This is a genomic window from Spiroplasma endosymbiont of Cantharis lateralis (assembly GCF_964030855.1).
Taxonomy (GTDB): Bacteria; Bacillota_I; Bacilli_A; order Mycoplasmatales; family Mycoplasmataceae; genus Spiroplasma_A.
Genome location: NZ_CAXIQF010000004.1, coordinates 1 through 43,399, shown reverse-complemented (window position 1 = coordinate 43,399; position 43,399 = coordinate 1). Strand labels below are relative to the sequence as shown.

Below are 43,399 nucleotides of genomic sequence, written 5' to 3'. Positions count from 1 at the left end.
TATTAAAAGCAAAATGAAAATTGACTACTTTGTTAGAGGTTATTTAGGATGTGATTACAATGAAAGTATTTGTGGAAAAAATAAAATTCTAAAGCAATATAAAAGAAATATCAGACCTGGACAAATATTAGTTTGTCATACAAGAGATTATGCAAAAGAATGGCTGCCAGATTTATTATTATATTTAGCTGAAAATAATTATGGAACAGCTAATTTTAGTAGTGGGGAACATTACTATAAGAATTATGGAGGTTTAATTTTCTAATGTGATCAACTTTTGAAATTATTCAATTTATTACTTTAAACTTTATTTCCATTTTTTTCATATATTTTTCAGTTGTAAATTACTTTAAAAAAGATACAAAAAAAATATTTAAAATTATATATATTAATATGACGTTATTAAATGTTATATGAATTATTGTTCTATATGTTTTAACTTTTTTAATATGAACTTCTTCGTGAGGAGTTAATATTGGAGTTAATTTTGGTTTTATAATTGCAGATATAATTTATTTTTTAGTATGAATTGGTTTTCATTTTAAAAAAATAAATAATCTAAATATTTAAATTACTCTAAAAAATTCTATTAACTATATTATTATCCAATTAATAAAATTAAAGTACTTTAACTTTATTAAAGTACTTTAATTTTTATAAATAATATAATATAAATAGAAAAATTTAGAGGTATAATATGGGAAAAATCTTTAAACCATTAGTAATTATTTTACTAATCATTGGGCTTATTTTATTAATTATTATGTATACAATGCCAACTACAAAAGAAAAAAAAGTACAAGAGCAGAATTTTATTATGAATCATGGTAACAAGGATTGACATTGAATTCAAGATTGAGAAGAATACAATAAGGATCATAAAAATTTTGAAATGTATTCAAGTAACATGGAAATTGCACATGTAACTGAAAAAGTTATTCATGATGATGGTAAATTTGAATTAAATGCAAATAGCATTGGTGAAACTTTTTTAACTTTAGTTGGGTCAACTAAAAATTCAAACTTAGAGAAAAAATGAACTTTTAAAGCAATAGTTAATCAATCAGAAGAACCAGAAAAAACTAATATTGAATTATCAGATAGTAAAACAGTTGTTGAAGTAGGGCAAACTAATTCCTCATTAAAAATTGAAAACTACTTAGCATTAAATAATGTTTATGTAGAATCAACAGATAAAAATATTGCAACAGTGTTTAATGATAATGAAACAATTCATATAACTGCTATTGAAGAGGGCGAAACAAAAATAATTGTTAATGCTGACAATGTAGTTAGTCCAATGGAGATAAGCGTAACTGTTAATAAACAATTATTTGATATTGATCTATCAGATAATAAAGTTAGTGTTGAAGCAGAAGAAACAAATTCTTCAATCAAAATAAAAAATTATCAAAGTTTAAATAATGTAAACGTTCAATCTAAAAATATAAGTGTAGCTAAAGTAGTAAATGAAAATGAAACTATTAAAATAACAGGTGTTAGTGAAGGTGAAACAAAAATAATTGTTGATGCTGACAATTCAAATCAAGCAATGGAAGTTGATGTAACTGTTAATAAACAATTATCAGATATTGATTTATCAAATAATAAAGTTAGTCTTGAAGCAGAAGATATAAACTCTTCAATAAAAATAAAAAATTATCAAAGCTTAAATAATGTTAACATTCAATCTAAAAATATAAGTGTTGCTGAAGTAGTAAATGAAAATGAAACTATTAAAATAACAGGTGTTAGTGAAGGTGAAACAAAAATAATTGTTGATGCTGACAATGCAAAAAGTGCAGTTGAAATAAACGTAACTGTTAATAAACAATTATTGGATATTAATTTATCAGATAATAAAGTTAGTCTTGAAGCAGAAGAAACAAACTCTTCAATAAAAATAAAAAATTATCAAAACTTAAATAATGTAAATGTTCTATCTAAAAATATAAGTGTTGCTGAAGTAGTAAATGAAAATGAAACTATTAAAATAACAGGTGTTAGTGAAGGTGAAACAAAAATAATTATTGATGCTGACAATGCAAAAAGTGTAGTTGAAATAAATGTAATAGTAAATAAAAAATTATTTGATATTGATTTATCAGATAATAAAGTTAGTGTTGAAGCTCAACAAACAGATTCAAGTATAATAATAAAAAATTATCAAAGTTTAAATAACATTTCTCTTAAAGCAAATAATGAGAAAATTATTAATGCAATAATTGAAAATGAAATTACTAAGATAACAGGACTTACAGAAGGTGAAACAAAAATAATTGTTAATGCTGACAATGCAAAAAATGCAGTTGAGATAAATGTAAGTGTTACAAAAAGATTATTTAACATTGAGTTATCAAATAATACTTCTAGCATAGAAGTTGATAACAGTGATTTAATAACAATAAAAAATTATAGCGATTTACAAAATGTTAAAGCTGAAGTAAAAAATTCAAATATTGCATTGTTAATCATGGAGAAAAATATTATTAAAATAACAGGTGTTAGTGAAGGTGAAACAAAAATAATTGTTAATGCTGACAATGCAATAATGCCAATTGAAATAAATGTTGTAGTTACAAAAAAATTATTTAATATTGAGTTATCAAATAATAATACTACTTTAGAATCAGGAGAAACAAATTCTTCAATCAAAATAAAAAATTTTGAAAGTCTAAACGATGTAACTGTTCAGTCTAAAGATTTAAAAACTGCTGAAGTAGTAATTGAAAATGAAACTATTAAAGTAACAGGTGTTAGTGAAGGTGAAACAAAAATAATTGTTAATGCTGATAATGCAAAAAATGCACTTGAAATAAATGTTACAGTTACAAAAAAATTAATAAATATTGAATTAGATAATACAAATATTAGTATTGAAGCAGAGAATGAAGTTCTAATAAAAATAGAAAATTTTGAAAGTTTAATTAATGTTACAGTTACAAGTAATAACCCAAATATAATTGGAGTAACTCATGAAAATAGTAATATTGTAATTGAAGGTCTTGCAGAAGGTGAAACAAAAATAATTGTTAATGCTGATAATGCAAGAAATCCAATAGAAGTTAATATTAAAATTACAAAAAAATTAATAGATATTAAAGTAAATAAAACAAAAGTAAAAATTAGAGTAGGTAGTGCTCTAACAAAAATTAAAATTTTAAATTATGATGATTTAGAAAATCCCACAGTTGAAAATAGTTCTTCAGGTTTAATAACAGTTACTGTTAAAGGAGATACTATTTCAATTAAAGCTCTACTAATAGGAGATGCAATTATTAAAGTTAATGCTGACAATGCAAGAGAAGTTGTTAAAATTGAAGTTAAAGCAAGATTAATTTAATAAAATATTAATCAACTTTATAATCAATTAAAGTAGAAAAATATTTAAAGAAGTTAATAAGAAAAAAATTTAATCCTGTAATATTTGATTCATAATATTTTTGATCCAAAAATAATTTGTTATCAATAAGTTCAAAGTTTTTTTCTCACAAATATGTATATAAGATAAAAATATTATTTTTATCTATTTTATTTTTTAAGAACTCATAGGCATTATAAAGACCTTGGGCTTCATCACCAGTAAAAATAAAAATATAAGAGTATTCAAAATAATGTGATTGATTTAAATTATTTACACTTTTTGATAAATCAAAAATAGTTGTTTTATAATTTTTTTGATTTAATAAATCAGATAAAAATATTGATGAGAAAAATGTTTCATAAGAAGACATTATAATAATTTCTTTATTATTTTGAAAAATAATTTTCTTAAATAAATTTATTTTAAAATCAGTATCTTTTGTAAAGTTTGTAAAATTAACAAATAATTCTGAAATCTTATTTTCTTTATTAGTTTTAATATCAATAAAATTATTTTTATATTCCATCTTTAAAATTATAATTAACTCACGATAGCCAGAAAGTGAAATAGCTTTTGAAAAATTTGTAATTGTAGCTTCACTTACATTACAAATTTTTGCTAATTGTTTTTGTTTTCTAAAATTATTATTTCAGAAATCTTTTAATATTTGTTGACTAACAATTTTAAAAGTATCATTAATATAATTTTTACTTATTTTTTCAATTTTTTTATATAATAGCTCATTCATTTTATCTTTGTTCTTATTTCTCTTTACTCAAAAGTATTATATATCTTATTTTTTTATTCATTATTTTAAAAGCAATTGTAAAATAATTTTTAATATTTTGGATAAATTTAAAAATTATTTATTATATAAAGTAAATTAAAAGTTTATTTTGTACAATAAATTAAGCAAAAGTAATTTTAAAATAAATACATATATGTTAAAATAGATTATGGTGATAACTTATGAATAAAAAAATATTTGACTTAAATGAGGAATTAGAATTTGATCTTGATTACGTATATTTTAATCAAGGAATAAGTGATTGTCTTCATGATAATATTGCTGAAGACAAGAGAGATAGTTATTTTAAATGCACAAAATGCTTTACTATTTTTACATTTACAAGTATGAAACAAGCATTTAAGTTTAAGAAAAGAATTTTAACAAATTTTGATTTTGAACAAGCAGAAAGTAACTATAAATTATTAAGAAATGGTGATAAAAATGAAGTCTAATACTATTACATTTTTTTATAATAATATGACAATGATTATGTTACACCTTGATAAATCAGTTGGATTATTAGCAGACTTTGAAAATTGAAGTAAAAAAGAAGATGATCAAATAGATTTATTAAAAAAAATAGCTTTAAAAGAAAAATTAAAGACAACTCTTTTTGTTTTAAGCAGTAGAGAAATGAATTATGGTCTTTGAAATTCTAAAAATATAATTAAAAAGGCTGAAGCAAATAAAATTGATTATGTAGTTTTTTATCAATTAAATCCAATGATTAACTCTATGAATGATGTTGATCTTTATAATAATATTAGTGGATTTTTAAATATAAATAAAATGATAGTGGCTAAAAACTTTAATTTACCAGAAGCAAATAAATTTTCTACAAATTTTATTGAAAAATGTTGAGAAAAAGATGCAATAATAATTGATTCTAAAGAAACAAAAGACCTTGAAAGTAATTTAAAATTATTAAAAGAAAGTAAGTTTAAAGAATTTGAAAAAATAAATAATTTAAATTATCAATTTACTGGAAGGGTAAGTGAAGGTAAAAAGAGGGGAAGAACAATTGGTTTTCCTACAATAAATTTAATAACAGAAGAATTTATAACTTTAAGTTATGGAGTTTATGCTTGTGATGTTTACGTTGAAAGCTTGGAAAAACACTTTTTAGGATCTGGATGTTATTGAAAAAATGAAATGAATCAAGATGTTTTTGAAGTATTTTTAATAGATTTTGACAAAGAAATTTATGGTTGAAAAGTTGAAGTTACTTTGCTTGAAAAATTAAGAGAAAATATTAAAGTAAATTGTTTTGAGGAATTGAAAGATTTACTAAAAAAAGATGTTGAAAATACGCTTAAATTTAAGAAATATATAAAATAGTATTAAAAATATCAGCTTTTAAAAGTTTAAAAGCTGATATTTTTTTAAAGTAATAAAAGATTAAACTATTATGTGAGATATTCACTTTAATTGAATTATGTTAAAATAATTATGAAAGAAACGAGCAATATAAACTATGGAAAAAGAAAAATTTTATTTAGGAAGTCATGTTGGAATGAATGCAGCCAATAACTATTTGATTGGTAGTGCAAAAGAATCAATTGAAAATGGAGCAAATACTTTAATGTTTTTTACAGGAGCTCCACAAAATACTAGAAGAACTGAAACAAGTAAACTTAATATTGTTGAATTTAAAAAAATGCTAATTGATAATAACATTGATATCAACAAAGTTATTTGTCATGGACCATATACAATAAATTTAGCAAATACAGTAAAACCTGAAACTTTTGAATTGGGAGTTAGATTGTTAAAAGAAGAATTAATGAGATTGGAAGAAATTGGTGTACATACTGTTGTATTGCATCCAGGTGCAGCTGTTGGAGCTCCAAGAGAACTTGCATTAGCTAATGTTGCCAAAGGGTTAAATATGGTATATAAAGCTCTACCAAACACTCCAGTAAAAGTGGCTTTAGAAACTATGTCAGGAAAAGGAACAGAAGTTTGTATTACATTTGAAGAAATTAAAACAGTACTTGATTTAGTCGAACAAAAGGATAAAGTTGGTGTATGTTTTGATACATGTCATATGCATGATGCAGGTTATGACGTTAAAAATAACTTTGATGGAGTTGTTAAAGAATTTGATGAAAAAGTTGGTTTAGATAAGTTAATGGCTATTCACTTAAATGATAGTAAAAATCCTATTTCAAATCATAAAGATCGTCATGAAAATATTGGATATGGTTATATTGGCTTTGATTCACTTGCAAATATTGTTCATAATCCATTATTTAAAGAAATACCGATTGTTTTAGAGACACCTTGAATTGATGGAAAAATAAGTCCATACAAGGTTGAAATTGAAATGATTAAAAATAATAAATTTACAAATCCTTTTAAAGATAAGGAAATTAAGTAAAAAACTGCTTTAAAAGCAGTTTTTTTATTATTTATGAAATAAATTTAATCTTAGTCTTAAGGCTTTATCTAGAACTACAATATTTTCATTAATTTCATTAATTTCATTAGAAAAATTTGCTTGAAAATAATCATTTTCTAGTGTCATCAACATTGAAACTAGTGTTAAAAATTCGACTCAAATATATTTATTTTCACTATATTGTTGCATTTCATCTAGATCAATTTGGCAATCATTAAATAATCTATTAAGGTTAAACTTATATCTTTTTAAGCATTCTTTATCAAATAAGCTAACTATCTTTAAATCTGCATAAATTTCTTTAAAATTTGTTAATACTTTTATACATAATTCATTAATTTGTCTATTTTTTAATTCTGGTTGTTGATTATTGCCTAATAAATGAAATAAAGTATTCATTTTGACATTATCATCTAAAAAATCATCACTCATCACTAAATTTCTCCTTTATTTAATAATATATTAATGTAAAATAATAGTGAATTAAGGTGAAAAAAATGAAAAAATTACTTACAATTTTAACTGGCTTATCAATAATTGTTACTCCAGCAACTCAAATAGTTAGTTGTAAAATAACAAGTGATAATACTTTTAAAAGCTTCAAAGATATTGAAAAATTTTGAGGAACAAAAACTCATAATACAATTGTTTTTAATAAAGATACTATTGAAGCAGATATTAATACTGAAATAAAACAAATAATTGCAAATAACTTTATTAATCAAGAATATGTAAATAAAATATTTGGTATTGGTGATGATAAAAATGATAAAACTAATATTGAATTTCAGTTTTATAAAACTAATACGGGATTTCCAATTGGTAAAGATAATGAATCAGAAAAAATTCAATTAGCTAATGAAGAAGAAATTACTGATCCAGAACCTATTATTGATTATTTGAATAAGTCTTTTAATGAGAGTAAACATAAGACAATTCCTGTTTATTTTAAATATAAGGAAATAAAGGAAGATGGAACTGAAACAGAATTTAATAAAAAATACTTAGAATTAAAATTTACAAATATCCCTGAAATGACTGATGGAGTTTATAAAGATGAGGGTGAAAATGGTATTTTTGGAAATATTGAAAATACAATTAAAATTGAAAAATACTTTTTTAATGATTTATCAAATCTAATTGATAAAACTCAATCAAAAGAAGTAAATTTAGATTTTTTAGAAAAAAATAAGACAGCTACAATAAAATTTATAAAAGGTATCTTAAAAGCAATTAAAGAAGCTTCTGAAAATCAATTTGATTTATCAAATAGTTTAGAATGAATTGATGTAAAGAATCCTCATAATGAAGAAAAAAACTATGAATGAAAAGTTCTATCACCTGAAGCAAAATTATATAAGGATTTAATAACGCCAAAAGAAGAAGCGATAAATCCTAATTTTAATGGCTTTATAGAACTTATAAATAAATTTAAATCTAGTACAGAATGAAAAACTACAAATAAAGATTATAATTGATTAGGACTAGAAGATAAAACTTTTGTTTTAACAGAATAAAAAAGAAAGATAAAAAAAGAAAATGGAAAAAACAATTACCATATTAAAAAAAAGAAGAAAAAATACAATTCAAATTTTATATAGACTTTTTTTATTAGAAGAAGATATAAATAAAATAAAACAAGAAGTTTTAGACGGTTTTCAATTAGATAGTTTGGATGAAGAATTAAATAATTATATCTTTGATATATTAGAAAACACACTTGAATACAAAAAAATAATTTCATCATTATTGCCTGAATTATGAAATTGAACTAGATTGCCTAAAATTATTCAAGCAATTTTAGTTAATGCAGTTTATGAAATAAAAAAAGAAATAACTCCAAAGGCAATAATAATAAATGAAAGTATAGAATTAACAAGACAATATTTACCAAGCTTTGAAACAGCATTTGTAAATGGTCTTTTAGATAATATAAAATAAGAGGGTAAAAATATGAGTATTACAAATTTCACAAATTTTAAAAACGATTTAAATGATCATTTAATTTTGATGGCAAAAGAAATTAAACTTTTAATTTATAAGGAGTTTAAAAATTATATTTTTAAACAAAAAATAAGTTCTTACGATGAAGTTAAAGAAAATTTTTTAACAAAAGCTTTTTGTGAACTTTCAACTTATTGTTATTTACAAAGTTTTGAATCTAAAATTTTTAATTCAAAAAATTATTTATTAATAAAAGATTATTTAAAAAAATCAAAGAGAAAATTTTCAAAACAACATTTTGAAAATGTTGTTTTCATAACTGCATCTAAAGTATCAAAAAAAGATTTAGAAATTCAAAATTTAATTCATAAACTTACAGATGATTTAAATGTAAATGTAACAATTAGAAATTTAGATTGATATAACAATCAACACTTCTTAAAGTATGCAAAGTTAGATAGAAAAATTTCTCATTATCAAGATCAATTAATAAAATTACTAAAAGTTTATGACAAAGAATTATTTAATATTGTTTCTAATAATATTTTTAGTGGAACTAAAATAAGTTATAAAAATGAGTGAAATCAATTTTTAGCAAAAAATATTGTAAATAGTTTAGATAAATTTCTTTATACACCGTTTAATTACGATGAATTAAGATATGAAAATAAAATGGAAAAGTTATCTGAAGTAATAGCAGAAGATACAATTTATGTTTTTTTCAATAATGTTGAAGTAAAAGAAGATTATAAAACTACTTTAGTAAATGATTTAAAGTTTTTTGCAAACTTTATTAAAGATGATGGACCTATTTTTACAGTGGATAAAAATAATTTCTTTAGTTTATTAAAACCATTATCTTTAAGAAACTTTAAAAATTTTAATGAGCTTATAAAATATTTATCTAAAAATCAAAAAAGAAAACCAGAAATAGAATTAACAACAGATAATTCTAAAACTTCAGATACTTTAAATTGATATTGAAATAAAATTTTAGAAAATAATGATAAAAAAGAAGAAAAGGTTGAATTAGACAAAGTAAATACTTCTTTAGAACCAGAAGAAGAACAAGACTTAGAAAAAACAGTTACTTTTAATGATCATGAAAATTTAGCGGATTTATCAAACGATAATATTTTTGAACCACAAGATGATATCTTAACTCAATTAGAAAACAAAGAAGAAATTAATAATGAAGTCGAGCAAACTATTTCAAATGAAAAAATACTTAGATTTAAAAACTTTATAAAATTATATGAAGAAAGTAAAGATGAAATAGAATTATTAACTGATAATTATGATCAAGATAAATATCTAAGTTTTAAAGAATCAGTTAATAAAAAAAATATATGAGATTTATCAAATTTTATTGATAATAAATATGATGATTTAGTTTTTTATTTAAAAAATAAAAAAATATTAAAACAAGATTTAGTAAATTATGAAATTTTATATTTAAAAACAAAAAAATGTCTTGAAGAAATGAATTAAAAAAATAAAAAAGCAGATAATATTTAAGAGGTGCTAAAATGACAGAAATGATCTTTAAAATTACTGACTTCACAGATATGTTAAAAGAATATCTTGAAGATTCAAATACTTTTAAAAATGTAAATGTAAAAGGTGAAGTTGCTAATTTAACTCTTAATAAGACTGGGCATATTTATTTTTCGCTTAAAGATAGTCAAGCAAAAATTGATTGTGCAATTTGAAAGACTAATGCAAGTATCTTTACAAATTTAAATATTAGAGAGGGAACCGAAATTATTGCAAGAGGTTCTTTATCATACTATAAACCAACAGGAAAAATAACTTTTGTTGTTTATGATGTTCGAGTAGATGGAGTTGGAGAACTTGCTCTTCTATATGATAAAAGATATAAAGAATTAAAAGAGCAAGGTTGATTTCTTGATGAATTTAAAAAACCAATTACTAAATTTCCAAAGAACATTGGTATTGTAACTGCGGCAACAGGTGATGCAGTTAAAGATTTAATTACTACTATTAAAAGAAGGTATCCACCAGTAAATATATTTTTATTTCCATCTTTAGTTCAAGGTGATGGAGCAGCAAAAGATATTGCTAAAAAAATAAGACAAGCAAATAAGTTTGAAATAAAAATTGATACTTTAATAGCTGGAAGAGGTGGAGGAAGTTATGAAGACCTTTGATCTTTTAATGAAATGGAAGTTCTTGAAGCAATTAGAGAAAGTCAAATACCAATAATTAGTGGTGTTGGACATGAACCTGATATAACGTTAACAGATTATGTTTCTGATTTTAGAGCTTCAACTCCAACTGCAGCTGGAGAAAAAGCAACTCCTGATAAAGATAGTGTATTACAAGCTTTATCTACAAAAACAAATGAATTTGGTAAAGTTTTAAAAACTAAAATTGAAAAAATAATTATGGAGGTTGATAATTTATCTTCAAAATTAAATTTAAGTATTAAAAATAAATTTAATCAAATGATTAATAATTTTAAAAATACTTCTATAAATTTTAATTCAATTATTATTAACAAATTAAAATTTATAAACACGACTTTTGAAAATAATATCTCAACTTGAAAAAGAAGTTTAATTAATAAATTAGAAAAAAATATTGTAGAACTAAAAACTTATGAGGAAAAAATAGAATTACAAAGTCCATACTTACCTTTATCAAAGGGTTATTCAATTTTAAAACAAGATAATAAAGTTATTAGATCAATTAAGGAAGTATCAAAAAATAAAATTATAAATGCAGTTTTAAAAGATGGTATTGTTAAGTTTAAATTAGAAGAAGGAAGTGAATAATATGAATAAAAAAAATTTTAATGAGTTATTAGATGAAATAAAAAATATATCAGATAAATTAAATGATTCAAATACTTCAATGGAAAATTCTATTGAATTATTTAAAAAAGGAACTGATATGATAAAAGAAGCTAAAGAACAATTAACTTTTCTTGAGGGTGAAGTTAAAAAAGTTTTAGATAATAATGATGTAACAAATTTTTAAAAATCTGGTTAAAAACCAGATTTTTATTTTATACTTTTACTATTTTATTTGCATCTTCATCGATAATTAAATTAAAATTTGGATGTAAAGTTAATATAGAAGATGGAACTTCTTCAATAACTGGACCATTTATTATTTTATTAATTATGTCTGATTTGTTTTCTCCATTAGCAATCATAATAATATTTTTACTTGCCATTATTTCTCTAGGTCCTAAAGTAACATAATGACTGTGAAACAAGTTAGCATCTAACTTAGGTACACTAATATTTTTTTCTAAATCCTTATTATTAATTAATCTTGTTGTGTCACCAAATTTTGTAACTCCTGATAGGTTTCCACAAAAATGACCATCGGTACCAATACCTAATAAAACTAAATCTAGACCTCCATCTTTTTCTAATTGATTAACATATTCTTTTCAATTTAAAATATTCATTCTTTCAATATTTTTTTCATTTATCTTAGCTGGTAAATAAAATATTTTTTCTAAATCTTCAATAGTCATTCCTTTTGAAAGATCTTTTTTATAAGGAATTTCATCAAAATTGTAGAAGTGTATTTTGTTTATGTCTTTAATTTTAGATAAATTAGCAATTAATTTTTTATAAAATAGTAAAGGAGTTTTACCTCCAGTTAATGCAATATTAATTCTATTTTTATTATTTTTATTAATAATATCTATAAATAACTCTAGAGTCTTATCACTCATTTCATCATAATTTTTTGTTTTTGTAATATTCATATTTCAATTCCTTTCTTCTAATTCAATTTTAAAATAATATCTTTGTTATTTACTTTCCAAAAAGGAAAGTAAATAACAAAAAACATAAACATTTTGTTTTTTTATAGACTCAATATTGTAAAATAAGATAGGTGAAAACAAATGAAATTAGTAGATTTAAAAAATTATAAAACCTTACACAAAATAAAAGATAGTCAAAGTTTAATACAATTAGCACAAGAAATAAGAATTTTTTTAAATGACTTTGTAGAAATAAATAAGGGTCATATTGGAAGCAATCTTGGAGTTGTAGAATTGACATTGTCTATTTTAGCTTATTATAATTTGGATGAATCAATAGTTTTATTTGATACAGGTCACCAATCACATATTTATAAACTTTTAGTTCATGGTTTAAAAAAATTTAAAACATTAAAAAAATTTAATGGCTTAAGTAACTTTCAAGAAATAGCAGAATCTAAGCATGATTGAATTAGTACTGGACATAGTTCAACTTCAATTGCATATCAGTTTGGTTATGCAATTGCAAGCGATAAAAAAAATATTATTTCTATCATTGGAGATGCTGCATTTTTAGGTTCATACACATTAGCAGGTTTACTTAATTTACAAAATGCAGATAAAAGAACTATTACAATCTTAAATGATAACAATCAAGCAATTGGAGAAAATTCAATAAAAATAAAAGATATGAAAATGTATGTTGAATCTTTAGGATTAAAATATATTAAATGTGAAGATGGTAATAATTTTGATCATCTTTTTAAAGCGTTAGATCAAGCCAATGAAGAAAAACAACATGTTGTAATTCATTGTTTTACTAAAAAAGCACTGGGCTATAGTGGAAAAGAGAATCTATTTGAAAAACATTCTTTGGAACCTAATATTGTAAATAACTATTCTAAATTAATAGCTATTGAATTAGAAAAGTATTTTACAAAAAATGATTATTTAATTTGTCCTGCAATGTTAAATTCTTCAAATTTTACTAACTTAAAAAATAAATTTAAAAATAATGTAATTGATGTTGGAATAAATGAAGAATTTAGTGTATTAACTGCTTGTGCAATAGCAAATACAAATAAAAAGACTTTTATTTCAATTTATTCAACGTTTTTTCAAAGAATTTTTGATCAATTAATTCATGATGTCTTTAGAAATAATTTAGCTATGAGTTTTTTAATAGATAGGGGAGGTTTAAGTTACAGTGGGGGAGTTAGTCATCATGGAATATATGATTTATTCATGATAAATAACTTTAATCAAGCTATAATTTGCCAACCATATAGTATTAATGACTTAAAAAATATGATTAAACAGTCATATTTAACAAATGATAAACAATTCTTTTTAAGATATGAAAATATGCAAGCTATTGAAGATAAAACAAATTCAGAATTCAAAATTGGTGAGTGACAAGAATTAATTTTTAATAAAAATAACAATATTACTTTAATTAGCTATGGAAATGTACTAAGTGAATTTAAAAATTATATAGAAACAAATAATTTGAAAATTAACTTAATAAATGCAAGATATATTAATCCAATAGATATTAAATTACTTGAAAAACATAAAGATAATAAAATTTTTGTCTATGAACAAGTAATTAATAAAAATAATTTATTTACAAATATTAAAAATAGATATAATAATCTTAATATATTTAGCTTCTCATTTGATAAAATTAATATAAAGCACGGTGAAAAGGAATTATTATTAAAAGATTTAAACATGGACATTGAAACAGTCATAAAGAAAATATTTGAGGGATAAAAAAATGAAAGATATTATTGATAAAAATTATTTTTTAGAAAAAATTTCAAAAGATAAAGAAATTGTTGACTTACTTCATAAACAAAGTAGTAAGGAAAACGTTGAATTTTTTGATAACTTAAAAGAACTAAGAAGAATATTACATTTAAAAACAAAAACTGATAAAAAAATTTTATTAGAATATGATAAATTAATTGTTATTCCCACAGGTTCAGAAGATACTTTAATAAGAGAATTAAATCAATTTAATAAGGAATTATATGATAACTTACCAGAACATTATATTTTGGATTTTGAAAATCAAAATAATAAAATAGATAACACTGGTACCAACTTAAAAAAAACTTATCAAAAAAATATTTTAAATCTTTCTGAACCATTTAAAGAACATTCTTCAATGGAACTAGATGATGATCTTCTTTATACAAAAGAAATGGACCCATTAGTTGAGAAAACAATTCAAGACTTTGGAGAATCAATTTCAAAAGAATCTAATCAGGATAATTTTTTAGAAAATCTTTTAAAAGAAGATGATTTTCAATCTGAAGTTCTTAAAAACAGTGAAAAAATTTATGTAGATTCTAATGAAGAAAAAGATAAAATGCTTTTAGATATTAAAGATTCTTTAAACGAAGGTAACTACAAAAAATTGAACTTAACAAAACCGTTTTCATTATCAACAACCAAATATATGAAAAAACTAGAAACAATAAAAAAAGGTTTTGAAGATACATATGGTAGTGAATTATTTAAAAAATTAAGTAAATGAGTTCATAAAGAAAATCAACTTTATGAAAATATTGAAAATAACAAAAAAATAAGTAATTTAAAGGAACAAAGAATAAATCTAACAAAGAAAAGAAAATTTAAAAAATAAAAATTCCAGGAGATAATTTTATATGAAAAAAAGACTTGATCAAATTTTATTAGATTTAGAATTAACTGAAAACAGAAATAAAGCAAGAGGCATTATAATTGATGGAAAAGTTTTAGTTAACGAAGAAAAAATAACTAAACCTGGAACATTATTTGATCAAGAAAAAATAATAATAAAATTAATTAAACAAGAAAATGAATTTGTAAGTAGAGCTGGAAATAAATTGCAAAAAGCAATTCAATATTGAAATATTAATATTGAAAATAAAGTTTGTTTAGATATAGGTTCCTCAACTGGAGGATTTACAGATTGTTGTTTACAAAATAATGCAGATTATGTTTATGCAATTGATGTTGGAACAAATCAATTGGATTGAAAATTAAGAAGTAATTCAAAAGTGAAATCTTTAGAAAAAACAAATTTTAGAATTGTAAATAAAACTTTTTTTGAGAAAGAAATTAATTTTTTTTGTTGTGATGTGAGTTTCATATCAGTAGAAAAAATATTATTACCATTAAAAGATATTGTTGATGCAGATACTTGTGGAGTTATTTTAATAAAACCTCAATTTGAATCAGATCGTGAAGATGTAAAAAATGGTAAAATAAATTCAAAAGAAGGACATATAAAATCAATAAAAAGAGTTATTAATTATTGTAATCAAAATAATTTTTCAATAATTGATATTAATTGATCTCCAATTCTTGGTAGTAAGAAAAAAAATATTGAGTATCTATGTTATATTAAAAAAACAAATAATGTAGAAAATATTTTTAATGTAAATTTAATTTTAAATCTTGTAAATGAATGTTGGGAGTTTTTTGAAAATAATGGAGAATAATAAAAAAGTAATTTTTTTGTTAGACATGGATGCTTTTTTTGCAAGTTGTCATATGGCAAAAGATCCAAGTATTAGAAATAAAAATGTTGTTGTTGCTTCGCCAAATAGAAGAGCTATTATTACTACAGCAAGTTATAATGCAAGAAAATTTGGAATAAAAGCAGGAACACCTGTTTTTAAAGCAATGGAAATATGTAAGGATCTTTACATTGCTAATTCTGATTTTAGTTTGTATATTGATTATTCAGAAAAAGTTTTTGATATCATTTATAATAATTTTACAAAAAATTTTGAAGTAGCTTCAATTGATGAGTGCTATATTGATATGACAAAAACTTGAAAAAAATATGGTTCTGTTAAAAAAGCTGCTCAAGCAATTATTGATATGATTTACAAAGAAACTGGTCTGACTTGTTCAATTGGAATTAGTACAAATAAATTTTTAGCAAAAACTTGTGTAGATTTTAATAAACCCAAAGGTATCTCATTTTTATTAGAAGAAGAAATACAAGATAAACTTTGACCAATGAATGTTGAAAAAATGTTTATGGTAGGACCAGCAACTCAAAAAATTTTAAATCAAAATAATATTTTAACTATAAGGGATTTAGCTTTAATGGATTTGAATTTTTTAATTGAAATATTAGGTAAAAGGGGAATGACACTTTGATATTGAGCTAATGGTAAAGGCAATGATGAAGTTTCAAGAGAAGCTAGTGAATTTAAATCAATTGGTAACGAATTAACTTTAAATTTCACAACAACTAATCATGAAGAAATTGAAGAAATAATTTATGAGTTAAGTTTAAAAATTGCTGACAGAGCAAAAAAAAGATTTCTACAAGGAAAAACTATTACAATAGTTGTTAAGTATTTAGACGATAATATTAGTGAATTTTATAATGATAAGTTAAGAAAAAAACATATTACAAAACAAGAGTCTGTTCAAGAACCAACAAATAATCCAGAAATAATTTATTCAATTGCAAAACAATGTTTTTATGAATTATGAACTGGTCAGCCAATATTATTGTTGGGAGTTCGAATAAGTAATTTATCTAATCAAATTGAACAAACAAAACAATTATCAATCGATGAAATAGATTTATTGGAAGGAATAGACTATAATGAGGTTGAAAAAGTTATTTATAACTTAAATTTAAAATTTGGAAAAGACAAAATTTTTACTGGTGAGAAGTTATTAAAGTATATGGAAAAAAATATGGTTCAATCTAAATTTTTAAAGAATGATGATGTACATATTTCTAATGAACAAATTATTAATAAATGAAAAAATAAATAGGGGGTCTTATATGAAATATCGAATTGATGATTTAATTTTAGAACTACATTCAATACATAATCAACTAAATAAATTTTTATTTTCTAATACCCTTTCACAAGTTAAAATAAATATTGAAACTAGTAAGCGAAAAAGTAGGTTAACATTAGGTCATTTCGATACAGCAAAAGATTGATCAGATGAATTAAATCAAATAACTATATGAACTTTAGCTTTAAATGGAGATTATTTAAACATAATAGGGGTACTTGTTCATGAAATGGTGCACCAATACAATTTTGAAAGAAATATTAAAGATGTCGAAAACAATCAAAGACACAATAAACATTTTAAAAAAATTTGTGAGGAGGTTGCTATGCTAACTGTTGCTAAAAATTCTAGACGTGGTTTCTCATCCACTTCCCCTACACTAGATCTTATAAATTATATTGAAAATCAGTTAGATTTTAACAAAGACCTATTTAAGTCTCTAATGCACAAAGATGCTATTAATTATCAACCAAAGGGTTATAATAAGAGTAATAAGTATCTTTGTAAAGGCTGTGATACTATTATAAACAATTCAAGAGAAGTAACATTAAATATTAAATGTATGGACTGCAATATAATGTTTGAAATATTATAAAAAAGTGCATATTACAATATACACTTTTTTTGTAAAAACAAGATATTTGGCCTTTATTAAACACTTAATAATGTTAAAATTGTATTGAATAACTACTTTAAAATAAATTCTATGGAGGTTTTTTATGTCAGGAATTGTACCAAAGTTTTGCCCTACTCATTTAAAAATTCATACTTGTGAGTTACAAAATGTCTTTAATAAAAATAAAGTGATTCAAGAAGATCTTAATGCAAAAATTAGAAGAATGCATGGTATTCAAACTGAAGAAGAAATTAATCAAAGTCAATCAAAACAAAAAGATGCTCCAGGGAGTATTGGTGACATTTTAGCAAAAGCTAAAGTTAGAATTAAAAAAGAAAAAGAAAAAATAGCTAAACGTTCATTAGATGAACCAGAAACAAATGTAGTTACTAGTGAAGAAATTAATGACAGGATTGCAATTTTAAAAGCAAAAATGAATAAGTCTAAAACACCCTCTTCAAGTTCAAATTCTTCAAGTGATCTACAAAAAGTCATTGAAAATGCTCAATCTTATAAAAAAGAACATCCAGAAACTCAATATAAGGCCCCTAAAAGAGTAAATAAAAGTGATTCTAGTGAAATACTACTACCAAGAACAAAAAGACCTTCTAGTGTCTCTAAAAAAGGTAATTTAACCACTAATGAATCTAAAAAAATACAAGAACTTCAGTCTAAAGCAAAAAAACCAGTAAAAAAAGCAAAAATTAATGAAAAAATGTTTACTCAAGAAGAAACCCAAGAATTAATTCAACAAGCTGTTAAAGAAGCATTAAAGCAAGTTGGTTTAATCAAAGATGATAAAAAAAGTAAAACAAACAGTATTAAAAAACCTATAAATAAAAATAAAAAATAAAAATCAAGAGTAAAATCTTGATTTTTATTTGAAATTTCAGTTTTTTTTAATAAATTATAAAAACCCTAATTTTTTTGTATTAGTTCAATTAAATTATCAATCTCTTTTAAAAATTCTTTTTTATTTTTATTATTATTTAAAACATAATCAAATTTAGTATTTTTAAGTTTTTTCATTTGAAATTGAGTAATAGACTCTATTTCTTCTAGTTCCCTATTATCTCTTTGTTTAACAATTTCTAATCTTTTTTCATTATCCATTGTTAATAATATTTTCTTATCAAACTTTACTTTAATACCGCTTATAACTGCAGCTTCAATAAAAATTAATTCTGCACCCTTTTCAATTTCAATAATTTTTTTAATTTCATTTGAAATTAAAGGTCATGCAATTTTAGTAAATTTCTCATTAAGTTTATGATTATTAAATAAAATTTTTCTCAAAATTGATCTTTCAATTTTATTTTCATTCATAACTTCTGGCATAAATTTTCTAATAAAATCTAATATTTTATTATCATAAAGAATATCTTTAGAAACTTTATCCGCTTGAATTACTTTTATTTTAGGGTTTTTGCTTAAATGATCTAACAAAGTTGTTTTACCAGTTCCAATAAAACCACTAACTCCTATTATTTTCAATAAAAACACCTCTTTTAATTATGTTAATTATAAATTATTTTGTTAACATAATTGCTAATAATTGGTTTTATTGGTGAAACGTTTTTTATTATTTCCACACAGATATCTCTATAACTTTTAAAATCTCTATTATTTTTTGCAGTTTCTAATCTATTAACAACATTTGTTTTTTGGTCAATATTTTTATAATTGTTTAAAACCTTATTTTTCAAACAGAAACCTACTTTTGGTAATAATTCTTTTTTTCTAAAGGTAATTGCCAAAATTTGTTCAAGTTTTATTTCAGCTGCCAATAAATCTCATGTTTTTAATGCAAAATGATAATCTTCAATTAACTCTTCTAAATCACTTTTGTATCTACCAAAAAAATTAGTTTTTGAATCAAAGACTAATTTTTCAATTAAATTTACAAATTCGATATCAACTGTAGAAAATAATTTTATTTCTTTTTCTATTTCATTTGAAATAGTTAATCAATCATTATTTTTTGAATCCTTTATTTCTTTTGATTTTTTAATTGTATTTCAATACAATGAAGTATCTGTATTATCTGATTGTTCTAATAATTTAATTATTTTTTTATAAAATAGAACACACTTAGTCTCAATTAATGGATCAAAAGTCTTATCTTCTAATGCTTTTTCATTATAAATATCTTCAATTTCTGTTATATTTCCAAACTCAATTGTTTGTAAAGATTCAATACGATTATGTTGATTGTTTTCACTATTTCTTTGATTTTCTTCAATTTTCTTGTTTTCCATATTTTCTTCAAGATTATCATCATTTTTTAATTCTTCAATTTCTTGTTTCACTTCAACGTTATTATTAATAGTTTCAACAACTTCAATTGGTTTAATTATTTCATTATTTTCTTCTAACATGATTTCTTGTAATCCTTCATAATTTTTTGGCTCAATTATTTCAATTGTTTTAATTTCATCGTTATTAAGATTTGTAGATAAATTTGGTTTTTTGACTTTTAAAGGCTTTTGCTTTTTAGGTTTTTGGTTTCATTTTTTTTCTTTAATTTTAGGTTTTTTAACTTTAACATATTCATCTACTAATGTTGTACCAGCTTGAAAATCAAATGTTTTTAAAACAAGTATATTAATTGATCATCAACTACATTCACCAAAGATAGCACCAATAAATCCTAAAATTAAAGCTAAAAATTGAATAATAATTGGCATTATAAATCACATAACTTTATCAATCATTTTGTAAACTTGTGCAGGATTATTAACACCTTGTAATTTTGAAAATGCTCCATAAGATAATCAATAAATTTGTCCAAATTGACCATCTAATTGTTGAACAATTTTAACTGTAATTGCTTCATCAATTGTTATAAAATTTGCAGCACTAAATTGAAATGCTATTCCCATAAAAAATGGAGCTGCAGATATTAAAGATAAAGTCATTGTTATCATCAATAATACTAAAAAAATTCAAACAAAAATCATTGTAAATTGATAACTTTTGATTGGTCTAACAATTCTAGAAATCCCCATTGCAGTTTTAGTTCTATAACCTACACTATGAATTATTAATCTACTACTTAAAAATATAATTACTATTAAACTTAAAATCATTGGCAAAAAAGAAATTAATGTCTTGCTTGGCCCCACTATTCACGATTTACCATTATATAAAAATATTGACAGTATTTTTTGATAATTTTCTCCTAAAATAGCATTATTAATTGCTTCAATATTATTTTTATTTATTATTGGTGAAATAGCTAGCAATGTTGAATATATTAATATAATCGAAGAAAAAATCATTAAAGCAATTATCATAAATTGCGATTTTTTATTATTTTTTAAAATTTTAACTTTGCCCATGATATAACATCCCCATAAAACTATACTAATTATATAATATTTTTCCCACTTTTTTTAGATAATGATTTTTATAAAAAAAATTCTATATGAGTAATAAGCGATTATGTCCCTACATATTAACAAGCGACTTTGTCCTCCTTTATAATCAATAAATGGAGGTTTTATGAAAGGACTACTATTAAATACCATGAAACAAGAACAACTAAGATTAATTAAACAATTATCTTTAAGAAAAGAATCTATTAAAAATACAGCCTTTAAATTAGGTTATAGTGTTAGACACACAAGAAGAAAACTTAAGGAATATCAAGAAATTGGAGCAAAAGCTTTTATTCATAAAAATACAAATAAAATACCTATAAATAAAATTTCACAGTTATTTAAAGATGAAATAATTGAACTATTTCAAACAAAGTATTATGACTTTAGTATTAAACATTATTGAGAACTAACTTGAAAAAAGAAAATAAGTTACTCTGCAATTAGGCACATATTAATAGAAGAAAATATTTTAATTGAGACTCTTAACAGAAAAACAAAAAAAGATATTCGTAAAAATTTAAAGGCAGCAAACCAAGAAAATTTAACAAGCGAGTATCTTTCAAAATCAATTATAACAAGCAAACCCCATCCTACGCAAAAGAAAATTGTAAAATTTGGAGAGATATATGAGTAATAAGCGATTATGTCCCTACATATTAACAAGCGACTTTGTCCTCCTTTATAATCAATAAATGGAGGTTTTATGAAAGGACTAATATTAAATACCATGAAACAAGAACAACTAAGATTAATTAAAGACTTATCTTTAAGAAAAGAATCTATTAAAAATACAGCCTATAAATTAGGTTATAGTGTTAGACACACAAGAAGAAAACTTAAAGAATATCAAGAGATTGGAGCAAAAGCTTTTATTCATAAAAATACCAATAAAATACCTATAAATAAAATTTCACAGTTATTTAAAGATGAAATAATTGAATTATTTCAAACTAAATATTATGACTTTAGTATTAAACATTATTGAGAAAGAAATTGAAAAAGCAAAATAAGCTATTCTGCAATTAGACACATATTAATAGAAGAAAATATTTTAATTGATACTCTTAACAGAAAAACAAAAAAAGATATTCGTAAAAATTTAAAGGCCGCAAACCAAGAAAATTTAACAATCGAGTATCTTTCAAAGTCAATTATAACAAGCAAACCCCATCCTACGCAAAAGAAAATTGTAAAGTTTGGAGAAATTTATGAAACTGATGCTTCAAATCATCAATGGATTAAAAATTTAAAATGTCATTTGCATATTGTAATTGATAAAGCTAGTAAAAGGATTTTGGCAGGCTATTTCAGTGAACAAGAAACTACTGAAAGCTATTACAATATCTATAAAAAAGCCTTTAAACATTACGGTTTACCAAAATTAAATGTTAGTGATAATAGAAATGTTTTTAGTAGTAAAAATAATCGTGATCACTTTGGTGATAGCGTTTCAAATACACAATTACAATTTATTTTTCACTCTCTTGGAGTAAATACAAAAACAACTTCAATCCCCCAAGAAAAAGCATTAGTTGAAAGAACTTTTGGAACATTGCAAAGCAGATGACCTCAAATAATTAGACTCTTAAATTTAAAAAATATTGATCAGTTAAATAATTATTTACCTCATCTTATTCAAGAATACAATCAATATTTTTCAATCCCTTTAGACCAATTAGAATCAGTAACTAGAGAATTTGATCAAGATGAAGATATTGTTTTCTCTTATCGAAGTGAAAGAATTATTGATAATGGTCATAGTATTAGTTTTAAAAAAAATAAGTGATTTATATGTAAGGGCTTTACTCCAATTTACTTTAAGCCAAAGTTAAAAGTAATGGTTATGGAAACTGTAAATAAAAAGTATTATGCATTAATTGGAAATGACATTTACAATCTTATTCAAGTTGAAGTTGAACGTTTACATGGAAGTATGAAAACACTATCTGATAAAGAATTTGAAACTACCAAAATACCCAAAATTGAATCTCCTTGAAAAGCAACTAATTGATATTTTTTTGATAGAAAAAGAAAAAATACAAGATCTATTTATTAGATAAATCTTGTATTTTGAGACATAATCGCTTATTATCTACAAAAAGAAAATTGTAAAATTTGGAGAGATATTTGAAACTGATGCTTCAAATCATCAGTGAATTAAAAATTTAAAATGTCATTTGCATATTGTAATTGATAAAGCTAGTAAAAGAATTTTGGCAGGCTATTTCAGCGAACAAGAAACTACTGAAAGTTATTATAATATCTATAAAAAAGCCTTTAAACATTATGGTTTACCAAAATTAAATGTTAGTGATAATCGAAATGTTTTTAGTAGTAAAAATAATCGTGATCACTTTGGTGATAGTGTTTCAAATACACAATTACAATTTATTTTTCACTCTTTAGGAGTAAATACAAAAACAACTTCAATTCCCCAAGAAAAAGCATTAGTTGAAAGAACTTTTGGAACATTACAAAGAAGATGACCTCAAATAATTAGACTCTTAGATTTAAAAAATATTGATCAGTTAAATGATTATTTACCCTATCTTATTCAAGAATACAATCAAGATTTTTCAATACCTTTAGACCAATTAGAATCAGTAACTAGAAAGTTTGATCAAGATGAAGATATTGTTTTCTCTTATCGAAGTGAAAGAATTATTGATAATGGTCATAGTATTAGTTTTAAAAAAGATAAGTGATTTATATGTAAGGGTTATACTCCAATTTACTTTAAACCAAAATTAAAAGTAATGATTATGGAAACAATAAATAAAAAACATTATGCATTAATTGGAAATGACATTTACAATCTTATTCAAGTTGAAGATGAACGCTTACATGGAAATATTAAAACACTATCTAATGAAGAATTTGAAACTACTAAAGTACCCAAAATTGACTCTCCTTGGAAAGCAACTAACTGATATTTTTTTGATAGAAAAAGAAAAAATACAAGATCTATTTATTAGATAAATCTTGTATTTTGGGACATAATCGCTTATTATCTACAAGATAATGATTTTTATAAAAAAAATTCTATTTCATAATAGAATTTTTTATTTTAATATTTAATAAATTGTTCAAAATCAGATTTTAAATCTCTGTATGTTAGACAATCGTTGATTAATTTAACTTGATTTTCAATTAATTCAAATATTGAAAATTTAAATCTTTGATCTCCAGAAAGATAGATTCCATCTTGCTCTATTTTATGCTCTGGTGATAAACAATAAGGCATAATTTCCTTATTTATAACACTTTCATTAAAGTATTTAAATAATGGTCGATACTCGCCTCTTCCTGGTCCTAAATTAACTAATCCAATTGCCATTTTTGGATCTATTACAAAAATACTTAAAATATTAATTTTGGTTCTATCATCAATAAAATTAGCAACTGTTTTATTTGTTAATAAAAATGTTTCTCTATCTAAATCAGATATTCTAAAAAACTTAAAGAAAGTATTATTTACAATATTATGAAAATATACATCTAGGAATTTATAATTTTGAGTCACCAAAATATCATAAGGAATAATTATTCTTTTTTGATATTCTTGTAAATCAAAGTTTATTGAAGAATCTTCAACATATTCATATAAACTTTCAAAAGTTCTTTTACTAAAAATATAATCATACATTTCAAAAAGAACGTAACTAACTATATCTAAAATTATTAGTCTATAGTCCTCTTGAACTTCTTTATTCAAAACATCAAATATTCTATATTTTTTATTAGAATTTGAAAATGAATACTTATACTCACCATTTATTATTGTTATTAGAAAATAAAAATATTTTAAGAAAAGAACTTCTTTACCTGTAACTTCAATATTGTCTTTATTTTTTTTAATTCTCTTATCAATAATAGCTTTTGCTACTTTTGATATTTGATTAAATTGTTTGATGATTTTTTTAAGATCATAGTTTTCATAATCACTAAATAAAACTTCTATAAAAGGTACATTATCAATTCTAATTTCTTCAATTTTATCACTTACAAAATCAATATATTTAAAACAAAAAGTTCCATCTTCATTTTGGGTTTGTCAATTATTTAAAAATTCACTTGGTAATATCAAATTTCTTTTAATTTTTTTCATATTAGCACCTGTCTTATTCATTCTCTATTAATCATAATTGTTTTGTTGGTGAAATTGGTGTTGCAGTTATAATTGTCATTTGAATTTTATCAATAACAAAATAAACTTCATTTTTTAATGTTTTTATATAAATAAATTTATTTGTTTCAAAACTATAAGTTGATTTTGCAATCATTTTCAGTATTTTCTCTTTTAATTTGAATTCCTCTTCATCTTTAAGTCTAAGTCTTTCTCTTATTCTTTGGATTGAATGAGTTGAAAATCCATATTTATGCTTATAATAATAACTCATTAAAGTACCTCACCTTTATGATTATAAAGTTTTTTTATATTACATTAAAGTAAAAATAAAAAAAATCTTCATATAACCTCATATGTGTACTGTTCCTTTTTTTCGGACACCTATATTTTATAACTAACTCTATTATTATTATAAAAATATTGATACATTTTCAAATTATAAATATATTCATTTACAACATTGTATTTATAACCTTCCTTGATCGCTTCTCTTTTAAGAGTACTTCAAAAACCTTCAATATATCCATTGTCCGTTGATCTACCAATTCTAGACATACTTAAGCCAAAATCAAATCACATTGTAGCTAAGCGATATTGATAAGATTTAAATTCTGAGCCATTATCAGAGTGAATAATTGAGTTTGGTTTAAATGTTCCAAATTTATTAACCATATTAAAAAATGACTCTAATACTAATTTCATACCTTTAATATTTTTAGTTACCAAACCATAAACTTTTTTAGTGTTTACATGATAAAAGGCGCAAGTGTATAGTTTGCATCCTGCTATTATTTTCTCGGTAATATCAACAGAGAAAATATCTCCATAATTTTTCAAATCTGTTTGATATTTAAATAATCTAGGATACTTACCATTTTTTTCTGGAGTAACTGATTTATTCTTTTGTATTTTATAGTTATTAGGTTTTAACTTTAAAAACTTCATTAATCTTCTAGAACCATAGATTTTAACTTCATTTTTATAAACATCATTAATTCTCAAAACCAAACCTCAATTAATTGCCTTAATTTTTGGTTTACCTTTTGATAATCAATCATAGTAAGTACTTTTTGCTAAATCAATTATTCTACAAAGTCTTCTAATTGCAATATTTGGGTATTTAATTGTAAAGTTATAAACTACTTTTGATTTAAATGTATTTAACTCTCACTTATTTACTTCTTTCTATCAATCATTTCTCTTAATTCTTTAAACATTTCATCTCTTAATTTTAAGTCTTCACTCTCTCTTTTTGATTTTTTAAGCTCTCTTTTTAAATTTATAATCTCCTCATTATTGGCTTTAAAGGATTTTTTAAATCCACTTCTTCCATTTTCGTCATAAATTTTTATTCAGTTTTTCAATCTTGATTTATCAATTCTTACTGCTTTTGAATACTGTGCTAATAACAAATTAGATTTGTAAAAATTTAATACTAATTCAATTTTTTGATTGATTGAATACTTAGTCAAAATAAAACCTCTCTTCGTTCACAAATATTTTATATCAATATATAAAATATTTTTAAAATGTGTCCGAAAAAAGGTTACACTACAATATAACCTCATATGAAGATTGTATCTTTTAAATAACTTTTATTAAGCTTTACTATTTGTTTTATTAGTATTTAATTTTTTATTTTCTTTAAAAATTGATTTAAAACTATCTTTTGATATTTTACCTTTAGATTGAATTTCCACCAAAATTCTAAATAGAATTATATGACAGATAACTCCAATACTAATGGCAATTAAATATCATAGAATACCAATGAAATTACCACTTTTATCTGTAACTCCAGCAAAAATTGCAATAATAGGTCCACCTCAAGCGCCAACATGACCTTGAACCATAAATGCACCAGCTATCATACCTGCAATACCAGAACAAATAATGTTTGGAATTATTGCAGCTCATTTATATTTGATTGCAAATGGAATGGCACTTTCGCTTACACCCATAACTCCTAAAACTGTTGCATTTATACCTAGTTCTTTATCTTCTTTAAAAGTTGTTCTAAAAAGCATAGTTGAAATTCCTGCACCAAGTGGTGCCACAGCAAAAGCAGCAGCAGCACAACCCATTGCAAGCCCCCCATCCACTGGTATCATAGCTGTTGCTCCAAATGAAGCAATTTTATTTATGGGACCACCCATATCTACTCCAGATAAAAGTCCTAGCACTAAACCTACAAGTATCATTCCCACACCTGCATTTTCTAAGGATAAAATACCTGTATACAAATAACCTATTGCAATTCCAATTAATGGTCCAAATGTAAACATTCAAATAATTGCAAAGAATAATGTTAAAAAAACTGGAATTATTATTATAGGCATAATTGGTTGTATATATTGATGAATTTTTCATTTTGTATTAATTCATTGAACTGTATAACCCACAGTCAAACCAAAAATAATAGCTCCAAAAATATTTAATGGTTGCATTACAGAATTTATTGAAACCATGTTACCATTTTGTCCTTCTACAAGAATATTTTGGAAATATCCTTGTCACACAAGTCCTGGATTATTGCCGATCATAGTTAATATAAATGCAGGTGCTATTGCAGCTCGTCCTGCAATAGAATTTGCAATATATGCTCCTGCAATTGCCATCATAACAGAAAATCCAATATTAGAAAATTCGTTTAAATGTCACATAAACTTAATTCATCCTGTTGAATCAGCAGTTAATGTTACTTTTGTTGCATTAGCAATTCCTGCAACTATTGCAGAGGTTAAACCTGCAAAAACAATGAAAGGTATCATATAAGAAATACCTGCCATCAAATGTTGAACTATACTTTGTTTATTTTTATTTTTTACATCAAAGGTTTTATTTTTACTATCATTTGTAAAAATAAAACCTTCTTTAATTGAATTTTGTAATTCTTCTTCAGCATTTCTTAAAGCTTTTTTTGTACTTACATGATAAATTTTTTTACCATTAAATCGACTTTTATCAACAGAAATATCAACAGCTAAAAAAACAACATCGGCTTGTTTAATATCTTCTTCTGTTAATTTAAATTCTTGACCTTTTTGACCTTGGGTTTCTATTTTTATATCTCACCCAAGATTTTCTCCTGCTTTTAATAATGCCTCTCTTGCCATGTATGTATGTGCAACACCAGTTGGGCAAGCTGATATACCAACAACTCTTATTTTATTTTTAGTTAAATTTTCATTTTTAAGTTTTTGACTTTTTAATTCAAAAAAATCTAAAATATCAGTTTTTGATCTTGAGTTTTTAATCCCTAATTTAAATTCCTCATTTAAAAGATTTGTTGAGAATTCACTTAATATTGATAAATATTTATCATTTTCATTTTCCAAAACCATTAATGCAAATATATATTTTATTGGTTTTCCATCTAGAGAATCTCATTCAATTTCTTTTTCTAATTTTACAAATATACAAGCTGATTTACTTATTTCTTTTATTCTAGCATGAGGTATTGCAAACCCATCTTCAAATCCAATTGTACCTTCGGTTTCACGATTTTTAAAACCAGTAACTAATGCTTCTTGATTTGAAACAATACCTAATTCAAAAGCTTTAGCAGAAATAAATTCAAAAACTTCTTTTTGTGTATTTAATTTTATATCCAAAAATATTTGATTTTTATTAAAAATATTTTTTTCCATCTTTTTTTCTTTCTATAGTTATAAATTTTTATAACCACTAATATGTATAAAAAAAAAAAAAAAACCAATATTTTTTTCCAAATAAATATAAATATTTAGAAAAATATATTGATAATTTTATATAATGAAGTAATTTAATTCTCATTTTTGAAAAAAAGATAATAACTATTAAAAATTATTTTTTAATAAGAAACTCTTTATTTCTCTTCCAGATCTATATTTAATATCCAAATTTTTACTAATTAATCTATGACATGGAATTAGCAATAAAATTGGATTCTTACTCATACAAGAAGCAATAAAACGCGTGTGATCAACCTTATTAATATCTTTTGCAAATTCAGAATATGTTTTATATTCTCCATATTTTAATTTACAAAGCTCTTTTAAAATATCTATTTGTTTATCTGTTAAGTTTGGTAAAATTAACTCATCAAAATTTAATTCAAAATCTTCTTTCTTCTCAAACTTTTTTAGATATTCAATATATTTAATAAATTCATCATTTTTTAAAACATTTCTTATTTTATAATTTTTGTAAAAATCATGAATATTGTCACGTTCAAAACCAATATAACTCAACTTATTATTAATAATCCCTATTTTAATAACTTCTTTTTCAAACATTTTTATTTTAAAGATTTTAAGAACTTTTTCATCCATCAATATCACCCAACTAAATTATATTTAAAAAACTCAACATCAGTTGAGTTTGTCAATATATTTTAAAAGTTAATTATATTTTTATTTAAAATGAAATTTCTAAATATCTTTATCCTTTTCATCGTCTTTATTTTTATTATTATGCTTATTTTTTCTATTTTGAAGTTCATTTAAAAAGTCGTCAATATCTTTTTGATCTTCATAAATACTTTGATCAATTTCATATTTTCTACCTTGCATTGCTTCTGCAATCATTGTTTGATATTCATTATTAGCTTTTGCAATTTTTTCTCTATCTAATTTAGGATTTAAACAAAGAATTACAATAATTGAAGCAGCTGTCATTAAAAGTGAAACAAAGAATAGTCAAAATAATACTTTAGCCCCTGTCATATTAAATGAATCATTTATAACATTAATTAAATTTTTAAGTCCATCTTGATTTAATTTATATCATTCATCAAAATTAGCTTTTTCTCCTTGTTGTTTTGCAACACCAAAAAATGAAGTAGGTAATTGTGATAATGGTACATTTGAACCAAAAATTAGTGAAAATCCTTTAATAAAACTAAATGACATCATAATCAAAAACATTGAAGGAATAATTAAATTCATTCCAGGAATAATAAATTTTTGTCTATAAGTTTTTGGAGGTTGAAGAATTGTATAAATAGTTCATGTGATTACTAGTGTCATTATGATCATATATGTAATTCCCATAGACCCCGATTGCATTCCCAATGAATTTGCAAAAAGTCAAGCTGCATTATCTGCTTTTAATTTTTCCTCTAAAAATGCTTTTCATTGAGCTTTAAATTCTGGACTAAAATTATCAATTCCATTTAAGTTATTATCAATTAGATAAGGTTTTGCAACTTGAACAAAAATAGATAATGCCACAAACAATAGTGTAAAAACCCCAATTGAAACTGCCAATGACAATTTCAATCATTTTATATATTTTGGTTTACTACTATATGGATAAAACCTTGGATCTTGTGCAGGATGTAATGGAACACTTCCCATAAATGGATTTCCTTGTGCACTTTGAGCCCCTGCCATTTTTGAATAATCATGTGTTTCTGTATTTGGCTTTTCTTTTTGCTTATCAACAATTTCTGGTTCAACATTACTTTTTTCAGCTATTTTTAAATATTTTTCTTTTAATTCTGGTGATATTTTTGAGTTTTCTTTAATAAATTCTTCTGTCAATTCGAAATTTTCATCTGTTAAAGAATCTCTTGATATTTGTAAATTATTAAAACAATATGTTTGTAAATAAGTAATATCACTTAATATTTCATCAATACTTTTATTATCTGGTTTTACAAATTTGATTTTTTCCTTTGTAATGTTTACTAAAGACTTTCCAAAAATTGGTCCTCATTTTTTATCTTTAAAACTACAACTTTCATCTATTTCTAAAATCAATAAGTCATTAACTAATTCAATTACTTGATTCTTATAATCCAAGCTATTAAGTAATTCAACTCTTAGTTTTTCATTTTTTATTAAATTTGCTAATAAAAATATCGAACTTTGATATATCTTGTTAGCTTCCATTTTTTAACCTCTATTCTTATTAAACATCAAACATTTTTAGCAACTCAATCTCTGGAATAATTTTATTATCAAATACCCCACTTTTTATATTTTTTTCAAGTAAATATAACAATTTAATTTTATCATTTATTTGTTTAATATTTAGTTTATTTTGCTCTAATAGTTTTGAAATACGATATGGATTTGCTCCCAAAACTGAAGCAATTTCTGAATTACTCATTCTTTCTTCTTTTAATAAAATAATATTTCTTAATGTAATTAAATTACTTGCTAATAATGCAAGAAATGAGAAAATATCATTATTTATTTCCATATAACTTGATCATTGCTTTAAAAAAGTTTTTATGTCATTTGAAATAAAACAATTAGCAATTTGAAAGCTATCAAAGTTATTATATTTTGATGTTATTTCATTTATTAAGTTCTTTGTTACTTTTTTTCGTAAACTAATTATTTTATTAATTTCATTTGTAAATACTTGCATATCATTTGGTAATTTATCTAAAAATATTTCAATTGAATCTATATCAAATTCTATTTTTGCATTTTCTAGTCTTTTGGTTACTATTTCTTTTTTTTTGCATTAAATTAGGTTCTTCCAATTTTAACATTTTGCACTTTTCTTCTGTTAATTTTGCTATTTTTAATTTCTTTGAAAACTTCTCAGAATTTAAAGTCATTATTATTTCAACTTCACTACTATTATTACTTAAAATTTGCTCTACATATTTAGAATCATAATCCTTATGAAGCTTAATTTTTGATTCATTTACAAATCAACAATCATTTATAACAATAATTTTTTTACTTGAAAAAATTGAATATGTAGTAATTTCTTCAATAATTTTTATAATTGAATCATCAATTAATGAATATTCAAAAATATCATACTCATTATCTATATTTGCTTTTTGACATAATTTGTCAATTTGCTTTTTAATTAAAAAATTGTCATTAGAATATACAAAGAACATATTTATCACCTATTAAGTATAATTTACCACTAAAAATTAACAAAAAATATAATTTATTTTGTAGATAATAAGCGATTATGTCTCAAAATACAAGATTTATCTAATAAATAGATCGTGCATTTTTTCTTTTTCTATCAAAAAAATATCAGTTAGTTGCTTTTCAAGGAGATTCAATTTTGGGTATTTTGGTAGTTTCAAATTCTTTATCAGATAGTGTTTTCATACTTCCATGTAAACGTTCATCTTCAACTTGAATAAGATTGTAAATGTCATTTCCAATTAATGCATAATACTTTTTATTTACAGTTTCCATAACCATTACTTTTAACTTTGGCTTAAAGTAAATTGGAGTAAAGCCCTTACATATAAATCACTTATTTTTTTTAAAACTAATACTATGACCATTATCAATAATTCTTTCACTTCGATAAGAGAAAACAATATCTTCATCTTGATCAAATTCTCTAGTTACTGATTCTAATTGGTCTAAAGGGATTGAAAAATCTTGATTGTATTCTTGAATAAGATGAGGTAAATAATTATTTAACTGATCAATATTTTTTAAATTTAAGAGTCTAATTATTTGAGGTCATCTTCTTTGCAATGTTCCAAAAGTTCTTTCAACTAATGCTTTTTCTTGGGGGATTGAAGTTGTTTTTGTATTTACTCCAAGAGAGTGAAAAATAAATTGTAATTGTGTATTTGAAACGCTATCACCAAAGTGATCACGATTATTTTTACTACTAAAAACATTTCTATTATCACTAACATTTAATTTTGGTAAACCGTAATGTTTAAAGGCTTTTTTATAGATATTGTAATAGCTTTCAGTAGTTTCTTGTTCACTGAAATAGCCTGCCAAAATCCTTTTACTAGCTTTATCAATTACAATATGCAAATGACATTTTAAGTTTTTAATCCATTGATGATTTGAAGCATCAGTTTCATAGATTTCTCCAAACTTTACAATTTTCTTTTGCGTAGGATGGGGTTTGCTTGTTATAATTGATTTTGAAAGATACTCGCTTGTTAAATTTTCTTGGTTTGCTGCCTTTAAATTTTTACGAATATCTTTTTTTGTTTTTCTGTTAAGAGTATCAATTAAAATATTTTCTTCTATTAATATGTGTCTAATTGCAGAATAGCTTATTTTGCTTTTTCAATTTCTTTCTCAATAATGTTTAATACTAAAGTCATAATATTTAGTTTGAAATAATTCAATTATTTCATCTTTAAATAACTGTGAAATTTTATTTATAGGTATTTTATTGGTATTTTTATGAATAAAAGCTTTTGCTCCAATCTCTTGATATTCTTTAAGTTTTCTTCTTGTGTGTCTAACACTATAACCTAATTTATAGGCTGTATTTTTAATAGATTCTTTTCTTAAAGATAAGTCTTTAATTAATCTTAGTTGTTCTTCTTTCATGGTATTTAATAGTGGCTCTCTCATAAAACCTCCATTTATTGATTATAAAGGAGGACAAAGTCGCTTGTTAATATGTAGGGACATAATCGCTTATTACTCATATAAAAATTAACAAAAAATATAATTTATTTTGTAGATAATAAGCGATTATGTCCCAAAATACAAGATTTATCTAATAAATAGATCTTGTATTTTTTCTTTTTCTATCAAAAAAATATCAGTTAGTTGCTTTTCAAGGAGAGTCAATTTTGGGTACTTTAGTAGTTTCAAATTCTTCATTAGATATTGTTTTAACATTTCCATGTAAGCGTTCATCTTCAACTTGAATAAGATTGTAAATGTCATTTCCAATTAATGCATAATTTTTTTTATTTATTGTTTCCATAATCATTACTTTTAACTTTGGTTTAAAGTAAATTGGAGTAAAGCCCTTACATATAAATCACTTATCTTTTTTAAAACTAATACTGTGACCATTATCAATAATTCTTTCACTTCGATAAGAGAAAACAATGTCTTCATCTTGATCAAATTTTCTAGTTACTGATTCTAATTGGTCTAAAGGTATTGAAAAATCTTGATTGTATTCTTGAATAAGATGGGGTAAATAATTATTTAATTGTTCAATATTTTTTAAATCTAAGAGTCTAATTATTTGAGGTCATCTTCTTTGCAATGTTCCAAAAGTTCTTTCAACTAATGCTTTTTCTTGGGGGATTGAAGTTGTTTTTGTATTTACTCCAAGAGAGTGAAAAATAAATTGTAATTGTGTATTTGAAACGCTATCACCAAAGTGATCACGATTATTTTTACTACTAAAAACATTTCTATTATCACTAACATTTAATTTTGGTAAACCGTAATGTTTAAAGACTTTTTTATAGATATTGTAATAACTTTCAGTAGTTTCTTGTTCACTGAAATAACCTGCCAAAATCCTTTTACTAGCTTTATCAATTACAATATGCAAATGACATTTTAAATTTTTAATCCATTGATGATTTGAAGCATCAGTTTCATAAATTTCTCCAAACTTTACAATTTTCTTTTGCGTAGGATGGGGTTTGCTTGTTATAATTGACTTTGAAAGATACTCGATTGTTAAATTTTCTTGGTTTGCGGCCTTTAAATTTTTACGAATATCTTTTTTTGTTTTTCTGTTAAGAGTCTCAATTAAAATATTTTCTTCTATTAATATGTGCCTAATTGCAGAGTAACTTATTCTCTTTTTTCAATTTAGTTCTCAATAATGTTTAATACTAAAGTCATAATATTTTGCTTGAAATAATTCAATTATTTCAAGCAAAATATTTGTTGAATTTTATTTACAGGTATTTTATTGGTATTTTTATGAATAAAAACTTTTGCTCCAATCTCTTGATATTCTTTAAGTTTTCTTCTTGTGTGTCTAACACTATAACCTAACTTAAAGGCTGTATTTTTAATAGATTCTTTTTTTAAAGATAATTCCTTAATTAATCTTAGTTGTTCTTGTTTCATGGTATTTAATAGTAATCCTTTCATAAAACCTCCATTTATTGATTATAAAGGAGGACAAAGTCGCTTGTTAATATGTAGGGACATAATCGCTTATTACTCATAAAAAATGTGTAGTGTAACCTTTTTTCGGACACATTTTAAAAATATTTTATATATTGATATAAAATATTTGTGAACGAAGAGAGGTTTTATTTTGACTAAGTATTCAATCAATCAAAAAATTGAATTAGTATTAAATTTTTACAAATCTAATTTGTTATTAGCACAGTATTCAAAAGCAGTAAGAATTGATAAATCAAGATTGAAAAACTGAATAAAAATTTATGACGAAAATGGAAGAAGTGGATTTAAAAAATCCTTTAAAGCCAATAATGAGGAGATTATAAATTTAAAAAGAGAGCTTAAAAAATCAAAAAGAGAGAGTGAAGACTTAAAATTAAGAGATGAAATGTTTAAAGAATTAAGAGAAATGATTGATAGAAAGAAGTAAATAAGTGAGAGTTAAATACATTTAAATCAAAAGTAGTTTATAACTTTACAATTAAATACCCAAATATTGCAATTAGAAGACTTTGTAGAATAATTGATTTAGCAAAAAGTACTTACTATGATTGATTATCAAAAGGTAAACCAAAAATTAAGGCAATTAATTGAGGTTTGGTTTTGAGAATTAATGATGTTTATAAAAATGAAGTTAAAATCTATGGTTCTAGAAGATTAATGAAGTATTTAGATCTAAATTGTAGTCATAAAAAAGTTTTGCGAATAATGAAGTTTTTAAAGTTAAAACCTAATAACTATAAAATACAAAAGAATAAATCAGTTACTCCAGAAAAAAATGGTAAGTATCCTAGATTATTTAAATATCAAACAGATTTGAAAAATTATGGAGATATTTTCTCTGTTGATATTACCGAGAAAATAATAGCAGGATGCAAACTATACACTTGCGCCTTTTATCATGTAAACACTAAAAAAGTTTATGGTTTGGTAACTAAAAATATTAAAGGTATGAAATTAGTATTAGAGTCATTTTTTAATATGGTTAATGAATTTGGAACATTTAAACCAAACTCAATTATTCACTCTGATAATGGCTCAGAATTTAAATCTTATCAATATCGCTTAGCTACAATGTGATTTGATTTTGGCTTAAGTATGTCTAGAATTGGTAGATCAACGGACAATGGATATATTGAAGGTTTTTGAAGTACTCTTAAAAGAGAAGCGATCAAGGAAGGTTATAAATACAATGTTGTAAATGAATATATTTATAATTTGAAAATGTATCAATATTTTTATAATAATAATAGAGTTAGTTATAAAATATAGGTGTCCGAAAAAAAGGAACAGTACATACTCATAAAAAATTAACAAAAAATATAATTTATTTTGAATTAGATATTTTTTTACTATATACTCTATTTGTATATAAATATCTTGTTTAGAGGGGTGAATTACAAACATGGCAAATATTAAATCACAAGAAAAACGTATTTTAACTAATGAAAAATCACGTTTAGCTAATAAAGCTTTTAGAAGTTCAGTTAAAACTGCAATCAAAAAGGCTTTAGTTGCAAAACAAGAAGGTTCTAAAGAAAAAGAAACTTTAATCAATGAAGCAATTAGTTTATTAGATAAATCAGTAACAAAAGGAATTTTTAAAGCTAATAAAGCTGCAAGAGAAAAATCAAGATTAATGAAATAATTAAAACTTCTTATAAAAGAAGTTTTTTTTGTACTTTAATTACTTTATTACTTTTAACTTTATATTTATAACTATTTCTAGAATTTGTAATATAAGTTTTACACTGATATTTTTTTAATGTTGCTATCGTCTCTTTACTTGGAAAATCATACATTTTTGACTTATGTCCAGAGATAAAACATTTTTGAGGTTTTATTGTCTCAATAAATAATTGAGAACTACTAGTTTTACTACCATGGTGAGCAACTTGAAGTAAGTCAACTCCCCCTTTAATCATTTCTAGAAACTCCTTATTTTGCAATAATCTTGCTTCTCTTTTTTTGGAAATGTCTCCTGTAAATAATATTTTCTTGCCTTTTACTTCTACTACTGAAACTTGAGAATTATCATTTTCATCCTTATTTTGATTCTCGATAAAATTACTAATTTTTAAATCCTTAAATTTAAAATTAAATTGATTATCATAATTGTAAAAAATATTTTGAATATCGTAAATGGTCTTTAAATCATCAATTTGATCATAGTGATCCTTATGATTATGACTTATAAAAATAGCATCAATTTTTCTAACTCCATCATATACTAAATATTGCTGTAAACTTTTTTTACTAAAACCGCTTCCCTTTCCAGCATCAAATAAAATATTTTTACCTTTATATTGCAATAAGAAGCTATTTCCATTTCCAACATTTAACATTGTAACTGATGGACTTATTTCAGTGAATTGATTTGATTGTAAAAAATAAAAACCATTTAAAGTAAATAACATAATTAATATTGTTTGAATTTTTCTTCTATTAAACTTATAGGTAGTTATAAGTTTAAACATAAAAAAATAAGTTATTAAAAAAAATATACTGAAGTGACCACATATTGTAAACATATTAATATGTTGAAAACTTTTAGAATATGAATAAAGAATTTGATAATTAAAATCTAGTAAATAACTAGAAAATGGAATTCAAAAAAATGTAGATAAAATGAATGAAAAGCTAATTAATGGAATTAAAAGTATTTCAAAAAATGAACTTAATCAATATATTTTATAATCAAAATATATTTGAACTGGAATGAATACCGCATTCACAATTAAAAAATTATAAAATAAATTGGTAATTGGCTTTTTATCCTGATATTTTTTTATAAATAAAAAAGCAATAATTGTAAAAATAAAACCTATATTAAATACAAATAATGGATTAATAAATAAACAAATAATTCAAATGATGGAAAATTTGGTTATTTTTGAAAATCTGAATTTTCAGTTTTCTTCTATTCATCTTATTATCAAAAATATGCATGTTTTTAAAAAAAATAAGGGAAAACTTAATAGTCCACAATAATATAAAACAAGAACTAAAATAATAATTTTATATTTTTTATATTTTTTTGAATTCTTAAATATTTTTTTATTAAAAAAGCAACTAATAATATAGATATTAAAGCCACTTAAGTTAATTAAAAAACTTAAAGAATATGAAGTTAAAGTAGTATAAATTGGATCATTGGTTTTTTGTTGAAATAAGAATAGTTTAGTTAATTTGTTAGAAGAATTAATGAATTTATATAAATAAAATTGCACAAAATGACCATTTGTTTTCTCTATCATTGGTTCTAGTATTCGAAATTTAACATTTTTATTAATTAAATACGAATTAAAGTCAAATTCTCAAAAGTTCCCATAAACACTGACTTTTTCACTCATTCCACTAAGTTTAATAAACTCCCCTACTAATAACTCCTCTTCCCCTACTGGTATATAATAAAGAGTTGATAACTGTTTTAATAAAATATATCCTTCTTTTACCTCTACTACTTTATATATATTAAAATTTAGTTTTTGATTGATATCCAACTTATAGAATAATAGAAAAAACATTAAAAAAAGACTAACAATAATTAAATAAGGATAAGATTTATTTAATTTTCAAACAAAAGAAAGACAACAAATTGAGTAGATACTAATACATATATAAATATTTTCTATATCCCTACTTAAAGAAATTAAAACTATAACTAAAAAAGCCTGAAATAAATAATTCTTTCTAATAGATCAATTTTGGAATTGCTTTAGCATAAAATTGTGTATTAAAATTACTTCCTACATATATTTTTTTCAGCTGTTTCATGCAATCATCATAGGAATTATCTATATCTAAAAGAATCTTACTACTCTTTTTAGAAACATTTTCACTAACACCTCTTGTATAAAAAAAATCACTATCCACTTCAAATCTACTGGTCTTAATAACTTTAATATGATCTTTTGGATAAAACATAATTGTGTTATTTTTCTGTAAATTATTATTAACATCAATTTCAAATAAGTTACTCAAATAATCTAAATTACTTACTTCTAAAAATTCTTTAGATTCATTTATATTTAAATCATTTTTTATTTTAACAGGTAATATATTTTCGTCTTCTAAAGTAATATCATATTTAACTTTTAAATATATATAACTTTCATTTTTTTCAATGATCTCAATTTTTTCTGACTGTTTTAGATTAGCTATTAATAAAGTACAAATACCAACCATTAGTGAAAGTAAAAGTAACAAAATAAACTTTATTTTTTTCATAGACACCTCAAATATATATATCGTTTATAAAATGAAAAAAAATGTAAAGTTACAATAACAAGCACACTTTTATTATTGTTAAAAATAACTTTATAAATGATAAAATTTTAGTGATTATGGGGGAAAATAACAAATGTTTGAATTTACTTTAGTTGACATTATTGCATTAATTACTGGAATAATTAGTTTAATATTGGCAACTTTTATATCAATATGAATTTATAGGAAAGATGACTACAAAGATTTTTATAGAGAGTTTAAGGAAAAGTATTTTTTTACTTTTAATAAAAATCTCTTAAAAGAAATGAATAACTATTTAAATAATAGTGAGAAAAATGCTAATGATATCGACTTAATTGAAAATGATTTAAATAAGATTTTATATTTTCTAAGTTTTTTAATTGAAAATAAAAAACTTATTAAGTCTATTTATAATAGATACCAAAAGCATATAAAAACTCATTTAAAAAATCTTAAGACTAATTCTAGCCCTTTAAAGATTACTAAGTTTAAAAAGCAAATTAGTTTAAATAAAATTCCTGATACTGAGATGGACTTTTTATCTAACTTTAAAGATAAAAAAATAAATGAGATTTTTAATAACTATAACAAAATATATAATAATATATTTCAAGTTTTTATAGAAGAAATTACAAATCAGGAAAAAATTAATCATACTATGGAAGTTTTAAATTTTTTATCAAAATCAGAACCAGATATTATCTTAACTATATTATGAATCTTTAAGTTATCAAATGCAGTAAGCGATTAAAAAAATGAAGAATATTCTTCATTTTTTTAATCTTTATTTTTTCAATTCCTTTAATTTTTCAACTAATAATATATGTTGTTTTTTATAATTAGCATACTTTTCTTTTTCAACTTCGACTTTTTCAACAGCAGCTCTTTTTAAAAAGTTCTCATTTGCTAACATTTTCTCACTTCTTTCAATTTCTTGTAAAAGTTCAGAAATTTTATCTTCAGTTTCTTGAATTGCTTTATCTTTATCAAAAAAGTCTTCATTTGCAATATCTAAAAAATAATCTTTAATAGCAATTGAAGTTAAATCTTTTTTTTGAATATTATTAATATTTAACTTACAGTTAACTAATTTTTCAACAAAGAGATTAATATAATCAATATCCTTTTCTATTTCTAATTTAAAGTTTGACTTTTTCAAGTTTAAATGAATATTTAGAGCAATAGAATTTTTAATATTTTGAGTAGCTCTAAATTCTCTTAAATTAGTTATTATTTCAAAAATATGATTAGTATTTGAAATCTCAAATTGATAATTTTCTTCTAATCACCTTTCTTTTAAAATTGAAGATTTTAACTCAAATGATAGATAAATTTCTTCACTAACAAAAGGCATAAATGGATGTAACATAATTAAAATATTTTTTAAAACATACCCTAATGTTGATTGACTAAATTGTTTTTCTTGTTTATTTAATAGATTATTTTCACTAACTTGAGCTTTTGAAAGTTCAATATATCATGAACAATAATCATCTCAAATAAAATTATAAAGAAGCTTTCCTGCAATTGTAAATTCATATTTATCAATTGCTTCTTTTACCATTTTTTTTGTTTCGCTCAATCGATTCAAAATTCAAAAATCAATTTGATTATTACTTTTATTAGATTTCAATAATAAATTTTTAAATTGTTGATTAGTAGGGATTTTTTTAAGGTTTAACATTACATATCTTGAAGCATTTCAAATTTTATTAATGAAATTTCAAGTACTAGTTAATTTTTCTTCACTATATCTTAAATCTTGACCAGGACTTGAATTTGTTAATAAGAAATACCTTAATGAATCAGCTCCATATTTTTCAATAACCTCCATTGGATCAACACCATTGCCCAAAGATTTTGACATTTTTCTTCCCTGCTCATCACGAATTAAACCGTGAATTAAAACATCATTAAAAGGTTTTGACTTTGTGAATTCTAAACTTTGAAAAACCATTCTTGCTACTCAAAAGAAAATAATATCATAGCCTGTTACCATTGTTGATACTGGAAAATATCTTTTCATCATTTCTGATTGTTTTTTTTGACTTCAGTTCATTGTTGCAAAAGGTCAAAATGCACTTGAAAATCATGTATCTAAAACATCTGGATCACGTTCTCAATTTTCTATATCCTCTGGAGCATTTATGCCTACAAAGACCTCTTTTGTTTTTTTATGATATCAAGCTGGAATTTGATGACCTCATCATAATTGACGTGAAATAGTTCAATCATAAGTATTTTCCATTCATTTATTTAATGTTTCATTAAAACGATTTGGATAAAAATTAATTGCTTCTTTCGAATTTTGTAAATCTAAAACTTGTTTTGCTAAGGGTTTCATTTTTACAAATCATTGATCAGAAATGAAAGGTTCAACAATTGCATTACTTCTTTCTGAATAACCAACTTGATGAACAATATCTTCTTTTTTAATGAAAGTCCCTTCTTTTGTTAATTTTTCAACTAATTGTTTTCTTGCTTCAAAACGATCCATCCCTTTAAACTCATTTGCTAATTCATTCATTGTTGCATCTTCATTCATAACAACTATTTGCTTTAAATTATGTTTTAGACCTAATTCAAAGTCATTAGGGTCATGTGCTGGCGTACATTTCATTACCCCTGTTCCAAACTCAATTTCTACATATTTGTCGCTTATAATAGGTATTAAAGCCTTATTTGAGGGGTTTATAACTGTTTTTCCAATATATTTGCTATATCTTTCATCTTTTAGATTTACAATTAAACAAACGTCTCCAAACATTGTTTCTGGGCGTGTTGTAGCTACTTCTAAGAAGTCTTTATTATTATTACTTAAAAAGTATTTAAAATAATACATTGCTCCTTGAGTTTCTTTATAGATAACTTCAATATTAGAAAGTGCTGTTTTTTGTTTAGGATCTCAATTTATAATTCGCTTCCCTTTATAAATTAATTTATCTTCATACATTTTTACAAAAACATAATTTACAATTTTATTTAATTCTTCTGAGTATGTAAATTTTTCTTTAGAATAATCTAAACTTAATCCTAATTTTGCTCATTGCTCTCTAATAGTTGAAGCATACTCTTCTTTTCATTCTCAAACTTTTTCAATAAATTTATCTCTACCTAAATCATTTCTTAAAATTCCTTGTTCTCTCAATCGCTCTTCAACTTTTGCTTGAGTAGCTATTCCAGCATGATCCATTCCAGGTATTCAAACAGTATCAAAACCATTTAATTTTTTGAATCTTATTAGTAAATCTTGTAATGAACCATCTCAAGCATGGACCTAAGTGCAATTTTCCAGTTACATTTGGTGGAGGTATTACAATTGAATAAGCTGGTTTTTTAGACTTAATTTTTGGTTTAAATAAATTTTCTTCAAGTCATTTACTATATTTATCTTTTTCAACTTCTTTATGATTATATTTTTTATCTAATTCTTTCATAATTTCTCCTTTTAATTAAAAAAAACCTATTTTTTAGTAAGTATTAATTACTAAAAAATAGGAACGAGTTATTTAAAATAACACGCGGGTACCATCCTAATTGATTGTTCAAAAACAACCCACTCTTATATCTAATTTTATAACTTATACAACCTTCAATAATAGTAAATTCTAGTTCACACCATACACTAGATCTCTGAAAATTACTCTTTATTTACTCCTTATAAGCTTTTACCTTTTTATTATATCAAAGCAAATAAAAAAAATAGCATAAAAATGCTATTCAATCACAAAAAACTCCGACACTAATTGTGATTTATTATTTAAATTATTTCATTCATAAATTTTGCTTCATATCGTATTGAATATCTTCACTTGTTTTAACTAAATATTTTAAATAGTTAAAGTTAAGAATTTTGGCTCATTAATGGACTTCTTAATTGTTTTTAATAATTTAGATTCTTTATGTTCTAATAAATTATATAAATTCAAAATTCTTTCATATTGAATTGCTTTTTCTTTTAGTTCTAATTCCAAAATTATTTTAGCTAAATTTTCATTTGAATTTTCAATTTCTTCATGTTTTAAAGTTTTAAGAATTTTAGTGAAAGTACTATTAATACTTTTTAAAATCTTATTCATTGAAATTCAATAAGCAATATAAACAAAT

Annotated in this window: 38 protein-coding genes and 5 pseudogenes; 23 read left to right on the top strand and 20 right to left on the bottom strand. The window is 23.1% G+C overall.

Features of this window, described 5'->3' with window-relative positions:
* Window positions 1-265 (top strand): annotated as a pseudogene (locus AAHM99_RS01385) (polysaccharide deacetylase family protein); the annotation flags it as partial.
* A gap of 432 nt (window positions 266-697) precedes the next feature.
* The gene (locus AAHM99_RS01380; RefSeq protein WP_342274996.1) at window positions 698-3,343 is read left to right on the top strand and encodes an Ig-like domain-containing protein; all 2,646 of its coding nucleotides are present in this window, start codon (window positions 698-700) and stop codon (window positions 3,341-3,343) included.
* Window positions 3,344-3,350: 7 nt separating this feature from the next.
* On the opposite strand, the gene AAHM99_RS01375 is transcribed toward AAHM99_RS01380, so the two are convergent.
* The gene (locus AAHM99_RS01375; RefSeq protein ID WP_342274995.1) at window positions 3,351-4,112 is read right to left on the bottom strand and encodes a hypothetical protein; all 762 of its coding nucleotides are present in this window, start codon (window positions 4,110-4,112) and stop codon (window positions 3,351-3,353) included.
* 221 nt (window positions 4,113-4,333) lie between these two features.
* Between AAHM99_RS01375 and AAHM99_RS01370 the strand changes: the two genes are divergently transcribed.
* The 3 genes from AAHM99_RS01370 (at window position 4,334) to AAHM99_RS01360 (ending at window position 6,534) form a co-directional block, all read left to right on the top strand.
* Window positions 4,334-4,606 (top strand): hypothetical protein, encoded by a 273-nt coding sequence (locus AAHM99_RS01370; RefSeq protein WP_342274994.1) that lies wholly within the window; start codon window positions 4,334-4,336, stop codon window positions 4,604-4,606.
* Window positions 4,596-5,492 carry a riboflavin kinase gene (locus AAHM99_RS01365; protein WP_342274993.1) on the top strand — a complete coding sequence of 299 codons (897 nt, stop codon included), beginning with the start codon at window positions 4,596-4,598 and terminating at the stop codon, window positions 5,490-5,492. Before AAHM99_RS01370 ends, AAHM99_RS01365 begins: the two co-directional genes overlap by 11 nt.
* Window positions 5,493-5,628: 136 nt before the next feature.
* Window positions 5,629-6,534, top strand: coding sequence for a deoxyribonuclease IV (locus AAHM99_RS01360; protein WP_342274992.1), 906 nt, complete (start codon window positions 5,629-5,631; stop codon window positions 6,532-6,534).
* Window positions 6,535-6,561: 27 nt separating this feature from the next.
* Here the strand turns inward: AAHM99_RS01360 and AAHM99_RS01355 are convergent, their stop codons facing one another.
* Window positions 6,562-6,987 (bottom strand): hypothetical protein, encoded by a 426-nt coding sequence (locus AAHM99_RS01355; RefSeq protein WP_342274991.1) that lies wholly within the window; start codon window positions 6,985-6,987, stop codon window positions 6,562-6,564.
* Between the two features lie 65 nt (window positions 6,988-7,052).
* Between AAHM99_RS01355 and AAHM99_RS01350 the strand changes: the two genes are divergently transcribed.
* Genes AAHM99_RS01350 through xseB form a run of 5 tightly spaced genes read left to right on the top strand, consistent with a single transcriptional unit; the run spans window position 7,053 to window position 11,502 of the window.
* Window positions 7,053-8,072: a lipoprotein gene (locus AAHM99_RS01350; RefSeq protein ID WP_342274990.1), complete on the top strand. Its 1,020-nt coding sequence runs from the start codon at window positions 7,053-7,055 to the stop codon at window positions 8,070-8,072.
* 22 nt (window positions 8,073-8,094) lie between these two features.
* Window positions 8,095-8,496, top strand: coding sequence for a transcription antitermination protein NusB (locus tag AAHM99_RS01345; protein WP_339030962.1), 402 nt, complete (start codon window positions 8,095-8,097; stop codon window positions 8,494-8,496).
* A gap of 12 nt (window positions 8,497-8,508) precedes the next feature.
* Window positions 8,509-9,990, top strand: a complete 1,482-nt coding sequence (locus AAHM99_RS01340) for a hypothetical protein (RefSeq protein WP_342274989.1) — start codon at window positions 8,509-8,511, stop codon at window positions 9,988-9,990.
* Window positions 9,991-10,028: 38 nt separating this feature from the next.
* On the top strand, window positions 10,029-11,297 hold the full coding sequence (gene xseA / locus AAHM99_RS01335) for an exodeoxyribonuclease VII large subunit (RefSeq protein ID WP_342274988.1): 1,269 nt from the start codon (window positions 10,029-10,031) through the stop codon (window positions 11,295-11,297).
* A gap of 1 nt (window position 11,298) precedes the next feature.
* Window positions 11,299-11,502, top strand: coding sequence for an exodeoxyribonuclease VII small subunit (gene xseB / locus AAHM99_RS01330; protein WP_339030956.1), 204 nt, complete (start codon window positions 11,299-11,301; stop codon window positions 11,500-11,502).
* 28 nt (window positions 11,503-11,530) lie between these two features.
* Here xseB and AAHM99_RS01325 read toward each other — a convergent pair whose 3' ends face one another.
* The gene (locus tag AAHM99_RS01325) at window positions 11,531-12,247 is read right to left on the bottom strand and encodes a glucosamine-6-phosphate deaminase (RefSeq protein ID WP_342274987.1); all 717 of its coding nucleotides are present in this window, start codon (window positions 12,245-12,247) and stop codon (window positions 11,531-11,533) included.
* A gap of 141 nt (window positions 12,248-12,388) precedes the next feature.
* Between AAHM99_RS01325 and AAHM99_RS01320 the strand changes: the two genes are divergently transcribed.
* The 6 genes from AAHM99_RS01320 (at window position 12,389) to AAHM99_RS01295 (ending at window position 18,543) form a co-directional block, all read left to right on the top strand.
* Complete coding sequence (locus AAHM99_RS01320; protein ID WP_342274986.1) at window positions 12,389-14,023, top strand: 1-deoxy-D-xylulose-5-phosphate synthase N-terminal domain-containing protein; 1,635 nt, start codon at window positions 12,389-12,391, stop codon at window positions 14,021-14,023.
* Between the two features lie 4 nt (window positions 14,024-14,027).
* Entirely contained in the window at window positions 14,028-14,900 is an 873-nt protein-coding gene (locus AAHM99_RS01315; RefSeq protein WP_342274985.1) for a hypothetical protein, read from the top strand.
* 22 nt (window positions 14,901-14,922) lie between these two features.
* On the top strand, window positions 14,923-15,741 hold the full coding sequence (locus AAHM99_RS01310; RefSeq protein ID WP_342274984.1) for a TlyA family RNA methyltransferase: 819 nt from the start codon (window positions 14,923-14,925) through the stop codon (window positions 15,739-15,741).
* Window positions 15,731-17,044: a Y-family DNA polymerase gene (locus AAHM99_RS01305; RefSeq protein WP_342274983.1), complete on the top strand. Its 1,314-nt coding sequence runs from the start codon at window positions 15,731-15,733 to the stop codon at window positions 17,042-17,044. Before AAHM99_RS01310 ends, AAHM99_RS01305 begins: the two co-directional genes overlap by 11 nt.
* Window positions 17,045-17,054: 10 nt before the next feature.
* Window positions 17,055-17,669, top strand: a complete 615-nt coding sequence (locus AAHM99_RS01300) for a SprT-like domain-containing protein (protein ID WP_342274982.1) — start codon at window positions 17,055-17,057, stop codon at window positions 17,667-17,669.
* Window positions 17,670-17,793: 124 nt separating this feature from the next.
* Window positions 17,794-18,543 carry a hypothetical protein gene (locus tag AAHM99_RS01295; RefSeq protein ID WP_342274981.1) on the top strand — a complete coding sequence of 250 codons (750 nt, stop codon included), beginning with the start codon at window positions 17,794-17,796 and terminating at the stop codon, window positions 18,541-18,543.
* 65 nt (window positions 18,544-18,608) lie between these two features.
* On the opposite strand, the gene coaE is transcribed toward AAHM99_RS01295, so the two are convergent.
* Window positions 18,609-19,184 (bottom strand): dephospho-CoA kinase, encoded by a 576-nt coding sequence (gene coaE, locus AAHM99_RS01290; RefSeq protein WP_342274980.1) that lies wholly within the window; start codon window positions 19,182-19,184, stop codon window positions 18,609-18,611.
* Window positions 19,185-19,207: 23 nt separating this feature from the next.
* Window positions 19,208-21,031, bottom strand: coding sequence for a hypothetical protein (locus tag AAHM99_RS01285; protein ID WP_342274979.1), 1,824 nt, complete (start codon window positions 21,029-21,031; stop codon window positions 19,208-19,210).
* A 163-nt stretch (window positions 21,032-21,194) separates the two neighbouring features.
* Here AAHM99_RS01285 and AAHM99_RS01280 point away from each other — a divergent pair.
* From AAHM99_RS01280 to AAHM99_RS01270, 3 genes and pseudogenes are all read left to right on the top strand, one after another.
* Window positions 21,195-21,704: pseudogene (locus tag AAHM99_RS01280) on the top strand (ISNCY family transposase); the annotation flags it as partial.
* Between the two features lie 72 nt (window positions 21,705-21,776).
* Complete coding sequence (locus AAHM99_RS01275; RefSeq protein ID WP_342274977.1) at window positions 21,777-23,129, top strand: hypothetical protein; 1,353 nt, start codon at window positions 21,777-21,779, stop codon at window positions 23,127-23,129.
* Window positions 23,130-23,169: 40 nt separating this feature from the next.
* Window positions 23,170-24,048 (top strand): annotated as a pseudogene (locus AAHM99_RS01270) (transposase family protein); the annotation flags it as partial.
* A gap of 92 nt (window positions 24,049-24,140) precedes the next feature.
* Here AAHM99_RS01270 and AAHM99_RS01265 read toward each other — a convergent pair.
* From AAHM99_RS01265 to AAHM99_RS01215, 11 genes and pseudogenes are all read right to left on the bottom strand, one after another.
* Window positions 24,141-25,202, bottom strand: a complete 1,062-nt coding sequence (locus AAHM99_RS01265) for a hypothetical protein (RefSeq protein ID WP_342274975.1) — start codon at window positions 25,200-25,202, stop codon at window positions 24,141-24,143.
* Window positions 25,195-25,473 (bottom strand): hypothetical protein, encoded by a 279-nt coding sequence (locus AAHM99_RS01260; protein ID WP_342274974.1) that lies wholly within the window; start codon window positions 25,471-25,473, stop codon window positions 25,195-25,197. Before AAHM99_RS01260 ends, AAHM99_RS01265 begins: the two co-directional genes overlap by 8 nt.
* Window positions 25,474-25,583: 110 nt before the next feature.
* On the bottom strand, window positions 25,584-26,204 hold the full coding sequence (locus AAHM99_RS01255; RefSeq protein WP_342274973.1) for a DDE-type integrase/transposase/recombinase: 621 nt from the start codon (window positions 26,202-26,204) through the stop codon (window positions 25,584-25,586).
* Window positions 26,205-26,377: 173 nt separating this feature from the next.
* Window positions 26,378-26,674 carry a hypothetical protein gene (locus AAHM99_RS01250; RefSeq protein WP_342274946.1) on the bottom strand — a complete coding sequence of 99 codons (297 nt, stop codon included), beginning with the start codon at window positions 26,672-26,674 and terminating at the stop codon, window positions 26,378-26,380.
* Between the two features lie 126 nt (window positions 26,675-26,800).
* Window positions 26,801-28,852, bottom strand: a complete 2,052-nt coding sequence (locus tag AAHM99_RS01245; RefSeq protein ID WP_342274972.1) for a PTS fructose transporter subunit IIABC — start codon at window positions 28,850-28,852, stop codon at window positions 26,801-26,803.
* A 168-nt stretch (window positions 28,853-29,020) separates the two neighbouring features.
* The gene (locus tag AAHM99_RS01240; RefSeq protein ID WP_342274971.1) at window positions 29,021-29,515 is read right to left on the bottom strand and encodes a methylated-DNA--[protein]-cysteine S-methyltransferase; all 495 of its coding nucleotides are present in this window, start codon (window positions 29,513-29,515) and stop codon (window positions 29,021-29,023) included.
* 99 nt (window positions 29,516-29,614) lie between these two features.
* Window positions 29,615-31,078: a hypothetical protein gene (locus tag AAHM99_RS01235; RefSeq protein ID WP_342274970.1), complete on the bottom strand. Its 1,464-nt coding sequence runs from the start codon at window positions 31,076-31,078 to the stop codon at window positions 29,615-29,617.
* A gap of 19 nt (window positions 31,079-31,097) precedes the next feature.
* Window positions 31,098-31,595 (bottom strand): DNA polymerase III subunit delta, encoded by a 498-nt coding sequence (gene holA / locus AAHM99_RS01230; RefSeq protein WP_342274998.1) that lies wholly within the window; start codon window positions 31,593-31,595, stop codon window positions 31,098-31,100.
* Window positions 31,576-32,052 carry a DNA polymerase III subunit delta gene (locus tag AAHM99_RS01225; RefSeq protein WP_342274969.1) on the bottom strand — a complete coding sequence of 159 codons (477 nt, stop codon included), beginning with the start codon at window positions 32,050-32,052 and terminating at the stop codon, window positions 31,576-31,578. The genes holA and AAHM99_RS01225 overlap by 20 nt, the downstream gene beginning before the upstream one ends.
* Window positions 32,053-32,152: 100 nt before the next feature.
* The gene (locus AAHM99_RS01220; protein WP_342274968.1) at window positions 32,153-33,505 is read right to left on the bottom strand and encodes a hypothetical protein; all 1,353 of its coding nucleotides are present in this window, start codon (window positions 33,503-33,505) and stop codon (window positions 32,153-32,155) included.
* A 148-nt stretch (window positions 33,506-33,653) separates the two neighbouring features.
* Window positions 33,654-35,005: pseudogene (locus AAHM99_RS01215) on the bottom strand (transposase family protein).
* 169 nt (window positions 35,006-35,174) lie between these two features.
* Here AAHM99_RS01215 and AAHM99_RS01205 point away from each other — a divergent pair.
* From AAHM99_RS01205 to rpsT, 3 genes are all read left to right on the top strand, one after another.
* A complete protein-coding gene (locus tag AAHM99_RS01205; RefSeq protein ID WP_342274946.1) occupies window positions 35,175-35,471 on the top strand; it encodes a hypothetical protein in 297 nt (98 codons plus the stop codon).
* Window positions 35,472-35,749: 278 nt separating this feature from the next.
* Window positions 35,750-36,313, top strand: coding sequence for a DDE-type integrase/transposase/recombinase (locus tag AAHM99_RS01200; RefSeq protein WP_342274793.1), 564 nt, complete (start codon window positions 35,750-35,752; stop codon window positions 36,311-36,313).
* A gap of 133 nt (window positions 36,314-36,446) precedes the next feature.
* Window positions 36,447-36,689 (top strand): 30S ribosomal protein S20, encoded by a 243-nt coding sequence (rpsT, locus tag AAHM99_RS01195; RefSeq protein WP_339033310.1) that lies wholly within the window; start codon window positions 36,447-36,449, stop codon window positions 36,687-36,689.
* 10 nt (window positions 36,690-36,699) lie between these two features.
* Here rpsT and AAHM99_RS01190 read toward each other — a convergent pair whose 3' ends face one another.
* Together AAHM99_RS01190 and AAHM99_RS01185 are read right to left on the bottom strand one after the other, a co-directional pair.
* The gene (locus AAHM99_RS01190; protein WP_342274965.1) at window positions 36,700-37,458 is read right to left on the bottom strand and encodes a ComEC/Rec2 family competence protein; all 759 of its coding nucleotides are present in this window, start codon (window positions 37,456-37,458) and stop codon (window positions 36,700-36,702) included.
* A 1,276-nt stretch (window positions 37,459-38,734) separates the two neighbouring features.
* A complete protein-coding gene (locus tag AAHM99_RS01185) occupies window positions 38,735-39,271 on the bottom strand; it encodes a hypothetical protein (RefSeq protein ID WP_342274964.1) in 537 nt (178 codons plus the stop codon).
* A 133-nt stretch (window positions 39,272-39,404) separates the two neighbouring features.
* Here AAHM99_RS01185 and AAHM99_RS01180 point away from each other — a divergent pair, with 133 nt between their 5' ends.
* The gene (locus tag AAHM99_RS01180) at window positions 39,405-40,043 is read left to right on the top strand and encodes a hypothetical protein (RefSeq protein WP_342274963.1); all 639 of its coding nucleotides are present in this window, start codon (window positions 39,405-39,407) and stop codon (window positions 40,041-40,043) included.
* A 33-nt stretch (window positions 40,044-40,076) separates the two neighbouring features.
* On the opposite strand, the pseudogene AAHM99_RS01175 reads toward AAHM99_RS01180, so the two are convergent.
* A pseudogene (locus AAHM99_RS01175) lies at window positions 40,077-42,732 on the bottom strand (valine--tRNA ligase).
* Window positions 42,733-43,122: 390 nt separating this feature from the next.
* Window positions 43,123-43,399, bottom strand: a 277-nt coding sequence (locus tag AAHM99_RS01165) for a hypothetical protein (RefSeq protein ID WP_342274961.1), incomplete at its 5' end; no start/stop codon positions are given.